The organism is Streptomyces sp. NPDC058678 (assembly GCF_042714835.1).
Taxonomy (GTDB): Bacteria; Actinomycetota; Actinomycetes; order Streptomycetales; family Streptomycetaceae; genus Streptomyces.
The window spans coordinates 1-56,954 of record NZ_JBHXSG010000027.1 but is presented as its reverse complement, the minus strand read 5'-3'; the positions used below and the strand labels follow the sequence as shown (position 1 = coordinate 56,954).

Below are 56,954 nucleotides of genomic sequence, written 5' to 3'. Positions count from 1 at the left end.
CGCCCGGCCGTCGCGATCGTGCGCGCGAGCGCCTCTTCGCCGGTGTGGCCGCGCTCCAGCTCCTCGCGATAGCGGCTCACGATCAGCAGGCCGTAGTCGATGGCGACCGCGAGACCGAGGATGGTGACCAGGCTCATGGCGAACACGGACACGTCGGTGATGTTCGAGATGACCCGCAGGACGGCCATCGAGCCCACGATGGAGAGCACGCCGACGAGCAGCGGGAGGAAGGCCGCGGTCAGACCGCCGAACACGACCAGCAGGAACAGGAAGAGCACGGGGGCCGAGAAGATCTCCGCGGCTCTCAGGTCGTGTTCGATCTTCTCACCGGCCTGGAAACCAGTGGGCACCGTTCCGCCCTGCAGGGTTTCCAGACCGGGTGCCGCGAGCTTGTCCTTGATCGCTTTGTACGACTCCTCCTTGGCCTTCTCGCTGCTGCCGTGGAGGTTCAACGCGACGTAGGTGGCGTGCCGGTCGTGGCTGACCTGCGCCGGCATCTTGGACGTCCAGAAGTGCGAGTATCCGGTCACCTCCGACCTCGGCAGGGACTCCACCTGCCGGACGACCGCCTGCCGGAACGACGGGTCGTCGACGGTGCGGTCCTCGTCCCGGTAGACGATCACGGCATCGGGCGTCCGCTGCGGGAACGCCTTCTCGGCGAGCTGGGCCGCGTGCCGGCTGTCGGAGCCGGGGTCGTCGAACCCGAGCGGGGTCAGGGAGCCGAAGACGCCGACACCGTAGGCCCCGGACAGGACGGCGAACAGCAAGGTCAGTATCAGTAGAGGCTTTCGTCTCCGGTGCAGCAGACGCCCGAATCTCTCGAACATGATTTCTCCTAGGTTGTTGACGAGTGCAGGGCAGGACGGGGTGACCGGCTCGTGGTGAAGGGCTGAGGCGCCTGGTGTTCGGCGGACCCGGCCGGCCGTACGGCCTCATCGACGAGGCCGAGGGGCGACCGCTGGGGCGACCCCCGCATGCGGCGTGCGTTCAGGTCGCCCACCGGCCGCCGGGCGACACCGCGCTCGAAGGGACGGGCGGGAAGCCGAAGCCGGGCCGGCTCGACAGGGCGTGGCTGCCCAGGAAGTCGATGTGCCTCGGCTCATCGGCCGCGAAGGAGCACGTCTGCGCTGGTCAGCGGTTCGGCTGACGGCCGGGCAGGGGCGATCTCGCCGGCCGCGAGGGGCAAGTGCCGGAAGGTGGAGGGCTGTCGAGCGCCCAGCCCATGGGTTTCCGCAGATCTACCGGCCGACGCGCTTGCTCGCCGGCGTGGCGGGCCGTCGCGAAGTCCGGCTGTCAGCCCTCACCGACCGTGGCGTACCGGGGCTCGTACGGCCGGCAGGAGAGGCCGTCGAAACGCTCGCCAGGTGTTCGTTCGATGTCCATGCGGGGAACCATAACAGTGTTTCTATTGCTCGCAGCAAGCCCGTCCACGCCCCGCCTGACCGGAATGGACATCGATCTCAATGCCCCGACCTGGCCATACTCGGGAAAGGCCCTCGGGATTGCCGAGGCGGGGCCGCATCAACCGACCGCAGAGCGATGTGACCCGGGCACTTCATTCGTAACGGCGTTGCAATATGGTGGTGCCATGGCCAGGCTCAAGACACATGACGAAGCGCTCCGGCTCCGGCTCCTGCACCGCGCGGCCGCCACGGTCTTCGACCGCGGCACGGCCGCGCTGAGCCTGCGACAGCTCGCGGCGGACGTGAAAACCTCGACCACGGCGGTCTACTCGCTGTTCGGCAGCAAGGCCGGTCTGCTCAGCAGCCTGTACCAGGAGGCCGTACGGCTCTTCGTCGAGCGCCTGGCCACCATCCGCCCGACGGCCGACCCGGCCGGCGACGTGATCCGCATCGGGCTCGCCTATCGCGAGTACGCCGTCGCCAACCCGCATCTCTACGCGATCCTCTTCTCCGACCGCAGCGTCCAGTGCCCGTCCGATTCGGACAGGCCCCGCGAGGTCGTCGAGACGTACCGGCCCCTCGTCGACGCCGTGAGCCGCGGGCAGCGGGCCGGTCAGTTCAGTTCCGCCTCCGACCCCGAGGTCATCGCGCTGTCGGTCTGGGGAACGGCCCACGGCCTGGTGTCCCTGGTGCTGTCGGGGAACGAGCCGCCGGGGCTCGCGGTCGCCGACTGCTACGAGCGGGCTCTGCGGGCGTTGGTGACGGGGTGGCGAGACAGCGAGGATCCGGCTGCGGGGTCCGCGTCTGCGACGTGACCGCGCAGCGGATTCTCATTCCGTGCCCGGACGTACGGTTCAGCGCGGCTCTCGCGAGGGCCCCGGCGTTCACGGCCGGGAGGGAGGTGCGCCCTTCGGGGGCCCGCACCCCGGATACCGGCGGGTGCTTCCCGAGCGGGGATCAGGGCCGGACGCCGTGCCGCCGGCGTGCGTACCCGCCACGGGCCGCACCTCGACGAGGCGGCGGCAGCCGCGGTGTCAGCGGTGCGCGGAGCGGTTGACGAGGGCGCGGGTCGGGGGCGGCCACCCCTGGGCTTGCGCGCGGAAACCGATCGGTTTACGGTGGTGGAACTGATCGGTTTTCTCGCCGTGGAGGCGAGTCCCAGCACCAGATTCACCAGGAGCATCGGATGACTGCCGCGCGCGACCACCAGAGCCTGCTCGCACCGCAGGACTCGTACTGCGGAAGCTGTTCCTCGGTGGCCGACGCTTCCACCGGACAACCGCCGTGCGCGCGCCGAGGACTGACCGTTGTGAGGGTCGCCGGCCTGCGATGACGCCGTCCGGCCTCCTCCCGCTGTGCCCTTGTAGTCAAGACCGGAGCAATTCATGAGTGGCAATCGTCCCTTCCGCGTACTGCGCGCCAAACCGTTGTGGATCGCCAACGGCGTCATCACCGGCGTACTCGCGCTGCTCTTCACCGTGTTCTACGTCGGCGCCAACATCGACCCGGTCGATCACATGGAGAAACTGCCCGTCGGTCTGGTCAACGCAGACAAGGGAGCCGCTGTCGGCGGCAAGCAGGTCAACCTGGGGGCACAGATCACCGGGTCGATCGAGAAGTCCACCGCGAGCGGGGACAGGATCGACTGGAAGGTGATGGACGAGAAGGGAATGAAGGAGGAGCTCGGCGAGGGCAAGCTGTACGGCGCGCTCGTCGTCCCCGCCGACTTCACCTCCGCCACCACCGCACTGACCGGCACCGCGACCACCGACACCCCGGCCCGCCCGACACTGACGGTGCTGACCAACCAGTCCGCCGGCAGCATGGGATCCAGCCTGGCCCGGACGGCGACGACGCAGGCGGCCGCGAACGCCTCGCTCCAGGTGGGCAAGGAACTGACCGCACAGAGCACCGGACAAGCGAAACTGCCCGCCGCGGCACGCGTCCTGCTGGCCGACCCGGCCGCCGTCACGGTCGAGGACGGCCATCCGCTCCACTCACACAGCGGCCTGGGCCTGACGGCGTTCTACTACGCGCTTGTCCTGGTGGTGTGCGGCATGCTCTCCGCCAACGTCATCAGCGGCCAGGTGGACCACGCCCTCGGCTACACCCACAACGACATGGGCCCGCTGCGCCTGCACCGCCCGCTGATCCGGGCGACCCGGGTGCAGACCCTCGCCATCAGCAGCACCCTCATGGCCGGACTGTCCCTGCTGATGGGCACCCTGGTCATGGTCGGCGCGGTCGGCATCATGGGCATGGACGCCTCCCACCTGCCCCTGCTGTGGCTGTACTCGGTGTGCGCCATCGCGGTCTCCGGAATCGGTGCGCTCACCCTCCTCGCCGTGTTCGGCACGCCCGGCATGCTGGTCGTCACGCTGGTCTTCATCGCGATGGCGGTGCCGACAGCCGGCGCCACCACCCCCATCGAGGCGCTGCCCGGCTTCTACCGCTTCCTCGCGGAGTTCGAGCCCCTGCGACAGATCACCGGCGGCATCCGCTCGATCCTCTACTACGACGCCCAGGCCGACGCGGGCCTGGCCCGGGGCTGGGTGATGATGGCCGCCGGCCTCGTGGCGGCCGCGCTGTTCGGCTTCGGCGTGCTGAGGTGGTACGACCGCAAGGGGCTGCACCGCATCCCCGCCGAGACGAAGCCCGAGAAGGCCGCCGTCCCGGCGTAGCGGTGGGCACCCCCGCATCACCCAGCACGAGGCCATGGTGCCAAGTGGCCTCCGGTGTGTGTCGCCCTGCGGGGACGGCGGGCGCGCACACCGTCCGGGCTCGGCGACGGTCTTTCCCCGGGCCGTCGCCGAGTGCCGAACAGAACCCGCGGACCCCGGTGACCTCCGCGCGCGCCTCACCGCCCTGACCCGTCGGAGGCCCACGGCGCACAGCGCACGGTTCGGCGGGAGAACCGGCCGCCGGACCGGCCTTGCGAGGATCAGCCGCGGGCCGCCGTGAGCACCACGAAGTCCGCGTCCGACGGGTCGAGGCAGACGGCCAGCCGGCCGACGCCCTCCACGTCCTCCGGGCCCATCTGCACACTGCCGCCGTTCTCGGTCACCTTGGCGACGGCGGCGTCGCAGTCGGCGACGGCGAAGACCGGGTGCCAGTACGGCCGCCCGTTCGTCAGGGTGAGGTCCTGTTCGCGGAGCTGCATGAGCCCACCCTGCATGCGCTCCTCGGGAAGATCGGCGGGAGTGATGAGGGAGTACGCGCCCGCGCCGCCCGGCAGCTCCATCTCACTGAACCGCCAGCCGAAGACGGCGCCGTAGAACTCCTTCGCGGCCGCGGTGTCTGTCGTGAGCAGCTCGGTCCAGGACAGCGAGCCCGGCTCGTCCGCCAGCTCGAAGCCGGAGTTCTTTCCCGGCTGCCAGACGGCGAACTGGGCCCCCGACGGGTCGCTGTACTGCGCCATCCGGCCCCACTCGTCGAGATCCCGCGGCGCCACCCGCACCGTGCCGCCCGCGCGCTCCACGGCCTGGGTCGTGGCGTCCGCGTCGGTGACGGTGTAGTAGACCATCCAGGCCGAGCGCGCGCCCTCCTCGGTGAGCTTGCCGAGCCCGGCGACGGTCTTGCCGTCCTTCTGGAACATCCCGCCTTCCATGTCCTCCGACTCGCCCATGGACTGGTACTCCCAGCCGAGCACCGCGCCGTAGAAGGCCGCGGCGGCGCGGACGTCGGGGGCACCGAGGTCGAGCCAACAGGGGGAGCCGGGGGTGAGGTCAGTGGTGATCACGGCGATTCCCTTTCGCAGATCCTGTGTGCCATCAGCGTGACAGCGGGTACCGACAATCGCGCGTCGGCGGCTCTGCGGTGTGGAGTGAGCGTCCTGCTGCGGGGATCCACCCGTCCAGCGGACCGCTCCCCGATCACCGGCCGTGGTGCGCAGGCGCCGACGCTTCGCCTTCGACAGCCCCTGCCCGCCGGACTCGGCGGTCCACACCACGGCCTGGGACTCCAGGATCCCCTGACCCGCCTCGGTCGGCACGCGGGCCGGGCCGAATGGAGGGCACAGCCGCCCTGAGGCCGCCCGTGCCGGACCTCGAGGCGGCCGAATCGGGCGGGTGAAGCGGGTGAAGCCTGAGCCGCCGCCCGCCGTGCGGGGCATGCATGAAGGTCCCGTCCGTACCGGCCGAGTCGGCGGACAAGACGTGCTGGAGGCGAGTGATGAAGGAAAGAGCCGGACAGGCAGGCGACACGATCCACAAGGTCCCGGTCCTGATCGTCGGCGGTTCCCTGGTGGGACTGTCGACCTCGCTGTTCCTGGGCCGGCTGGGGGTGCGGCACACGTTGGTGGAGCGCCACGCGGGCACCTCCATCCACCCCCGGGGCCGCGGCAACAACGTACGCACGATGGAGCTGTTCCGGGTGGCGGGCGTGGAGCCGGCGATCCATGAGGCCGCGGCCACGCTGGCGGACAACCACGGCATCCTGCAGACGCCCACGCTGGTCGGCGACGAGGGCGAGTGGCTGTTCCGGGACATCGATCCGGGCGGCGGGCTGGCCCGGTTCAGCCCGAGCTCGTGGTGTCTGTGCAGCCAGAACGACCTGGAGCCGGTCCTGCTCGACCACGCCGCCGGGCTCGGCGGCGACCTGCGGTTCTCCACCGAACTGCTCTCGTTCGACAGCGACGGCACCGGTGTCACCGCGGTCGTCAAGAGCCGGGAGACGGGCGAGCACACCACCATCCGCGCCGACTACCTGGTCGCCGCCGACGGTCCGCGCAGCCCCGTGCGGGAACAGCTCGGCATCGGTCAGAGCGGTCCGGGCGACCTGTTCCACAACATCAGCGTCACCTTCCGCTCCCGTCACCTGGCCGAGGTGGTGGGCGATCGTCGCTTCATCGTCTGCTACCTGACCGATCCGGACGCCGACGGTGCGCTGCTGCCGGTGGACAACCGCGAGAACTGGGTCTTCCACGCCCCCTGGCACCCCGAACGCGGCGAAACGATGGAGGAGTTCACCGACGAGCGGTGTGTCGACCACATCCGCCGGGCGATCGGGGTCGCGGACCTCGACGTGCAGATCACCGGCAAGGCTCCCTGGCACGCCGCCCAGCGCGTCGCACGGACCTATCGGGCGGGGCGGGTCTTCCTGGCCGGCGACTCGGCCCACGAGATGTCACCCACCGGGGCCTTCGGCTCCAACACCGGTATCCAGGACGCGCACAACCTGGCCTGGAAGCTGGCCGCGGTGCTCGACGGCTGGGCAGGGGACGGGCTGCTCGACACCTACGACGCCGAACGACGCCCGGTGGCGGAGGCGACCAGCGCCCGCGCGGCCGCCCGGTCCGCCGAGCACAGCCACCCCGGATTCACTCCGCCGCCCGGCCCCGGCGGCGCGCCTCAGCGCGGCATCCTCAACGTGGCCCTCGGCTACCGCTACCCGACCGGCGCCGTCGTCGGCACCGATCCCACGACCGCGGTGGTCCCGGAGAGACTCGACCTGAGCGGGGAGCCCGGCAGCAGGGCACCCCACCTGTGGGTACGGCACCAGGGCGAGCGCATCTCCACCCTGGACCTGTACGAACGGTCCCTGGTCCTGCTGAGCGACGGCGACGAGCCGAGCGGATGGCACGAGTCCGCCACCCGCCTCGCGGAACGGATGTCCCTCCCGCTGGTCTCCTACCGGGTGGGGGCCGGGCCCCACGCCGAGCTGACGCCCGAGGACGGTACGGACTGGCTCGGACACCACGGCACGACACGGGGAGGCGCCGTACTCGTCCGGCCCGACGGGTTCGTGGCGTGGCGAGCCCAAGGTCCGGACCCGGACGCCGAATCGACACTGCGTCATGTCGTGACGACGACACTGGCACTGGCCTGACCAGCCACGCCTCGCGATGCGCGTGACCTCGGCCGACAGCCTTGCTGTCGGCCGACCACTTCGTGTGCCGGACCCCCAGGGACCGCGGCACCGCTCACTCGAGTCGATCACCCGGCTGAGTGGCTGGAGTGGTGGGATGCGGATCTCTGACTGACGGTGGATCACGTCAGGGCCGGGTCACCACAGCTGACGAAGCACCAGCTGCCCGGTCGTGGCGAAAGGACTCTCGCATGCGTTCTGCTCGCATCCTCCTGGCCACCGCGGCGGCCTCGGCCGTCCTCGGCGTCACCGCACCCGGCGCCTACGCAGCCGCGGGTGACTGGGACCACGACGGATCCTCCTACAGCAAGGAACACGACAAGGGCGGCAGCCACGACGCACCGCGCGGCGGCATGCACACCGGCGGCGGTGCGCTGACCGCGATGAAGGCGGACGACTCGGGCTCCTCCCACGACAGCGGGCACGGCAAGGACGACTCCTGGAGCAAGGAGAGCAAGGACTCCTGGAGCAAGGACAGCGGGGACTCCTGGAGCGGCGGTCACCACAAGCCCAGCGGCGGGGTGCACACCGGAGGCGGCGCGCTGGCGGCGCCTGCCGTGACCGCGGGCGGTCTGGCGGTACTGGCCGTCGCCGGAACCGGTCTGTACGCCGTACGCCGCAAGAAGTCCCCCAGCCTGGCCTGATCCGTGCCGGACGCGATAGCGACCGCGGCCGCCACCGGTGCATCGTGTGGCGGCCGCCCCGGCCGGTTCCCGGCCCGCCCAGCACCCGTGCCCCACAGAGGTGGTCTCCGATGGCAGTCCCTCCTTCCTCCCCCACCGACGACGAGCCGCGGCCCACCGGCCAGGGTTCTCGCGGGAGCCTGATGGTGGTGTGCGCCACGGCTCTCCTGGTCGTGGCGGTAAGCCTGATCGGCGGCCGGGACACGTCGACCGGCGCGTCCCTCCCGCCGCAGGCTCAGCAAGTCCCACAGGCCCAGCGGGCCCCGCAAGCCCCGCAAACCGCAGCGCCGGCCTCGCCTGCCGGCTCCGCGGCGGGAAAACACCTGCCGCGATCGAGGCCCGTGCGCCTCCTCATCCCGAAGATCTACGTGGACGCCCCCTTCACGGACCTCGCCATCGGCCCCACGGGGCAGCTCGAAGCCCCGCCCGCCGACGACATCAACCTCGTCGGCTGGCACGCGAAGGGCGTCTCCCCCGGCGAGACGGGCACCGCGATCATCGCCGGTCACGTCGACACGGCGACCTCTGCCGCCGTCTTCGCCGGGCTCGGTGAGCTGAAGAAGGGCGACACCTTCCGGGTCCTGCGGGCCGACCGGCGCACGGCGACCTTCGTCGTCGACAGCGTGGAGACGTTCGACAAGGACCGCTTCCCCAGCCGGCGCGTGTACGGCGACACGCCCGACGCCCAGGTCAGGCTCATCACCTGCGCGGGCGACTACGACCGCTCGGTCAAGGACTACACGGAGAACCTGGTGGTCTTCGCCCACCTCAGGTGACCTCGTTCCGCCCCGCGGTCAGTCACCCACGTAGTCCATACGAATCGCGCGCCGGAGAGGACCTGATCAGGATCGACTCACGCCCCCATGGGAGCGCCGCGGTCGAAGGTCGCCGCTCCCCCTTTCCTCGAAGGAGATGTGCCCCAGGATGACCACCACGTCTGCACCTGCCTCCCAGCCGCTGACTCAGAAAGTGTCGCCGCGTGTCTCCCAGTCAGTGTTCGACGGCTCCAGGCTCCGGGTCGTCCTGCTGGTGGACGTCTACGACGGAGCCCAGCAGCAGTTCCTGGAGGCGTACGAGCAACTCTGCAACCAGGTCGCGTCCGTCCCCGGGCATGTCAGCGATCAGCTGTGCCAGTCGATCGAGAATCCTTCCCAGTGGCTCATCACCAGTGAGTGGGAGAGCGCTCCGCCCTTCCTCACCTGGGTGAACAGCGAAGCGCACGTGCGGATGGTGGAGCCGCTGCACAGCTGTGTCCGGGACACCAGGTCGCTGCGCTTCCACGTCGTCCGCGAGACGGGCGGCCCGGCGGCGGACGCCGAGGCCGGAACCCGCGGTCTGCAGGCGGCACCCCGGATCGGTGACGGCGTCATCCGCCACGCGCTCACCTTCACGGTCAAGCCGGGCAGTGAGGCGACCGTCGCCAAGATCCTCGCCGACTACGCCTCGCCCGAGCCGCGGGTCGACGACACCACCCGACTGTGCCGCACCTCCCTGTTCATGCACGGCAACCGGGTGGTGCGGGCCATCGAGGTGCGGGGCGACCTGCTCGCGGCGCTGCGTCACGTCGCCCGGCAGCCCGAGGTGCGGGCCGTCGAGGAGGCCATCAACCCGTATCTGGAGCAGGACCGGGACCTCAACGACCCCGAGTCCGCACGGCTCTTCTTCACCCGGGCCGCGCTGCCCGCCGTACACCATGTGACGGCCGATCAGGACGACCCGGCGGGGCAGCGGATCGCGTTGTGCTACCCGGTCCGGCCCGGCTGCGGCCTGCCGCTGGCCCAGCTGCTCGCTCAGCAGGACGAGGCGGCGGCGGACGATCCGCGCAGCCCGGTCCAGCGCAGCACGATCTTCCAGCGCGACGACGTCGTGGTGCGGCTCATCGACGTACGGAGCGGCCTCGACGCCGGCGATCCCGCCCTGTCCCTCGGCCTCCGGGACCCGGGCAAGGGGGCCGAGTTGGCGAAGTTCCTGGACGGCGACGTCTGTGCCGGCGGTGGCGCGCCGACGGACGGCGATCTCACGCGCTTCCTCGAGCTCACCCGTATGGAACTCGTCACCGACCGCCGCTCGCCGGACGCCTGATTCCTCCCACAGCGGGTCGCGGCGGCCACGGCCCGCACGTCGACCCAGCACACGATCGGAGCAACGTCGTGATCAAACCCCGTCCCAGAATCGTGGATCTCAGCGAGATCGAGCCCAACACCCGGCGCGGCGGCGATCTGCGCGCCCTGCTCACTCCGACCACGGTCGGGTCCACCAGCGGTTTCATGGGCGTGGCCATCGTGCAGCCCGGCGACCGCATCGCCGAGCACTACCACCCGTACTCCGAGGAGTTCATCTACGTCCTGTGCGGACAGCTGGAGGTGGACCTCGACGGCGACCCCCACCCGCTGCAGCCCGAGCAGGGGCTCATGATCCCCGCCCATGTGCGGCACCGGTTCCGCAACGTCGGCAACGTGGAGGCCCGCATGGTCTTCCACCTCGGTCCACTGGCCCCGACCCCGCCGCAGGGCCACGTCGACACCGAGGAGAGCGACAGCGTCCCGGTCGTGGGTGACGGGGTCCACGCGGATTCGGGCCGGGTGGCCGAGCGACGTCAGGTCCGCTCATGAACAGGCGCGTGGCGGTCACCGGCATAGGCATCGTCGCTCCGGGTGGCATCGGCGTACCGGCGTTCTGGGATCTGCTGGCGGGCGGGCGCACCGCGACGCGGGGCATCACCTTCTTCGATCCGTCCGGCCTGCGGTCGCGGATCGCCGCCGAGTGCGACTTCGACCCTGCGGCCCACGGGCTGGACCCGGAACAGGTCGCACGATGCGACCGGTACATCCAGTTCGCCCTGGTCGCCGGCGAGGAAGCGGTACGGGACTCCGGCATCGACCTCGAACGGGAGGATCCCTGGCGGGTCGGGGTCTCCCTGGGCACCGCGGTCGGCGGCACCACCAGGCTGGAGCACGACTACGTCCTGGTCAGCCACGGCGGGCAGCGCTGGGACGTGGACCACCGGGAGGCGGGCCCCCACCTGCACCGCGCGTTCTCACCCAGCACGCTCGCCTCGACGGTGGCGGAGCAAGTGGGGGCCCGCGGGCCGGTGCAGACCGTCTCCACGGGCTGCACCTCGGGGCTCGACGCGGTCGGGTACGCCTTCCACACGATCGAGGAGGGCAGGGCCGACGTGTGCATCGCCGGCGCCTCGGACTCGCCGATCTCCCCGATCACCATGGCGTGCTTCGACGCGATCAAGGCCACGTCCCCGAACAACGACGACCCCGCTCACGCCTCGCGTCCCTTCGACGCCGACCGCAACGGGTTCGTCATGGGCGAGGGCGGCGCCGTACTGGTCCTGGAGGAGCTCGAACACGCCAGGGCCCGCGGCGCGCGGGTGTACTGCGAGCTGAGCGGCTACGCGACCTTCGGCAACGCCTACCACATGACCGGCCTGACCAGCGAGGGCCTGGAGATGGCCCGGGCCATCGAGGACGCCCTCGACCACGCCCGGCTCGACGGCACGGCGATCGACTACGTCAACGCGCACGGGTCGGGCACCCAGCAGAACGACCGCCACGAGACCGCCGCGGTGAAGCGGGCCCTGGGACCGCACGCCTACGACACGCCCATGAGCTCCATCAAGTCCATGGTGGGCCACTCCCTGGGCGCGATCGGGGCGATCGAGGTGGTCGCCTGCGTACTGGCCCTTGCCCACCAGGTGGTACCGCCCACCGCGAACTACGAGACGCCGGACCCCGAGTGCGACCTGGACTACGTCCCACGCGTCGCCCGCGAACGGAAGCTGAACAGCGTGCTCTCCGTGGGCAGCGGGTTCGGCGGCTTCCAGTCCGCGGTGGTCCTGACCCGGCCGAGGGAGAGGACACGATGAGCGAACCGCGTCCACGGCGCGCCGCCGTCACCGGAATCGGTGTGGTCGCGCCCAACGGAACCAGCACCGAGTCCTTCTGGAAGTCCACCCAGGAAGGCATCAGCGTCCTCGACCGGGTCACCCGCGAGGGCTGTGAGCACCTGCCGCTGCGGGTGGCCGGCGAAGTCCGGGACTTCGAGCCGTCGGCAGCGGTCGAGGAACGCTGTCTCGTCCAGACCGACCGGTTCACGCACTTCGCGATGGCCGCGGCCGACCTCGCGCTGGACGACGCCCGCCTCGGCCAGGCCGACACCCGTGAAGTGCCGTTCTCCGTGGGTGTGGTCACCGCGGCCGGTTCCGGCGGCGGCGAGTTCGGACAGCGGGAGCTGCAGCAGCTGTGGGGCAAGGGCAGTCGCTTCGTCGGCCCGTACCAGTCGATCGCCTGGTTCTACGCCGCCAGCACCGGCCAGGTCTCCATCCGCCGCGGTTTCAAGGGGCCCTGCTCGGTCGTCGCGGCCGACGAGGCCGGCGGCCTGGACGCCCTCGCGCACGCGGCGCGTGCCGTACGGCGTGGCACCGACGTGATCGTGGCCGGCTCCACCGAGGCACCGCTCGCCCCCTACTCGGTGGTGTGCCAGCTCGGCTACGCGGAGCTGAGCACCGCCGACGACCCGGCGCGCGCCTACCGCCCGTTCACCGACGGAGCCTGCGGTTTCGTGCCCGCGGAGGGCGGCGCCATGCTCGTCGTGGAGGACGAGACCTCGGCCCGGGAGCGGGGCGCGCGCGTGCGGGCCACGCTCGCCGGGCACGCGGCGACGTTCACCGGCGCCTCGTGCTGGGAGCAGTCCCGGGAAGGGCTCGCCCAGGCCATCCGCGGGGCACTGGACGAGGCCGGCTGTGCCCCGGAGGAGATCGACGTGGTCTTCGCCGACGCCCTCGGCGTACCGGAGGCGGACCGTGCCGAGGCGCTGGCGATCTCCGACGCCCTCGGCGCGCACGGCAGGCGGGTGCCGGTCACCGCGCCGAAGACCGGTATCGGCCGCGGCTACTGCGCGGCGCCCGTGCTGGACGCCGCGGCGGCGGTGCTCGCGATGGAGCACGGTCTGATCCCGCCCACCCCCAATGTTTTCGACGTCTGCCATGACCTCGATCTGGTGACCGTCCGCGCCCGTGCCGCCGAGCCGCGCACGGCGCTGGTCCTCAGCCGGGGCCTCATGGGCTCCAACTCGGCGCTGGTGCTGCGGCACGGCGCCGCCGACGCCTCGTACTGAGGCGCCGCGGAACGAAGGAGAGGAATCGCATGAGTGACCGCATCACCGTGGAAGAACTGGCCGAGCTGATGAAGAAGGCCGCCGGAGTCACTGTCTCCCCGGAGGAACTGGAGCAGCGGTACGACTCCGGCTTCGACGGCCTCGGCATCGACTCGCTCGGCCTGCTCGGCATCGTGGGCGAGCTGGAGAACCGGTACGGCGCGCCGATGCCTCCCGACGCGGAGCGCTGCAAGACCCCCCGGCAGTTCCTCGATCTCGTCAACGGCGCCCTCCCGGCAGGAGCGTGACATGGCCGGACACACGCAGAACGAGATCACCATCGCCGCGCCGGTGGACCTGGTCTGGGACATGACCAACGATGTCGAGAACTGGACGCAGTTGTTCAGCGAGTACGCGTCCGTCGACATCCTGTCCCGGGAGGGGAACAGGACCACCTTCCGGCTGACCATGCACCCCGACGAGAACGGCACCGTGTGGAGCTGGATCTCGGAACGGGAGACGGACCGCGACACGCTCAGCGTCAAGGCCCGCCGCGTGGAGACCGGGCCCTTCGCCCACATGGACATCCGGTGGAAGTACGAGAAGGTGCCGGGCGGCACCCGGATGGTGTGGACGCAGGACTTCGCGATGAAGCCGGACGCACCGGTCGACGACGACTGGATGACGGACAACATCAACCGGAACTCCAAGACCCAGATGGCCCTGATCCGGGACCGCGTCGAGAAGGCCGCCGCCGAACGCGGCCACGTGCCGACGCTGACCGACTGAGCCGGACGGAGGACGGGATCATGCACCAAGCCCTGATCGTCGCCCGGATGGCTCCGGGGTCGGCCCCGGACATCGCCAAACTGTTCGAGGAGTCGGACCGGGGAGAGCTCCCGCACCTCGTGGGGGTCTCCCGCCGCAGTCTCTTCGAGTTCGGTGACGTGTACCTGCATCTCATCGAGTCCGAGCGGGATCCCGGGCCTGCCATCGCCAAGGCGGCCGGGCACCCCGAGTTCCGCGACATCAGCGAGCGGCTGTCGGCGTACGTCACGGCGTACGACCCCTCGACCTGGCGTTCGCCGAAGGACGCGATGGCGCACTGCTTCTACCGCTGGGAGCGGGACTCCACCGGCTGAACCACCCTCCCCTCCCCCGGCCACCGGTCGCCGGGCCCGCGAGTGTCTCGGGCCCGGCGACCGGTCTGTCGTGGGACGCCTTCCGGCGTGATCAGCCGGGCACGATGCAGTCGAACGCGTGCAGGTAGGGATTGACCGGGCTGACGTCTTCGATGACCAGGCCGGCGTCGGTGAGCCGGCCGGCCATGCTCTCGGTGGTGTGCTTCGCCCCGCCCACGTTGAGGAGCAGCAGCAGGTCCATGGCGGTGCTGAACCGCATGGAGGGCGTGTCGTCGACGAGGTTCTCGACTACCACGATCCGCGCCCCGGGTCCGCCCGCCTCGATGACGTTGCGCAGGGTCCGGGCGGTGCTCTCGTCGTCCCACTCGAGGATGTTCTTGATGATGTAGACGTCGGCCTCGACCGGGACGGCCACGCGGACGTCGCCGGGGACGATGCGTACGCGGTCCGCGAGGTCGCCTCCGGCGCGCAGCCGTGGCACGGCGTTCTCGACCACGCGGGGCAGGTCGAGCAGGGTGCCGTGCATCGAGGGGTACTTGTCCAGCAGGCTGGCCACCACGTGACCCTGGCCGCCGCCGATGTCGGCGACCGACGCGTTGCCGGACAGTTCCAGGAACGCCGCGACGTCCCGCGCGGACTGCTCGCTGGAGGTCGTCATGGCGCGGTTGAAGACGGCGGCCGACTCGGGAGCGTCCTCATTGAGATACGCGAAGAACTCCTTGCCGTACAGGTCCTGGACGACGTTCCGTCCGGTGCGCACCGCCTCGTCCAGCTTCGGCCACACGTCCCAGGTCCACGGCTCGGTGCACCACAGTGTGATGTCGCGCAGGCTGTGCGGGTCGTCCTCGCGCAGCAGCCGGGACATGTCGGTGTGCGCGAACGTCCCGTCCTGCTGCTCGGCGAAGACGCCGTAGCAGGACAGGGCCCTCAACAGCCGTCGCAGTGGCCGGGATTCGGTCTTCACCGCGGCCGCGAGGTCCTCCACGGTCATGGGGCTGTCGCCGAGCGCGTCGGCGATCCCCAGCCGGGCGGCCGCGCGGAGGGCGGCGGCACACGCCGCCCCGAACACGAGTTCCCTCAGCCGCATGGGCGGCGGTGGGGCGGTCTGTGCGGTCGTCATGTGCCGCCTTCCTTCCTTCGTTGCCTTCTCGGGTCCACGGGTGGTCACGACCGGTCTGTCAGCACAGTCCCTTGGGCTTCGACGCCTCGCAGCGGTTGCCTTCGAAGACGTTGCCCTTGCCGGTGTCCTTGTTGACGAGGTCGGCCGGCCGGTTGTCCGCCAACTCGTTGTCGCTGATCCGGTTCCGCTCGCTGGCGGTGCCCACCATGCTCTTGAACAGGACGATGCCGCCCGAGAGCGGGGAGGTGCCGACGTTGTCGGTGATCACGTTCCGTGCCACCAGGGTGTCCTCGGCGCCGGTCAGGACGATGCCCGAGCCCTGCAGGGCGGGCAGCCGCGCGGTCTTCGGGCAGGACTTGTTGTTGCTCGCGATGCGGTTGTCGCTCACGGCCAGGTCCCCGGCCCTCGGCTTGTTCTCGTCACCGACGACGAACACCCCCGCGCAGTTGCCGGTGAGGTAGTTGTGCTCTACGACGAGATTGCGCAGGCGCCGGACGGTGACGCCGATGCGGTTGCCCTCCAGCCAGTTGCCCTGGACCACCGTTCCTCCGGTGTCCGCGGCGCCCCGCTCCTCCTTGATCGTGTTGGCGAGGAACAGGCCCGCATCGCCGTTGTTCCGGGCGGTGTTCCCGCGGAACACCCCGTGCACCGACTGCTCCTGGGCGATGCCCCACACGCCGTTCTTCACCGCCGTCACGTTCCGCACGGTCAGCCTGTCCGTCGCCGTGGCGAAGACTCCGGTCCCGGCGAAACGGGTCACGGTCAGGGAGGCGACGGTGACATCCTCGACAGGGCGGGCCTTCGTGCCGACCACACAGATGCCGTTGCCGCCCTGGGCACAGCTGTTGGCGGCCTTCTTCGTGGCCGGTCGGATCACCGTGTGGCGGCCCACGCCGCGCAGGGTCAGCCCGGACGTGCTCACCTTGACGCTCTCGCGGTACGTGCCGGGAGTGATGAGGACGGTGTCGCCCGGTTCGGCGAGGTCCACCGCTTTCTGGATGGACTCGCCCGGGCGGACGACGTGGGTCACGTGACCGGCAGCCGGCGGAGCGGCCCCGAGCACCGCCCCGACGACTGCTACGGAGCACGCCAGGCGCAGAGTATGGCATTTATTCATATTCTGGACAATATGCCCAGAGGGTCACGGATGGTCCGGATGAGCCCATCCGGCGGCGTGTCATCCCTGCATACGACAGCGCCGGACTGACCGTGTATCAGTCCTGCGGACGGGACAGCCGGACCACGTTCCAGGACATGGGCTCGAGATCCGCGCGCAGGACTCCCCCGGTGACGCTCGTGCCGGTCGCGGCGTGCGGGACGACGCGGTCGGGCCGGTCCGCGGTGTTGGTGGCCTCCGGGTCTCCGTCGGCCAGGACCAGGTGCTCCGCGAGGGTGTGGGCGTCGACCCCGCGCAGGTCGATCTCCAGCGGCAGGGCGTCGGTCTGGCTGCGGTTCACGGCGAAGACGGTGACGTCACCGGTCTCGTCGTCGATCACGGCGGTGGCGTGCAGCAGCGGTACCTCGCCGAACCTGGCGGTGGCGTACGTGGGGCTGTCCACCTCGACGCGCAGCACCCGGCCGCGGCCGTACCGGGAGGCCTGGGCGAAGGGGAAGAAGGTGGTCTGTCGCCAGGCGGGGCCGCCCGGCTCGGTCATGATCGGCGCGATGACGTTGACGAGTTGGGCGAGCGAGGCGGAGGTGACCCGGTCGGCGTGCCGCAGCAGGGCGATGAGCATGGAGCCGAAGACGACGGCGTCGGTGACCGAGTAGTTGTCCTCCAGCAGCCGGGGGGCCTTGTCCCAGTCCGGCGGGGTGGCGGCCTCGCTGCGGCGGATGTACCAGACGTTCCACTCGTCGAAGGAGAGGTTGATCCGCTTCTTCGCCTTCAGGCGTGCGCGGACGTGGTCGCAGGTGGCGACGACCGACTCGATGAAGTGCTCCATGTCGACGGCCGAGGCCAGGAAGGAGTCGCGGTCGCCGTCGATCTCCTCGTAGTAGGCGTGCAGCGAGACGTAGTCGATCTCGTCGTAGGCGGCCTCCAGGACGGTCGCCTCCCAGGCGGCGAAGGTGGCGATGCCGGAGCCCGAGCTGCCGCAGGCGACCAGCTCCAGGCCGGGATCGATCATCCGCATGGCGCGGGCGGTCTCGACGGCGAGCCGTCCGTACTCCTCGGCCGTCTTGTGGCCGATCTGCCAGGGGCCGTCCATCTCGTTGCCCAGGCACCACATCTTGATGCCGTACGGCTCCTTGTCGCCGTGGGCGACACGGCGGTCGGACAGCTCGGTGCCGGACGGGTGGTTGCAGTACTCCAGCAGTTGCGCGGCCTCCGCCACGCCGCGGGTGCCGAGGTTGACGGCCATCATGGGTTCCATGTCGGTCTTGGCGCAGAAGTCCATGAACTCGCCGAGGCCGAACTCGTTGGTCTCGGTGGACCGCCAGGCCAGGTCCAGCCGGACCGGTCTCTCCTCGCGCGGGCCGACACTGTCCTCCCAGCGGTAGCCGGAGACGAAGTTGCCGCCCGGGTAGCGCACGGTGGTGACACCCAGCTCCCGGACCAGCTCAAGGACGTCCTGGCGCAGGCCGGCGGCGTCGGCGGACGGGTGGCCGGGCTCGTAGAGGCCGGTGTAGACGCAGCGGCCCATGTGTTCGACGAACGACCCGTACAGGCGCGGGGCGACGGGTCCGACGCCGAAGGCCGCGTCGAGGGTGAAGCGTGCGGGGGTGGTGCCGGGGTGGGACATGACTGCCCTACTTTCTTGATCGTGGGTTCGAACTGGTCATTCGTAAGATCAGCGGGACTCAGGGGCTCTGGGTATGGCTGTCATGACTGCGCCGTGAGATGGCTGGAAAGGCTTGGCCGCCCGGAGCCCCGCGACGACTCGACCGCCAATTGGGAGATGCGACTCGATCGCTGTGTAGGGCAACGTCGGCGAGGTCGTCTGCTGGGCTGCCTTTCAGGGCGTACGAGGTGGGCTGGGCGGAGTGTGGGAGAGGGCGGGGCCGGCTGGGCGGAGGCCGCCCACCGGGCGGGGATCAGAGGGCGAGCGCGCAGACGACCGAGGGAAGCTGTGCCACCGGTCCGGGGCGGTCGAGGGCGCCCGCGTCCAGGACACGCAGCGCCGTCAGGGTGCCGCTGTGCTGGTTGGCCACGAGCAGATGGCCGTCGGTCAGGATCAGGCCGCGGGGCCAGGCACCGCCGCTGGGCACCTCGCCGATCGGCTCGAGGTCGGTACCGCTGATACGGAACGCGGCCACCGTGTCCGCGCCGCGGTTGGTCAGCCAGACGTAGCGCCCGCAGGGCGAGGCGACGATTCCGGCCGGCTGGTTGGTGAGGTCACGGGCCGTCGTGGCCGCAACGGTGGAGACAGCCCTCAGGGTGCCGTTGTCGGCGTCGTAGTGATGGCAGGTGAGGGTCGACGACAGCTCGTCCGCGCTGAACACCAGCTCTCCGCCGGGCGCGAACGCGAGATGCCGGGGGCCTGATCCGGCACGCAGCGGGTTCGTGGCGACGCGCTCCAGAACTCCCGCCTCGGTGTCGAGACGGTAGGTGAACACCGCGTCCGCACCCAGGTCGGTGACGAGGACGTAGCGGCCCGCCGGGTCGACGAGGACCTGATGCGCATGGCTGCCGTCCTGCCGTCCCGAGACCGGGCCCGACCCCTCGTGCACCACGACGTCGGTCAGCTCCCGGATGCCGCCGTCCGGGCCGAGCCGGTGAACGGCGACGCTGCCGCGCAGGGTGTCGGTGCCGTAATGCGCTGTCAGCAGCCAGCCCCCGCCGGGGTGGACGGTGAGGTGGCAGGGGTTGGCACCGCCGCTCGGGACCGGGCCTCCAAGCGGCGTGAGGGCGTCGCCGCCGCGCCGGGCGAAGGCACTGACGGCTCCGGACTCGGTCTCGTTGGTGCTGTAGACGACGTCCAGCGAGGGATGCGCGGTCAGGAAGGAGGCACCGGTGACGGGGACGGGCCCTATCCCGGCGTCGACCGTCAGGGCACCGGCCGCCGGGTCGAAGCGCAGGGCGACGAGTCCGGCACCGTCTCCACCGGTGTCCGGCGTGTAGGAGCCGGTGAGGACGAGGGTCGGTTCGGCGGATGAGCTGGTTGACATGGGAAGTCCTTGTGGCGGATGGGCAGTTGAACGCTTTCGGCGGGTCAGGGCCGACGGGCCGCCGCGGGGGCGGGCCGACTGACGGCGGACGGCGGACCAGCCGACCAGCGGGCCGACGGGTCAACGGGTCAACGGGTCAACGGGTCAACGGGTCAGCCGACCAGCAGGCCGACGGGCCAGCCGACCAGCGGGTCAGCGGGTCAGCGGGTCAGCGGGTCAGCGGGTCAGCGGGTCAGCGAACGATGTCGTCGTGATGGTCCAGCAGGGCCAGCTCGGCACGCCGGGGCAGGCCCTCCCAGTCGCCGGTGGTGCTCACCGCGAAGGCGCCGACGAGGGCCGCCGTCCGCAGCCGCCGCTCGGGCGGTTCGCCCGCGAGCAGGTCGGCCAAGTACCCGGCGGCGAACGCGTCTCCCGCTCCCACCGAGTCCTGTACGCGGACGGGCACGGCGAGCTGCCGGTACGGCTTCCCGTCGAGGAGCGCGAAGGCCCCCTCGGCACCCATCTTGATCACGGCACCGCCGGGTCCCAGATCGCAGATGCCCTGGGCGAGTTCCTCCGGGGTGTCGGCGTCGGGGACCACCAGCCGGGCCTCGTGCGGTCCCGCGAACACCAGGTCGCTGCCGCGCAGCAGCGGCAGGAGGGCGCGCCGGGCCTCGGCCTCGCTCCACAGCAGGGAACGGAAGTTGATGTCCATGGAGACGGGTACGCCGGCCTCGACGGCGATGTCCACGACCCGGCGGACGGCCGCGGCGGGGCCCTCCCCCAGCGCGGGTGTGACCCCGGTGATGTGCACGACCGCCGCGCCGGCGACCACGTCCTCGGGTATGTCCTGCGGGGACAGCCGGGACCCGGCGGTGTGGGTGCGGTGGTACCGCACCCGGCTGTGCGTGGCGGTACGTCGTTCCTTCAGCAGCAGAGAGGTGGGCGCGGGGTCCCGTACCGCGACGGTCGTGACGCCTTCGGCGCGCAGTTCGCGCAGGATCATCTCGCCGAGGCTGTCTTCGCTGATGCGGCCGATCCAGGTGGCCGACCCGCCGAGCCGGCTGACGCCGATGGCGACGTTGGACTCCGCTCCGGCGAGCCCGAGGCGCAGCGCGGCGCCGAGTCCGAGCGGACCGGGCTCGACTGCCGCCATGACGCCGAGGACCTCGCCCACCGTCACCAGGTAGGGGGGTGCATGCTTCGCGGGGCCGTTCACGAGGCGGCCTCCTCGGCCCGTTCGGCGGCGCCGACGGTTTCCAGCAGCACGCGCGTCCTTTCCGTGAGGGTCGTCAGGGTTTCCGCGGTCGGGTTCCGGTCCGCTCCGCGCAGCAGCGGGGAGCCGATGCCGACGGCGCGGGCTCCGGCGTCGAGGTAGTCCCGTGCCTGCGTGAGGTCGACCCCGCCGACGGCGAGGAGGGGGATGTCCGGCAGGGGCGCCCGCAGTTGGCGCAGGTGTGCGGGGCCGCCGGTGCTCGCCGGGAACAGCTTGACGGCGGCGGCGCCCGCCCGCCAGGCGGTGGACACCTCGGTCGGCGTCCAGGCGCCCGGATAGCAGGGGGTGCCCGAATCCGCCGCGGTCCGGATGACCTGGACGTCCACCACGGGGGCGACCAGGAACGCGGCTCCGGCCGCCCGGGCGTCCCGTGCCTGCGCCTCGGTGATCACGGTGCCGGCACCGACCGCAACGTCAGGTCCGAGCTCGTCCCGGATACGGGCCAGGGCATCGAGGGCCCCTGACGTGGTGAGCGTGACCTCCAGGCAGGTGATGCCGCCGGCCGCGAGTGCCCGGGCCACGGCGGGCAGGCCCGAAGCGTCGGCCGACCTGAGGATGGCCATGACCCGGGTCCGGCCGAGCTGCGGGGTGAGGGCGGGACGTTCCGTCATGACCCCACCCCCGCCGGGGACTTGGAGCGGACCTGGGTGTCGGTCATCGAGAGGGTTTCCTTACTTGAGTCCGGACGTGGCGACGCCGGAGACGAAGCCGCGCTGCAGGATCAGGAAGAGCGCCAGTACGGGGACGACGTACATCACCGCACCTGCCGCGACGAGGTTGCCGAGCTGTGCGCCGTGGTCGTTGACATAGCCGCGGGCGAGCTTGACGGCGAGCGTGGTGCGGCTGTCGTCCAGGAGCAGGGCGGGCGCGATCCAGTCCCCCCACGTCCAGCTGAAGGAGAGGATCAGGCTGGTGGCGATGACCGGCCAGGACTGCGGCAGGAAGATCCGCCAGAAGATGCGGATCTGCCCGCAGCCGTCGACGATCGCCGCTTCCTCCAGCTCCTTCGGCATGTTGGAGAAGAACTGCCGGAACAGGAAGATGAGGTACGGGGCGCCGCACAGTCCCCACAGCACCCAGGGCATGTAGGTGTTGGTCAGGTGGACCTTGGCGAACAGCAGATAAGTCGGGATGAGCGTGATGACCTGCGGCAGCATCATCGTCGACAGCAGTACGGCGAAGATGGCCCGCTTGCCGGGGGCGTTCAGCCGGGCGAAGCCGTACCCGGCCCAGGCCGAGGCGAGGGTCACCAGCACCGCGTAGATGACGGAGATCGTCATCGAGTTCTGGGCGTAGCCGAGGTAGTCGAAGTGGGTCAGGGCCTCTTTGAAGTTGCCCAGGTTGGGGTGGTGCGGCCACCAGTGGATGGGGATGGCGCGCAGTTCGGAGGGGTCCTTGAACGCGGTGATCAGCAGCCAGCCGAACGGGCTGAGGAAGAGGACGAGGAACCCCACCAGGAGCATGTAGACGGCGCTGCGCCGGCGGAACACCATCACTTGCCTCCGATCGTGCGGGGCTTGGCCTTCTTGATCGCTTCCGGTTCCACGGAGTAGAAGACCGCGCCCTTGCTGAGCTTGAAGACGAGGAAGGTGATGAAGACGATGATCGCGAAGAGCACCCAGAGCATGGCCGAGGCGTATCCGTAGCGGCCGTTGGCGAAGTACTGGGAGAACACGTCGATCATGTACAGGTAGTTGCTCTCGGGCACGGCCGAGACGCCCCTCGGGGACGGATCGAGGGAGATCAGCAGCGGCAGGAAGCTCTGCACGGCGGCGATGATGCCGGTGATCACCTGGAAGAAGATCACCGGGGAGAGCAGCGGCAGGGTGATCCGGCTGAAGGACTGCCAGGCACTGGCCCCGTCCACCCGCGCCGCCTCGTTCAGCTCCTTGGGGATGTCCTGCAGCCCCGCCAGCGAGATGATCATGACGTTGCCCACGCCCCACATCGTCAGCGCGATCAGGACCCAGCGGGCGTAGGGATCCACCAGCCAGGACACGCCGTTGACGTCGAAGCCGTCCAGGATGCCGTTGGCCGCTCCGGAGTCGCGGTCGAAGATCAGCTTGAAGGTGAGGGCGGCGCCGACCGGCGGCACCACGGCGGGCAGGTACAGCAGCGTACGGAAGAGTCCGCGGGACCGTATCGGCTGGTTCACCAGCACCGCCAGCAGCAGCCCGGCCGCGATCGTGAGCGGCACCGTGATGGCGGTGAACACTCCGGTGCGGGCCAGGGAGGCCATCGTCTCCGGGTCGGTGAAGACCTCCTTGTAGTTGTCCATGCCCACGAAGCGCGAGTTGGCGGACAGCCCGTCCGCGTTGGTGAAGCTGAGCCACAGGGCGTAGCCCAGCGGGAATGCCGTCAGGGTGAGGAAGCCCAGCACCCAGGGGCCGACGAAGACGTAGAAGGCGAAGGCCCGGCGCGACTGCAGCGAGTGGGGCTTGCGTGCCGCGCGCGAGCCCGGCCGGCGGGCGTGCCGGGTGGCCGTCTCCCCCGTGGGGGACGACGCACCCGGCACGCCTGCCGGTCCGGCGAGCTGATCGGTGGTCACCCCACCAGCTCCTTGCCCTGGGCGAGCGCCTCGTTCATCCGGGAGTTCAGCTCGTCGGCGACCTTGCCGGTGGCCGTCTTGGACTTGATCGCGCCGGGCAGCACCTTGCTGAGGACGCCGTCCAGCGCGGCCTGCTGGGCGTACGGGGTGAAGCTCAGCACGGACAGGTGCGACAGCTCCTGCTGCTGGACCTCGAAGGCCTGCTTCTGGAACGCGCTGCCCTGCGGCATCTGCGCGTGCAGCGACTTCAGGGAGGGGATGCCCCAGCCGCTGGCCGCACGCTCCTGGGCGGGCTTGCCGGCGAAGTACCACTCGAAGAACTTCCAGGCGGCGTCCTTGTTCTTGGCGTCCCTGGGCATCCAGAAGCCCGTGGCGCCGAAGCAGGGGCTGACGCGGTTGCCGCCGAGCTGCGGGGCGGGCGCGAACCGGGTGATGTCGGCCAGCTTGGGGTCGGAGCCGATCAGTCCACCGAACCAGTAGCCGTTGCAGCTCATCGCCATCCGCTTGGCCTGGTAGGTCGGGCCGTCCCAGCCGTCCGGGTTCGGGTTGGCGGGGTTCGGGCCTATGTCGGCGCGCGAGTACTCGAGGAACCAGTTCAGCGCCTTGAGCGCCTCGGGCGAGGAGAAGTCCACGGTGGCCAGGTCCTCGCTGAACAGGCTTCCGCCGGCCGAGGCCGTCATGCCCATGAGCTGGGAGAAGGCGCCCATGCCGGTGGCGTTCAGCCCGTACACCTTGACCTTGCCGAGCCGGCGCTTGACCAGTTCCTTGCCCATGTCCAGCCACTCGTCGGCGGACAGCGGCTCGGTGGCGCTGGGCTGGTCCAGCTTGGCGGCGTCGAGCAGGTCGGTGCGGTACCAGAACATCTGGTCCTGGGAGTAGTCCTTGGCCATGCCGTAGCGGGGGCCGGCGCCCTGCTTCTTGCCGTCGTACCGCCACACGTCGTTGACGGGGTCGAGGTCGGAGACCTTGAGCGCGTCGCTCTTGGCGAAGTACGGGTCGAGGTCGGTCATCAGGCCGCGAGCGGCGAAGTACGCGGTCTCCGTCGCGCCGAAGCCGCGCACCACGTCCGGCGGGTTCTTGGCGGCCAGCATGGCGTTGAGCTTGGTGGGGTCCGCGATGATGACGTTGAGGCGCATCCCCAACGCCGCCTCCGCGACCTTGATGGTCTTCTTGTCCCACTCGTTCTCCACCGTCATGACGTTGAGCGTCGTCCTGCCGCTCCCGGCGCCGCCGTCGTCGTCGCCGACGGAGTTCGCGCAGCCGGACAGGGAGGTCGCGGCGAGCGCGGCACCGGCGGTGGCGGCGGAGGCCCTGAGGAACTGACGTCTGTCGAGGGAACCGTTGGTCGATATAGGCACGTTCGCGGCCTTTCAGGCGGATGTCCCGGCATGCCGGGACAGCGGGGAGTGCGGCGGGGAGGGCAGGCGGGAGGCGTCGTCCGGGCCGGGACCTGTGGACCCGTCTCCGTACGCGGACGTCGGCACTCGTATGACGAGATCGCGGTTGCGACGGTGGTCGCGTCCGCGGTCGGCGTGTGAAAGTGCTTCAGTGCACACGTCACCCGCCGTCAGCGTTGGCTGAAACTTTCCGCGGGTGGGCTGACCGATTTCTGGGGCTCTGCTCAGACGTGTCGCTTATTTCCGCCTGAGGAAACCGGTTGACTGAAACTTTCGCGAACGTTAGGTTGCACCGCCAGAGAGTGTCAAGAGGCCGGGAACAAGCCATCTCCGGTCAGCGAAGAGAGGGGGCCCCGGTGCCGGAACAGCCCGTGCGGGCCAGGCTGGTGGACGTCGCCCGAGAGGCCGGGGTCTCCAAGGCCACCGTGTCCAAGGTGCTCAACGGCCGGGAGGACCTGTCCGTCCGACCGGAGACCCGGCGGCGCGTGCACGAGGCCGCCACCGCACTCGGCTACCGCCCCCACTCCGGCGCGCGGGCCCTGGCGGGTGCCAGCACGCACGCCTTCGCCCTGCTGGTGCCGGCCCTCGCCAACCCCACCTACGTCACCATCGCCCGCGGCGCCTACCAACGGGCGCGCGAACTGGGCTATCTCTCCCTGCTCGCCGAGGACTTCGAGGGGCAGGAGGCCGACGAGTCCTTCAACGACCTGGTGCAGGAGGGCCGGGTCGACGGTCTGCTCATCGCCTCGGCCCGTCCCGGACACCCGTTGCTGGACGCCCTGAGCCGCAGCCCGATCCCGCACGTCTTCCTCAACCGGTCGGTCGAGGGATCCGGGCGGAACGTCACCATGGACGTGGCCCGTTCCAGCGTCACCGCCCTCGACCACCTCCACGGGCTCGGTCACCGGGCGATCGGCCATATCGCGGGCCCGCCCGGCATCACCCCCAGTGACGCCCGCAAGCACGCGTTCCTGCGGCACGCCGACGCGCTGGGGCTCAGTGCCTCCCCGGTCGCGTCCGGGGACTTCACCGAGGACGGCGGCGGGTCCGCGGCCCTGGAACTGCTCCGCCCCGACGGCAGCGCCCGCCCGCCGGTCACCGCCCTCTACACCAGCTCGCTGGCCCAGGCGATAGGTGCGATGGCGGCGATCCGCGGACTCGGCCTGCGCATCCCCGAGGACATCTCCGTCGTCGGCAACGACGACCTGCCCGTCGCCGCCCACCTCTCCCCGCCGCTGACGACCGTGGCGATGCCCCTGTACGAACTGGGCACCGCGGCCGTGGACGCCCTGGTGGCCGCCATCCAGGGGGCGCCCGTGGGGGACGTCCTCGTACCCACCGAGCCGCGTCTGGTCCTGCGCGGCTCCACCGCGAGACCCGGAGGAACGCCATGACAGCACCCGGGCTGACACGCTTCGCGGGCCGTACCGCCCTGCTCACCGCGGCCGCCTCCGGGATCGGGAAGGCCACCGCCCACCGCCTGGCCGCGGAGGGAGCGTCCGTCCTCGTCACCGACGTGGACGCCGAGGGCGCCGACCGGGTGGCCGAGGAGATCCGCGCCGAGAACGGACACGCCCGGGCCCGCCGGCTCGACGCCACCTCGCCCGAGGAGTGGACCGCGGCCGTCGAGGAGGTGACGTCCTGGACCGGACGCCTCGACGTCCTGCACCTCAACGCCGGCCGGAACCTGCCCGGCCCGGCCCACGAGCTGGACGACGCCGCCTGGCACGACCAGCTGCGGCTCTCCCTCGACTCGGTGTTCTACGGCGTCCGGGCCACGGTGCCGCTGCTCAGAGCCGCCCGGGGGGCGGTGGTGGTCACCTCGTCCGTGCACGCCACCCTCGGCTTCCGCGGCTTCCCCGCGTACGCGGCGGCCAAGGGCGGGATCGGCGCCCTGGTACGACAGCTCGCCGTCGAGTACGGCGGGGAGATCCGGTTCAACGCCGTCCTGCCCGGAGCCGTCGTCACCGCCCTGTGGGCGCACACGCCGCCCGAGTACAAGGACCTGACCATCGCGCGGACACCGGTCGGCAGGCTCGGCTCCCCCGAGGACATCGCGGCCGCGGTGGCCTTCTTCGCCTCCGACGACGCCTCCTTCGTCACCGGCCAGAACCTGCTCGTGGACGGCGGCCGCGGCATCAGCTCCCAGGAGTAGGCCGCCCGTCGCCCCCGCACCTTCTGCTCCCCCACCCCCGCGACACCCACAACGACCGGCCTCCGGGCCGTGCATCAGGACCGGAGGTCCACACCATGAAGATCACTGGGTACGAACTCTTCCTCGTCGAACCGCGCTGGGTCTTCCTGCGCGTCGACACCGACGAGGGCATCTCCGGCTGGGGCGAGCCCATCGTCGAGGGCAAGGCGCACACCGTCGCCCGCTGCGTGGAGGAGATGTTCGACTACCTCGTGGGCCAGGACCCGGCCCGTATCGAGGAGCACTGGCAGGTGCTCGCCAAGAGCGGCTTCTACCGCGGCGGCCCGGTCCTCAGCAGTGCCCTGGCCGGCATCGACCAGGCCCTGTGGGACATCGCGGGCAAGACGCACGGCGTGCCGGTGCACCAGCTTCTCGGCGGCCATGTCCGCGACCGGGTGCGCATCTACGGCTGGGTGGGCGGCGAAACCCCGCAGGAGATAGGCGAGTCGGCGGCCGAGCAGGTCGCCAAGGGGCTGACCGCGGTCAAGCTGAACCCGTGCGGTCAGCTGGAACCGCTCGACACGCCCGCCGCGATCCACGCCATCGTGGAGCAGGTGGCCGCGGTGCGCGAGGCGATCGGCCCGGACCGCGACCTGGCGCTGGACTTCCACGGCCGCTTCAGCGGGGCGATGTCCCGCCGCGTCCTGCCGCTGCTGGAGCCGCTGCTGCCGATGTTCGTCGAGGAACCGGTGCTGCCGGAGTTCACCCGGGACCTCGGCGCCGTGGTGCGCTCCACCTCGATCCCCATCGCCACCGGTGAACGGCTCTACTCCCGCTGGGACTTCCGTTCCGTGCTGGCGGACGGCATCGCCGTGGCGCAGCCGGACATCAGCCACGCCGGAGGCATCTCCGAGACCCGGCGGATCGCCGCGATGGCGGAGACGTACGACGTCCTGGTCGCGCCGCACTGCCCGCTCGGCCCGATCGCACTGGCCGCCAGCCTGCAACTCGACTTCGCCGCCCCCAACTTCCTCATCCAGGAACAGGCGCTCGGCATCGGCTACGGCGACAGCAGCGGGCTGCTGGACTACCTCGTCGACACCGAGCCCTTCACCTTCCGCGACGGCTACATCGACCGCCTGACCGCACCCGGCCTGGGCATCACCATCGACGAGGACGCGGTCCGCGCGGCCGCCGAACGCGGACACCGCTGGCGCAACCCCGTGTGGCGCAACACCGACGGCTCGCTGGCCTCCTGGTAGCAGCCGCCGCGGCCGGCCGCGCCGCGGGTCACGGGGGCGGGTTCGGGGCTCAAGGGCGGATTTCGCGGGCCTCCTCCGTCGCGAGGGGGGCGTCGGCGCCCAGGGTGCACAGCCTGGCCGCCGTCGTGAGGTGGCTCGGGTTCGGCCAGAACCCGGGGTGGGCCGAGTGGGCGGGCATCGGCGCGGGCGTCGTCGTCGGCACGCTGAGCGTCGCACATGTAAAGCGCATGTGACGAAACCGTTGACGGAACCATGGCCCCCGCTTATCTTCTGACCGAATTTACGAACCACGTTCGAAATTACGGACAGGGACGGTCCCGCATGCCAAAGATGTCAGAGCAGCCCCCCGCCAGACGCCACAGGTCCCTGATCCTGTGCGTGCTCGCCGTACTGATCGCCATGGTGTCGGCGACGACCCCGGCCACCGCCGCCGAGGGCCGCCCGTACACCAACCCGGTCAAGTCGACCAAGGGGGCCGACCCCTGGCTCGAGTACTACAACGGCAACTACTACCTGGTCACCACGTCCTTCACCGGTGTGCTGACCATGCGGAAGTCGCCGACGCTGGCCGGACTGTCCACGGCCGCGAGCGTCCAGGTCTGGAGTGACACCACCGCCACCCGCAACACCAACATCTGGGCGCCCGAGCTGCACTTCCTCGACGGTCACTGGTACCTGTACTACTCCGCGGGGCAGAGCGGTGTCGCCTGCTGCGACTCCCAGCGCACCCACGTCCTGGAGAGCGCGGGCACCGACCCGATGGGCCCGTACACCTACAAGAACCAGCTCAGCGGCTCCAACCTCACCCCCGGCGGCTGGCTCATCGACGCCACCGTCCTGAAGGCCAACAACAACCTGTACCTGATCGGCAGCGGCTTCATCAACGGCAGCAGGCAGAGCCTGGTCATCGCGCCGATGAGCAACCCGTACACGCTGGCCAGCAGCACCTTCACCATCATCTCCAGCCCCACCGCGAGCTGGGAGACATCGGGCGGCGCGGTCAACGAGGGACCCGAGCCGCTGTACCACGACGGCCGCACCTTCCTCACCTTCTCCGCCAGCCACTGCCAGACCGCGGACTACAAGCTGGGGCAGCTGGAACTGACCGGCACCGACCCGCTGAACCCCGCCTCCTGGACGAAGAAGTCCACGCCGGTCTTCCAGCGCAATGACGCGGCGAGTGTCTACGGCCCCGGCCACAACGGCTTCTTCACCTCGCCGGACGGCACCGAGAACTGGATCGTCTACCACGCCAACGACACCGCGAACGGCGGCTGCGGCAACGGCCGTACGACGCGGGCGCAGAAGTTCACCTGGAACGCGGACGGCACGCCGAACTTCGGCACCCCGGTGGCGCTCGGCACGACGCTGCCCGGCCCCTCGGGCGAGACCGCGGCGACCCCGACCGCGTACACCCTGGTGAACCGCAACAGCGGCAAGTGCCTGGACGTCGAGAACGGCAACACCGCGGACGGCACCAACATCTTCCAGTGGAGCTGCAACGGCGGCGCCAACCAGAAGTGGCGCGTCGAGGACCTCGGCAACGACACCAGCAGGCTGGTCAACGTCGCGACCGGGAAGGTCATGGACACCACGAGCTGCGCGACGGCCGACGGCACGGACATCAAGCAGTGGTCCTGGCTGAACAACAACTGCCAGAAGTTCCGTCTGGTCTACACGGCCACCGGTGACTACGTGCGGATCGTGAACGAGAACAGCGGCAAGGTCGCCGACGTCGCGAACTGCGGCACCGCGAACGGGGCCGACGTACGGCTGTGGACCTGGCTGAACAACAACTGCCAGCAGTGGCGCCTCGTCCCCACGGCCTGACCTTTCTCCCCACCTCGCACCCCGTGATCTGGAGCAACCCCTTGAGACGCAACGCCGTACGGCTGCTCACGGCCGTCCTCTTCGCCCTGGTGGGCTGCCTCGCCGGGCCCGGCACCGTCGCCCACGCGGCCGTGCCCGCCTCCCCCGGCGTCACCTACACCAACCCGCTCGCCGCACAGCGCGCCGACCCGCACGTCTTCAAGCACACCGACGGCTACTACTACTTCACCGCCACCGTGCCCGCGTACGACAAGATCGTGCTGCGCCGGGCGACCACCATCCAGGGTCTGTCGACGGCCCCCGAGACCACGATCTGGACCAAGCACGCCAGCGGCGTGATGGGCGCCAACATCTGGGCACCGGAGATCCACTACATCGACGGCAAGTGGTACGTGTACTTCGCCGCCGGCTCCACCAGTGACAGGTTCGCGATCCGGATGTACGTCCTGGAGGGCACCGGAGCCAACCCGCTCACCGCGACCTGGGCCGAGAAGGGCCAGATCAAGACGACGTGGGAGAGCTTCTCCCTCGACTCCACCACCTTCGTCGTGGGCGGGGTCCGCTACCTCGCCTGGGCCCAGCGCAACCCGGCCGAGAACAACAACACCAGCCTGTTCATCGCCAAGATGGCCAACCCCTGGACGATCACCGGCACTCCGGCGGAGATCTCCCAGCCGACGCTGTCCTGGGAGACGATCGGCTTCAAGGTCAACGAGGGCCCGGCGGTGATCGAGCACGGCGGCAAGGTCTTCATGACCTACTCGGCCAGCGCGACCGACGCCAACTACTGCCTCGGCATGCTGACCGCCTCCGCGACGGCCGACCTGACCAACCCGGCGTCCTGGGCCAAGGGTTCCCAGCCGGTGTTCAAGTCGAGCGACGCGACCTCGCAGTACGGGCCGGGCCACAACTCCTTCACCGTCTCCGAGGACGGCAAGTCCGACATCCTCGTCTACCACGACCGCAGCTACAAGGACATCACCGGCGACCCCCTGAACGACCCCAACCGCCGCACCCGCGTCCAGAAGGTGTACTGGAAGGCCGACGGCACCCCCGACTTCGGCATCCCGGTCGCCGACGGGGTCACCCCGCAGCGCTTCTCGTCGTACAACTTCGCGGACCGCTTCATCCGCCACTTCGACTACCGGGGCCGGATCGACGCCAACGTCAGCCCGCTGGCCGACTCGCAGTTCCGCGTGGTCACCGGCCTGACCGGCAGCGGCACCGTGTCGCTGGAGTCGACCAACTTCCCCGGCTACTACCTGCGGAGCAACGCGAGCTTCGAGGTCCGGCTGGAGAAGAACGACGGCACGGCCCAGTTCGCCTCCGACGCCACCTTCTACAAGCGGGCGGGTCTGTCGGACTCGGCGGGCGTCTCCTACGAGTCGTACGCCTCCGCCGGGCGCTACATACGCCACTACACCTACCTGCTGTACGTGCAGACGCCGAGCACGGCCACGGACCGGGCGGACGCCACGTTCTACAGCCAGTGACCCACGCCACCTCTGCCCCTGACGCGCCCCGGAGCGGGCAGCGGCAGGGGCAGAGGTGGACGTGCCGGCACGGGGGGTGCCGCGTACGCCGGTGCAGGCGGCCGGACCGTGGGACGTGAGCGACCGTGGGACGTGCGCGACGGACAGCGACCGCGCGGCGTCCCACCCCGGGTTCGACAACGTCCTCGGGCCGGCGACCGTGTCCTCCGCCCAGTCCTGAGGGGAACCGCCGGAACCGCCGACGCCGGACGCCTGATGTCCGGCCTGTTCCGGAGGACGGCGTCGTCGAGGCCGACTCGAGCGTGGCGGCCGACAAGGGGTGGCTGGGTGGCCGAGGCTCTGCCCGGACGCCTGGAGCCGTGCCCCACCGGTTAGTTCGGGCGGCGGCCGGGCATCCGAAGAGGGACTCTCCGGCCCCGCGAGGAGCGACCGTGACCACAAGCCGACTCCCCGATCACGAGCAGCGCATCCTCGACGAGATGGAACGCGCGTTGCGCCGCGACCGCCGCCTCGACCGCCGGATGCGCACGCTACGGCCGCGTCGCCCCTCCGCCCTCTCACGGCTGGCGTCCTGCCGGCCGCCCATCTGGATCGTCGCGCTCCTGCTCGCGGTGTCGATCGGGCTCATGGTGACCGGCATCCGCACCGCCGAACCCGGCGTGATCTGGACCTTCGCCGCCGTGTGGCCCTTCACCCTGTTCTCGGCGTTCCGCCTGTTGTGCCGGTGGACCGAGCGCTGAGCCGGGGCCGGGCCGGGCTCGACCCGAGCAGCGGCGGGCGGTCGACTTCCGTGGGGCGTCGGCAGGGCAGGGCGCCAGGACGACGGTCGAGGTCTCGGTGAGGGAGGCGGGAGTGGTTGCCGTGGCGGTGACGAGGCCGACGGGGGCCGCCTGAGTCAAGGGGCAGGGGTTGGGAACTGCTGGGATTTGAGTGCGTACGAGTGCGTTCTGGCGTGTGTGAGTGAGCGCGGAGGGGCTTGGTGAGCGGCTGGGTGCTGCTGTCTCGGGAGGGGAATGGGAGTTCGTTCATCGCATGTGTGACCTTTCCGGGTGGGGCTCGTTGGGTGTGATGAGCGGGTTTTCGAGGGGCCGTGTGGGGGTGTGGGATGGGCGGGTTGCGGGAGCTTGCGGCGTCGTTTGTGGTGCCCGGTCCCTCGGGCGCGACGGTCCGGACCCGGCTCAAGCAGCTCACGCCCGCCGATGAAAAGGTCCTCGCCCTGGTTGGCGCGCACCTCGGTTCGCTGGCCTCCCGGGACTTGAAGGTGCGGTGCGCGGACGGTCTGGAGCACTCCGCGGAGACCTGGGCGGCCCGCAAGCGGGACCTGACGGCTGTGTCGTCGTCCCGGTGGGCCGGGTCGCTCACCAAAGCCAGCCATGATCAGTGGGCGCTCGCACGGCGCGGCCGGCTCGCCCACATCCAGTCCCTTGAGGCGGGCATCCGGACGCTCGCGCACCGGCTGTCGCTGCCGGTCGGCGCGAAGGGCTCGAAACAGGCGCCGGGCGGCTACCGCAGCAAGCGGGAGTGGCACGCGAAGACCCGCCGCCTGCACATCCTCGAAGACCGGCTGGAACGGGCGCGGGCCGATTGGGAGACCGGGACCGTGCACGTGGTGCGCGGCAGCAAGCGGCTGGCCCGCACCCGCCACCAGCTGACCGCCGCCCAGCTGACCGAGGCTCAGTGGCGGCGGCGGTGGGAGGCGTCGCGCTGGTTCCTGCAGGCGGACGGCGAGTCCGGGAAGCGCTACGGCAACGAGACGATCCGCGTCAGCCCGGACGGCGAGGTGAGCATCAAGCTCCCGACGCCGCTCGCCGGGCTGGCCAATGCCCCGCACGGCCGGTACGTCCTCGCCGCGCAGGTGCGCTTCCCGCACCGTGGGCAGGAGTGGGCGGACCGGGTGGAGGCCAACCGCGCGGTCGCCTACCGCATCCACCTCGACGTGGTACGCGGGCGTTGGTATGTGACCGCCTGCTGGCAGCTTCCGGTGTCGAAGACCGTCCCGATGGTCGGCGCCCTCGCGCACGGTGTGATCGGCGTCGACATGAACGCCGACCACCTGGCCGCCTGGCGCCTGGACGTCCACGGCAACCCGACCGGCCATCCCCGCCGCTTCTTCTACGACTTGTCCGGCACCGCCGAGCACCGTGACGCCCACGTCCGCCACGCCCTGACCCGGCTGCTGCACTGGGCCCGGCGCCTGCGGCGTGCAGGCCATCGCGGTGGAGGATCTGGACTTCGCCGCGGAGAAGACCCGCGAGAAGCACGGCCGCCGCAAGCGATTCCGGCAGTTGATCTCCGGCATGCCCACCGGACGGCTTCGCGCCCGGTGGCCTCGATGGCCGACCAGACCGGCATCGCGATCATCGCGGTGGACCCGGCCTACACCTCGAAGTGGGGCGCCCAGCACTGGCAGAAGCCCCTCACCCACGAAAACAGGAAGACCACTCGCCACGAGGCTGCCGCCGTGGCGATCGGACGGCGCGCCCAAGGACACCCGATCCGGCGACGGACGACACCGCCCCCTGCACACCAGAGTGATGTGCACGGGCATCGGACCGTCCAGGCCGACCGGCGTGCCCTCGGGCGTGAGGGACCCCGCCCTCCCGTTCCCGGACCACGGACACGATCCGTGCCACCGGACCGCGGAGCGAACGCGGGCAACCAGAACGCCCAACACCGCTCGGGGCGTTCGGCCGAGCATGATTCCTGGCAACAGGACTCACTCCCGCTCAGTCATTAGGAACGGTGCCTCGTAGCTCGTGCAGGGCGGCCAGCACGTCTTCCGGGCGGAGGCGCAGCAGGGCGGCGTCGGGTGCGCCCGCGTGCGGATCGCCCTCCTGGCCGGGGTGCCACAGGGCCCGGTGCCGCGGGTCGGCGGGCGGGCCCCAACGGCTCGGCGGGACCGGGCCGAAGAGGGTGACGGAGGGGGTGGCGTGGGCGACCGCGAGGTGGGCGATGCCGGTGTCGCCGCTGATCACGGCGTGGGCGTCGGCGACCAGCGCGGAGAGCCGGTCGAAGGGCAGCCCGCCGCCGAAGACGTCAGTGTCGGGCAGGTCGGCGCGCTTGGCCAGGTCGGCCACCAGGTCGGCCTCGTCCGCTCCCCCGGTGACCACGACCCTCTGCCCGCGCTCGCGCAGGGCCTCGGCGACCTCCGCGTAGCGCTCTGTGGGCCAGCAGCGGGAGGGTGCGCCCGCGCCGGGGTGCAGGACGACGGCGCCGGGCGCCGGTGACGGCCAGGGCGGACGCGGCAGCCGCAGGTCGGCGGGGTCGGCGTCGATGCCGTACGACCGCAGGAGCCGGCACCAGCGGTCCCGTTCGTGTTCCTCCGGGTACCACCGCGGGCCGTCGACCTCGGGGGTCTCGGGGTGCGCGAAGGCCAGCAGTCGCAGCGGGCGCGACTCCATCAGCAGACGGTGGCTGGGCGGGCCGTTGCCGTGCAGGTCGACCGCGATGTCGGGGGGCGGGCCGGTCCAGTCGATGCGTCGGGGGACGGCCCGCCCGGGTGCCGACGCGGGCAGCAGCCGGTCGACGGCACCCGTGGCCGCCGCGACCGGCCCGAGCTCGGCGGGCGCGGCCAGCACGAGCTCATGTCCCGGAAACCCCCGGCGCAGCGCGCGCAGCGCGGGCACACCGGCGAGGAGGTCACCGAGGCCGAGGGCACGCAGGACCAGCAGGCGAAGGCGCGCGATGGTCACGGGGCGCCTCCGCTCCGGGGCGACGGAAAGGTCGAGTGGCGGTCCCCCGCGTGCGCGACGGAAGTCAGGACCCGCCACCCACCGCCGTCGACACCCACCCCAGGGCCACAACGCCCGAAGGCCCATACCTCACGCACGGAACGCCTGCGAAGGCGCGCGATGGTCACAGGGCGCCTCCGCTCCGGGGCGACGCAAGGGCCGAGTGGCACTGCCCGGCACCACCCCGGGCGCACCAGGCCCGAGGGCCCCGCGCCGCACCACCCCGGGGCACGCGTGTCCGCCGGGCGGCGCCTCGTCGTCCACGCACCCCCGGCCGCCGCCGGGGCCGTCATCGGGCCACGCCCGCCGCTCGGGCCATCAGGGTCGTCGAGGAGCGGCCGTCGAGGTAGGGCAGCAGGACCGCTTGGCCGCCCCACTCCTCCAGCAGCGCGGCTTCGGGGAGTTCGGCGCCGGCGTAGTCGCCGCCCTTGACCCAGACCTGTGGGCGGAGTTCGGACAGCAGGCGTTCGGGGGTGTCCTCGTCGAACACGGCGACGGCGTCCACGCAGGCCAGCGCGCGCAGGACGCGGACGCGGTCGGCGAGCGGGTTGACCGGGCGGCCCTCGCCCTTGCGCCGCCGCACCGACGCGTCCGAGTTGACGCAGACGACCAGGCAGTCGCCGAGCCGCCGGGCGGCCTGGAGCAGTCCGACGTGACCGGCGTGCAGGAGGTCGAAGCAGCCGCCCGCGGCGACGACGGTGCCGTGCGCGGCGCGGACGCGGGCGGCCAGGGCGAGCGGGTCTCCCGGGTCGCCGTGGACGGCCGGAGAATCCGCTTCCTCGCAGGCCAGCGCGGCCGCACCGCCCGTTCCGACGAAGTCGCTCGCGGCGGCCACCGCGCCCTCGACCGCCTCCCCGACGAGCGCCCCGTCCGCGAGCAGCCCGGCCGCCGTGGCCGCGAACCGGTCGCCCGCACCGCACGGGTCGCCGGTGTGCGCGGTGGGCGCGGGGACGAGCAGCGGGTGCTCCCCGTACGACAGGAGGGCGCCGCGCGCGCCGAGGGTCACCGCGACGGCGGCGACCCGCCAGTGCCGGACGAGGGCGGCGGCGCCGCGGGCGGCGACGCGCAGGTCGCCGTCCGGCGCGCCGCCCTCCCCGGACAGGGCGTACGCCTCCTTCTCCGACGGCGAGACCAGCCGCGTGCCCGCTACCGGCGGGCCGCCGCGCGGGTGCGGGTCCCAGACGAGGGGCGGGCGTTCGGCGAGGACGTCCCGCAGCGCGTCGGCGGCGCCGCGGCCGTAGTCGGAGACCAGCACGGAAGGCGCCCGGCGGATCGCCCGGCGCGCCTGGTCGGTGGCCTCCCTCACCTGGCCGTCTCCCCGGTCCAGGCGGACGACGGGGCGGCCCTGGGCGAGGACGCGGGTCTTCTCGGACAGCGGGCCGGTCAGCGGGAGCGGGATCAGCGTCAGCCACGGTTCGAGCAGCCGCCGCAGTTCTTGGCCGGCGGGGTCGTCGCCCAGCCCGGTGACGAGGGTGACGTCGTGGCCGTCGCGGGCGGCGAGGTAGGCGGCGAGGGCGGCGCCGCCCGGCCGCAGGTGCTGCCCGCAGTCGGCGACGACCGGCACGGGTGCGTCGGGCGCGAGCCGCTCGGCGTGACCGGTGAGGTCCCGGTCGAGCAGCGCGTCGCCGACCACCAGCAGCGGGGCCCGGCGGCGTCCGCCACCGCGGACGGTGCCCGGCGCGCCCGCTCCCGGCGCGGCGGCCGTACCGTCTCGTGGCGTGTCCGCCGCGCCCTCTTCCCACCCGCCGGTCATGCCGCACCCCGCTCCACCGCCGCGTCGAACGCCGCGCACACCATGTGCACCGCCACCAGGTGGAGTTCCTGGACCGTCGCGGCGGACGCGGCCGTCACGCACAGGGATTCGTCGCTGCCCGCCATGAGGGGGTTGGGGGCCGGGCCGGTGAGCGCCCACACGCGCAGGCCCGCCGAGCGTGCCGCGTCCGCGGCGGACAGCAGGTTGGCGCTGGCGCCGCTGGTGGACAGCAGCATCAGGACGTCGCCGGGACGGCCGTGCGCGCGGACCTGGCGGGCGAAGACCTCGTCGACGCCGTAGTCGTTGGCGATGGCGGTCGTGCTGGAGGTGTCGGCGTGCAGGGCGATCGCGGAGAACGCCGGCCGGTCGTCGCGGTAGCGGCCGACGAGTTCGGCGGTGAGGTGCTGGGCCTGGGCGGCGCTGCCGCCGTTGCCCGCGACCAGCAGCCTGCCGCCCCCGGCGAGGACGGCGGCCAGGCGCTCGCCCCAGCGCTCGATGATGTGGGCTGAGGCGCGGAACGCGCCCAGCGCGTCCTGGAGTTCGTCGCAGTGGGCGACGGTGGGCGGGTGGAGGGTCATCAGGCCACCTCCTTCGGCAGTGCTTGTCCGACCGCCACCTGGCGGTAGACCTGTTCGACGCCGTCGGCGACCCGCTGCCAGGTGTAGTGGGCGAGGACCCGGGCGCGGCCGGCGCTGCCGTAGCGGCGGCGGGTGCCGTCCTCGGCGAGCAGGTCGCGTACGGCGCCGGCGATCGCGTCGGGGTCGCCGGGCGGTACCAGCCGGCCGGTACGGCCGTCGTCGACCGTGTCCCGGTGGCCTCCGACGTCGGTGGCGACGACGGGGACGGCGCACGCCATCGCCTCCAGCGGCACGATGCCGAACGGCTCGTAGACCGGTGTGCACAGGACGAGGTCCGCACCGCGCATCAGGGCGGGCATGTCGGCCGGGTCGACCGCGCCGAGCAGCCGCACCCGGTCGGCGACGCCGGTGCGCTGCGCGAGCCGTCTCAGTCGTTCCGCCTCGGGGTCGGCGTCCAGCAGGCCGGGCGCGGGGCCGCCGGCGATCAGGAGTTCGGTGTCCGGGGTCCGGGCCAGTGCGCGGATCGCCTGGTCGTAGCCCTTGCGGCGGACCAGCCTGCCGCAGGCGAGGAGTCGGTGCCGCTGCTGCCGGGCGGGGGCGGCGGTGGGGTCCGCGCCGGGGTGGAAGTGCTCGACGTCCACCCCGCAGGGCACGACGGACGTCTGCCGCGTCGGTACGCCCATGTCCGCCAGCTCGTACACCTCGTCGGTGCAGGTCGCCAGGACGCGTTCGCAGCCGCGGCCGATCTGCCGCTCGATGCCGACGCGTTCGTACGGGCTGGTGTCACGCCTGCCCTGGTGGCGCCGCTTGACGGTGCCGAGGGCGTGGAAGGTCTGCACGACCGGGACGCCGTGGGCGCCGGCGCCGATCTGGGCGGCCATGCCGGACATCCAGAAGTGGGCGTGCACCACGTCGGGCCGCTCGCGGGCCCAGGCGCGTGCCAGGCAGGAGCCGAAGACGGGCATGTGGGGGAACAGTTCGTCCTTGGGGACGGACTCGGGGGGTCCGGCCGGCACGTGCTCGACGACGGCGCCGCCGGGCAGCGGAACCCGGTCGGGCAGGTCGGTGCTGTCGCGGCGGGTGTAGACCGTGACGTCGTGGCCGCGCCGCGCCAGTTCCTCGCTGAGGCGGGCCACGTACACGTTCTGGCCACCGGCGTCGACACCGCCGAGCGCGGCGAGCGGGCTCGCGTGCTCGGACACCATGGCGATCCTCATCGGGTCACCTCCTTCAGCAACCGCTCCCAGTCCTCCAGGAAGCGGGACAGCCCGTAGCGGGCGAGCGCCGCCGCCCGCGCGCCCTCGCCGATCATGCGAGCGTGCGCGGGATCGGCCACGAAGTCCCGTACGGCATCGGTCAGTACGTCGATCCTGTTGGACACCACTCCGGCGCCGTCGGGAACCGCCTCGGCGACCTCGGTGGTGGCCAGTGCGACCACGGGCATGCCCAGGTGCATCGCCTCCAGCAGCGACAGTCCGAGAGAGGTCCAGCGGACGGGGTGGACGTAGACGCGTCGCCGCGCCATCGCCGCGTGCAGGTCCGCCTGCACGAGTTCGTGGGACCGGCACCGGTCGGGCGGGAGACCGAGGTGGTCTGCGAGCCCTTCGGTGCGCATGCCGAAGACGTCCAGCGGGGCGGCGTCGGCGAACGCGGGCAGCAGGTCGGTTCCGGTGGTACGGCCGCGCCGCACCGGCTCGTTGACGACCACGGCCGCCCGGTCCAGTTCGCCGGTCCACCGCTGTCCGGGGTCGACCACGCCGTGCTCGATGACGGTCGTCGGGGTGGGACCGGCGTCCCACATCAGCCGGTTGAAGTGGGTGACGTGGACCAGGGTGACGCCGGGGATGTCGGCGGCCGGGTGGCGGGTGTCGGGCACGTCCCCGTGCGGGGCGTTGTGCTCCAGGTACACCAGGGGCGGGCGGCGGCCCAGCCACCGGTCGACGAGGGCCGGTTCGTGCGGCCGTTGCAGCACGACGGCGTCGATGCCGGCGTCCCGCAGCCGCTCCAGGGGGACTTCGACGACGGAGTCGGGCCAGTCGAAGGTGCGGGCGCGGCCGAGGCCGTCGGGTCCGCGGTCGGGGGTGACGGGGACGAGGTAGGTGTGCGGTCCCTGGACGAAGGCCGTGGTCCAGGAGCCGTGCACGTGCCAGAGCAGGATCCTCATCTCTGCCTCCCCACCGCCCCGACCTCCGCGACGAGCTTCTCGACGGCGGCGACCACGTCGTGTGCGGTCACGGTGTCCAGGCAGGGATGCCCGGGCACGGGGCACTCCCGGGCCCTGCTGTCCGCGCAGGGCGCGTGCTGGTCGCCGAGCAGCACGTAGGGGACGCCGTACGGCCGCCACCGCTCGGCGGGCACGACCGGCGCGAACAGCGAGACGACGGGGGTGCCGACGGCGGCGGCGAGGTGGGCGGGCGCGGTGTTGCCGGTGACCACGGCGTCGGCACCTGCCAGCACCCCGGCCAGTTCCGCGGCGCCGGTACGGCCGCCGAGGTCGAGTCCGTGCTCGCCGGCGACGTGCGCGGTCAGGTCGCGCTCGTGCGGGCCGCCGGTCACCACGATCCGGTGTCCGGCCGCCGCCAGTTCGCGGACCGCCCCGGCGCTGCGGTCGGGACCCCAGGCCCGGGCCGGGACGCTGGCGCCGGGATGCAGCACGAGGTACGGCTCCGGGCCGGTCAGCCCGGTGGTGCGGGGCGGGGGCAGCACCCGCAGCCGTCCGTCGTCGGGCGAGGGGAATCCCGCGGCCTCGGCGAGGTCGAGCATCGCCTCGGCCTCGTGGACGTGCGGGGCGCGGTGGTGGCGTACGTCGAGCAGGGAGCCGGGGTAGTCCTCGCTGTCCGCGGCGATGTGTGCCACCCCGGCCAGGCGCAGCAGCAGGGCGGTGGGCAGAGGTGACTGGTGGAACGAGGTCAGGATCAGGGCCGTGTCGGCGTCGATGGCGTCGATGAGCTGCTCGACCTCGCCGCGGCCGACGGGCGGGGCGTCGAGGCCCACCCAGGGCGCGTCCCAGACGAGGATGTCGTCCACGCCCGGCAGCAGCCGGGCGGCGGGCGCGCCGCGCGGGCCGCACAGCAGGGTGACCGTGTCGGCCCGGGCGGCGACGGCACGGACGGCGGGTCCGGTGAGCAGAACGTCGCCGAAGCTGTCGAGACGGGTGACGAGGGCCTTCACCGCGACCTCCCGCTGGTGTCGTCGGGCGGGCGGGGGGCCTCGACGGGCTGCCTCCCGCCGGTGTCGTAGGCGGCCGCGATGGGCCGTTCGTCGGCCAGGACACGGCCCGTCGGCGGCCCGTTCAGCAGGGCCCGCACGGCGGTCAGGAGGTCGGGGGCCACATGGTCCGCGCCCGCCGTCTCCTCCGGCCGGGTCCCGGGAGTGGGGACGAGGATGCCGTGGGCGCCCGCCCGGCGTGCGGCCTCGACGTCGGCGCCGATGTCGCCGACGACGACGCAGTCCGAGGGCGCGGTGCAGATGCGTCCGGCCGCCCAGAGGACGAGGCCCGGTTCGGGTTTGCGGCAGTGGCAGCCGTCGTCGGGGCCGTGCGGGCAGACGCCCCACACGTCGAAGGGGCCGAGGAGCTCGTCGACGCGGTGGTTGACGTGCCGGACGTCGGCGTCGGTGAGCAGTCCGCGCGCGATGCCCGACTGGTTGGTGACGACGCCGGTGCGGATGCCGTGCCGGCGCAGCAGACCGAGTGCCTCGCGGGCACCGGCGACGGGGCGGACGCGGTCGGGGTCGCCATTGTAGGGAACGTCGTGGACGAGGGTGCCGTCGCGGTCGAACAGCACGGCCCGTACGCGGCTCATGCGGCCACCTCCTGCCAGTCGGGTGCGTCGCGGTGCCGCCACAGCCCGCCGAGCCAGTGCCAGGTGGCCGCGGGCGGGATGAGCGCGCTGGTGGCGAGCATGGTGGTCACCTCGTACCGGGTGCGCGGCCCGGGGGCGATGCGCGCCCAGGCGAACTCGCCGGTGCCGGCGGCCCAACCCAGCGCGGCGACCGCGGTGGCCCGGCGGCGTCCGGTGACCGCGAGGGCGCACGCGGCGGCACCGGCCGCCGTGATCGCGAGGTGCCTGTGCAGCCGGCCCCGCGGGGCGATGGCCTTCTCCCACCAGTCGGGGCCGTGCAGGTGCCGCATCAGGGCGTCGTCGGCGTTGCCGCGCTGGGCGCGCAGGGACACCCAGCGGTCGGCGGGGCGCACGGGGTGGCGGGTGGTGCGGCGGCCCTGCCGGATGCGCCAGCCGGCGTCGAGGACGCGCAGGGCGAGGTCGGCGTCCTCGCGGTAGGCGCGCGGGAAGCGTTCGTCGAAGCCGCCGACCTGCTTCAGGGCGTCGGTGCGGTAGGCCATGTCGGCGGTGATCCAGCGGGCCTGCGCGAGACCGGCGGTGCCGCGTTCCCAGTCGGTGGGCCGGCGCTCGCCGGGCAGCGGTACGGCGATCACGCCCTGCACGCCCGCGGTCCGCGGGGTGGTGTCGGCCAGGTCCTGCGCCAGTTGCTCGCACCAGTGCGGGCCGACCTGGACGTCGTCGTCGAGGAAGGCGACCCAGGGCGAGGCGATGACGCGCAGTCCGGTGTTGCGGGCGGCGGCGGGCCCGCGCCCGCCGCTCGGGACCACGGTGGTGCGGTCGCGCAGGTCGCCCAGCACGCTGAGCGGGTGTTCCCACGGCCCGGGATCGGGGTCGGGCCGGTCGTCGACGAGGACGATCTCGTGCGGCTTGGGACCGGTCGCGGCGGCGAGCGCGGCAAGACAGTCGGCGAGGGTGTCGCGCACGAGGGTGGGGATCACCACCGCGTAGGCGGTGCCGGCGGAGGTCTTCGGTGTCATGCGAACGCCCTCCCCCTGCGCACGACGTACGGTCCGAGGGCGAGCAGGTCGACGGGCGCGGAGCCGAAGCACTCCAGTGCGTCACGCGGGTCGTCGACCATGGGCCGGCCGGCGGTGTTGAGGCTGGTGTTCACCACCACGGGCAGCCCGGTGCGCCGCTCGAAGGCGTGCAGCATCCGCGCCACCAGCGGCTCCCGCCGCTCCTCGACGGTCTGGATACGGGCGGTGCCGTCGACGTGCACGACGGCCGGGATGCGGCCCTGCCATTCCCGTGCGACGTCGTGGACGAAGAGCATGTACGGGCTGGGCAGCGGTCCTCTGAACAGTTCGTGCGCGCGCCCGGCCAGCACCATCGGGGCGACCGGCCGGAACTCCTCGCGGCCCTTGACGTGGTTGAGCCGTTCCAGGTTCTCGGCCCGTCCCGGATGGGCGAGCAGGGAGCGGTGCCCGAGGGCACGCGGCCCGTACTCGCTGCGGCCCTGGAACCAGGCGACGACCCCGTCCCGGGCGAGTTCCTCGGCGACGGCCTCGGCGACGTCGGCGGGCCGTTCGTACGGTACGGCGGCCTCGTCGAGCCGGGCGCGCAGTTCCTCGTCGCTCCAGCCGCGGCCGAGGTCGGCGCCGGGCATGGGCTGCGGGGGTTCGTCGTCCTGCGCGGCCAGGTGGAGGGCTCCGCCGAGGGCGGTTCCGGCGTCTCCGGCGGCGGGCTGCACCCACACGTGCGGGTAGGGCCCCCGGGCGGCGATCTTGGAGTTGGCGACACAGTTGAGGGCGACGCCTCCGGCGAGGGTGAGGGCCTCGCCGCCGGCCGCGCCGTGCAGCCAGTGGACCAGTTCGAGGAGGACCTCCTCGAGCACGGCCTGGGCACTGGCGGCGAGGTCGGCGTGGTCCCGGGTCCAGTCCTCGCCCTTGGCGCGGGGCGGGGTCAGGGCCGCCCAGTCGACGCCGTGGGCGCGGAAACCGCCGTCGCCGGTGGCGTGGACGTGCTGCCGCAGCTGGGGCAGGAAGCGCGGTTTGCCGTAGGAGGCGAGGGCCATCACCTTGTACTCGTCGCTGCTGCGCAGGAAGCCGAGGTGTGCGGTGAGCTCCTCGTAGAACAGGCCCAGGGAGTGCGGCAGCGCCTGGGCGCCGAGGGTGTCGAGCTTGCCCTCGTGGTAGCGGCCGGCCAGATGGGAGGCGGCCTCCCCGCGGCCGTCGAGTACGAGGACGGCGCTGTCGGGATGCGGTGAGGCGGGCCCGGCGGAGGCGGCGTGCGCGACGTGGTGCGGGACGAAGACCACCCGGTCGGCGTCGAGGCCGGGCAGGGCTTCGGCCAGGAATTCGGGGGCGCGTCGGGCGTACTCCAGACGCAGGGGGTCCCAGGGGTCGTCCAGACCCAGGTCGCGGGCCGGCCGGGCCAGCTTCGGGTCGAAGGAGTAGGTCACCGCGTCGAGTTCTTCCGGGCGTATGCCCGCCTGCTCCAGACACCAGCGGGCGGAGAGCTCGGGCAGCTCCCACGCGGAGAACGGCAGGGGGCGCTTGCCGTGCTTGCGGCGGCTGAAGCGCTCCTCCTCGGCTGCCGCGACCGTGTGGCCGTCGACGACGAGGGCGGCGGCCGGGTCGTGGAACAGGGCGTTGATACCAAGGATGCGCATGGGATGTGCTCCGTCCCGGCGGCTGTGAGGACTCAAGGCTCGCGAGTGACTCTTCCCAGCTGTCTCAAACTCTTGAAGATGACTTCGACCGAAATAACCGACTTTTCACTACAAGTGAGGCTCAGGTCACCGCTCTGTCGTCGCAGGACCTGCCTCAGTTCCGCTCAGGCCGCTACGGAGCGGGAGAACCAGCCGATCGTGCGCTCCAGCCCGTCGCTCCAGCCGACCCTCGGCTGCCAGCCCAGCAGCTCCCGGGCCAGCCGGGTGTCGGGCCGACGCCGGGCGGGGTCGTCGGCGGGGCGCTCCACGAACCGGATCCGGGAGGAGGAGCCGGTGAGCTCGATGATCCGGCGGGCGAGCTCCAGCATGGTGATCTCCTCGGCGCCGCCGATGTTCACGGGGCCGTCGGCGTCGGACGCGGCCAGCGCGAGGACGCCGTCCACCGTGTCGTCGACGTAGCACAGCGAGCGGGTCTGCCCGCCGTCGCCCGCGACCGTGAGGGGCGCGCCGTCCAGGGCCTGCGACACGAACGCGGGGACGGCACGGCCGTCGCCGGTGCGCATCCGCGGGCCGTAGGTGTTGAAGATCCGGACGATGGCGGTGTCCGTGCCGTGCACCCTGCGGTGGGCGGTGACCAGGGCCTCGGCGAAGCGCTTGGACTCGTCGTAGACGCTGCGCGGGCCGATCGGGTTGACGTTGCCCCAGTAGCCCTCGTGCTGCGGGTGCTCCAGCGGGTCGCCGTAGACCTCGGAGGTGGAGGCGAGCACGAGACGCGCGCCGTCGGCCCGGGCCCGCTCCAGGGCGTTGCGGGTGCCGGTGCTGCCGACGTCGAGGGTCTCCAGGGGCAGCCGCAGGTAGTCGACGGGTGAGGCCGGGCAGGCGAAGTGCAGGACCAGGTCGAAACGGCCGGGGAGGCCGCGCACGGCCGCGGCGTCGGTGGCGTCGGCGCGCACGAAGCGGAAGCCGCGGCGCTGCTCCAGGTCGGCGACGTTGGCGCGGGAGCCGGTGGCCAGGTTGTCGAGGCACACGACGTCGGTGCCCTCGGCGACCAGTCGCGCGCACAGATGGGACCCCACGAATCCGGCTCCGCCGGTGACCAGGGCCCGGCGCCGGGCGTGTCCGCTCACGGGGCTCTCCTCCCACTCGTGTTCACTCGCGTGTCGGCGCGAGTAACCAGGACGGCGGCGGCACATGCGTGGCGGGACGCTCGTTCACCCTCCGTGCCAGGGCCGGGACACTCATGTGTTCGCGCACTCGCGCGCCCGGCCGAGCCGTATACGAACGCACTGTTCAGCGGCCCGCGTTGCCTACGATCACCCCGTGGTCACCTTCCTCCTCGAACGCACGGCACCGCTCTCCCCCGACGAGGCGTGGCGCCGCCTCACCCAGTGGCCGCGCCACGGCGACACCGTCCCGCTGACCCGCGTCACCGTGGTCACGCCGCCGCCGACGGGCCAGGGCACCTTCGTCGTGGCCCGTTCGGGACTCGGCCCGCTCGCCTTCGACGACCGGATGGAGGTCACGGTGTGGCGCCCGCCCACGGGCGACCTGCCCGGCCTGTGCCGTCTGGACAAGCGGGGCCGGATCGTCACGGGCTGGGCCGAGATCGAGGTGCGGCCGGGTCCCGGCGGCCGTACCCGCGTGCTCTGGCGCGAGGACCTGCGGGTGCGTCTGCTGCCCCGGTTCTTCGACCCCGTGCTGCGGGCCGCGGCACGGTCGGTGTTCGGACGGACGGTCAACGAGCTGCTCAGACGACCGTGACGACCGCTTCCGCCCGTCCGCCGGCAAAGGCTCCTGAGGCGCGCGCCGCCGGATGCCAGAGTGGGCGTCATGACGCAGACCAACGTGAAGACCGTGACGGTGGACGAGACCGAGGCGCTGGCGGTGGACGCCCTGCGGTGGCTGCTCGACCAGGCGCGGGAGAGCGGGAACGGCGGCCTCGCCTGGGCCGAGCGCCCTTCCGACGCCGAACTCGAACCCATGCTCTACAGCGGTACGGCCGGCATCGTCCCGGTCCTCCTGGAGGCGTGGCGGCACTTCGGGGACGACGCGTACGCCGACACCGCCCTGCGCGCGGCCCGCTCGCTCGTGGCCGCCGTCGAGGACTGCGAGGACAGTTCCCTGTACTTCGGGCTCACCGGTATGGCGCTCGTGCTGCGGACCGTTCACGAGGAACTGGGCGACACCGCCGCCGGTGGTGCCGCCGACCGGGCTCTGGGGATCGTGCGGTCGCGGTTCGACGGCACCCGATGGGGCGAGCTGTTCGAGCTGATGGGCGGGAACGCGGGGATCGGTCTCGGCGCGCTGGCCGCCGGTGACGAGGAGTTCGCCGTGCTCGCGCTGGAGCCGTATCTGCGGACCGCCGAGCCGGTTCCGGCCGGCGTGCACTGGGAGTTCCGTACCGGCAGGGACGGGCGCATGCACCACATCTCGCACGGCACGCTGGGGATCGTGTACGCGCTGGCCACCGTCGGGGCCGCGACGGGACGGACCGACCTCGTCGAGCTGGCCGAGGCCGGTGCCGCTGGTGTCGTGGCCCGGGCCGAGGACGGGCCCGAGGGCTTCCTGGTCGCCCACTCCGACCCGGCGCACCTCCCCGACCTGATCGAGCGTCACAGCTACGGCTGGTGTCACGGGCCGGCAGGCGACGCCCAGGTGTTCCGCCGGCTCCGGGACGTCCTCGCCGCCCCGGCCGCCTGGTCGGCCCTGGTCGACCGCTGCTGGCACACCGTGACCCGCTCCGGTCTGCCGCAGCGGCTGCGTCCCGGGTTCTGGGACAACAACGGCCGCTGCTGCGGCACGGCGGGCGTCCTCGCACTGGCCTGCGACCGGATGGCCGAGCAGGACGACGGCCACGACTTCGCCGCCGTCCTCGTCGCGGATCTGGCCGACCGCGCGATCCGGGACGCCGACGGCGCCCGCTGGTCCAACTTCGAGCACAAGGCCACCCCGGGCGACCTCGAACCCCGCACCGGGTGGGCGCAGGGCAACGCGGGCATCGCGCGGGAGCTGACGCGTTTCGTCCGGCTGAGCCGGGGCGGCGACCCGGACTACGCGTTCGCCTGGCCCGACCAGCCGCCGGTGCGCCGCAGCACCTTTCAGGCCACCGATCCGATCCGCCCCGCCGGCACCGACGTCACGTCGTGATGGATCGGCGTGTGCGCGCCGGTCAGTGAGACCCCGCTGCCGCCGCGCCGGTCGGCGACGATCTCGGCGGCGATCGACAGGGCCGTCTCCTCCGGCGTGCGCGCCCCGAGGTCAAGCCCGATCGGCGACCTGAGCCGCGCCAACTCCAGCTCGGTGACGCCCACTTCGCGCAGCCGCTCGTTGCGGTCCAGGTGGGTGCGCCGGGAGCCCATCGCGCCGACGTACGCCACCGGCAGCCGCAGCGCGAGCTTCAGCAGGGGTACGTCGAACTTGGCGTCGTGGGTCAGCACGCACAGGACCGTACGGCCGTCCACGTCCGTGCGCTCCAGGTAGGTGTGCGGCCACTCGACGACGATCTCGTCGGCCTCGGGGAAGCGGGCGCGGGTGGCGAACACCGGCCGCGCGTCGCACACCGTCACGTGATGGCCGAGGAACTTGCCGACGCGCACCAGCGCCGACGCGAAGTCGATCGCGCCGAAGACGATCATCCGGGGCGGCGGGACGGACGACTCCACCAGCACGGTGAGCGGCGCCCCGCAGCGGGAGCCCTGCTCGCCGATGTCCAGGGTGCCGGTACGGCCGGCGTCCAGGAACGCGCCGGCCTCCGCGGCGACCGTGCGGTCCAGCTCGGGATGGGCGCCGAAGCCGCCGTCGTAGGAGCCCTCGGGGCGCACCAGCATCGCCCGGCCGACGAGCTGCGCGGGACCGGACACGATCCGGGCCAGCGCGGCCGCCCGTCCGCGCGCGGCGACGTCGAGCGCGGCCGTCACCACCGGACGGACCCGGTCGCCCGCCCGAACCGGCGTGACGAGGATGTCGATGATCCCGCCGCAGGTCAGGCCGACGGCGAAGGCGTCGTCGTCGCTGTACCCGAAGCGCTCGAGCACCGACTCCCCGTCCCGCAAGGCCTGTTGGCACAGGTCGTACACCGCGCCCTCCACACAGCCGCCGGAGACCGAGCCGATCGCCGTGCCGTCGGCGTCCACCGCGAGGGCGGCGCCGGGCCGGCGGGGGGCACTGCCGCCGACGGCCACGACGGTGGCCACGGCGAAGTCCCGCCCCTGCCCGACCCACCGGTTCAGCTCCTCGACGATGTCCAGCATGTCTCGGTCTCCTCAACTGCGCGGTCGTGTGGAGGGCGTTCGGCAATTGCGGCTAGTGCACGCCCAGCCAGCTCTCGATGGGTTCGAGGGCGAAGTACACCAGGAAGATCAGCGTCAGGCCCCACATGAAGGCACCGATCTCCCGCGCCCTGCCCTGGGCGGACTTGATGGCCACGTACGAGATGACACCGGCGGCGACGCCGGCGGTGATGGAGTACGTGAACGGCATGATCACGACGGTCAGGAAGACCGGGATCGCGGTGGCCCGGTCGGCCCAGTCGACGTGCCGGGCGTTCATCATCATCATGGCGCCGATCACGACCAGGGCCGCGGCGGCGACCTCGCCCGGCACGATGGCCGTCAGTGGGGTGAAGAACAGGCAGGCCGCGAAGAACAGGCCGGTGACGACGGAGGACAGGCCGGTACGGGCACCTTCGCCGACGCCGGTCGCCGACTCGACGAACACCGTCTGGCCCGACGCGCCCGCCACGCCGCCGATCGCACCGCCCGCGCCGTCGATGAACAGCGCCTTGGACAGGCCCGGCATCCGGCCCTGCTCGTCGGCGAGCTTCGCCTCGGTGCCGACGCCGATGATGGTGGCCATCGCGTCGAAGAAGCCGGCCAGCACGAGGGTGAACACGATCATGCCGACGGTCATCGCGCCGACCTGGCCCCAGCCTCCGAACTCGACGTCGCCGAAGATCGAGAAGTCCGGCATGGAGACCGCGCCGCCGTGCAGTTCGGGAGCGCCGCTCGCCCACTGCCTCGGGTCGATGACGTCGAGGGCGTTGAGGAGTACGGCCAGGACGGTGCCTCCGACGATGCCGAGCAGGATCGCGCCGGGGACGCCGCGGGCCTGGAGCATGAAGATCGCGAGGAGGGTGACGGCGAAGAGCAGCACCGGCCAGCCGGCCAGTTCACCGGTCGGGCCCAGGGAGACCGGGGTCGCCTTGCCCTGGTGCACGAAACCGGCCTTGTAGAAGCCGATGAGGGCGACGAACAGGCCGATGCCCATGGTGATCGCGTGCTTGAGCGCGAGCGGAATCGCGTTCATGATCATCTCGCGCAGTCCGGTGACGACGAGCAGCATGATGACCACGCCGTACATCACGCACATGCCCATCGCCTGCGGCCAGGTCATCTGGGGTGCGACCTGGGAGGCGAGGACTCCGGAGACGGAGAGGCCGGCGGCGAGGGCGAGCGGCACCTTGCCGAAGAACCCCATCAGGAGCGTGCTGAGGGCCGCCGCGAACGCGGTCGCGGTGATCAGCGCCTGCTGGCCGAGCGTGTTCCCCGCCGCGTCCTTGCCGGACAGGATCAGCGGGTTGAGCAGGAGGATGTACGCCATCGCCATGAAGGTGGTGACGCCGCCGCGCACCTCACGCGCGAGCGAGGATCCTCGCCGGGATATGTGGAAGTACCGGTCGAGCCAGGACCGTCCGGCCGGGACGCGGGTGCCTTCTCCCGCGTCTTCGGCGACGGACTGCGGCTCCAGGGACTGCTGGGTCATGTGGGCCTGCTCCCAAGGTTCATAGGGACACCCGCGGGTTGCCTTCGGCGACGGGCGGGTTTTGGGGAGGTGCACGACCCGGGGGACGGCCCGAGACGAACGGACGGGGGTCCTGGGGGACGCGGTCCCCCAGGAGAACTCACTGGTTCAACCCCCGGACGGTTACGTTCCGGTGAGGTGCTCCGGACGTACCGGCGTGCGGTTGAGCTCCAGCCCCGTCGCGTTCCGGATGGCCGCCAGGACCGCCGGGGTCGACGACAGGGTGGGTGCCTCGCCGACGCCGCGCAGCCCGTACGGGGCGTGGTCGTCGGCGAGTTCGAGCACGTCGACGGGGATGGTCGGCGTGTCGAGGATGGTGGGGATCAGGTAGTCCGTGAAGGAGGGGTTTTTGACCTTCGCGGTCTTCGGGTCGACGATGATCTCCTCCATGACCGCCACGCCGAGACCCTGGGTCGTGCCGCCCTGGATCTGCCCGATGACGGACAGCGGGTTGAGCGCCTTGCCGACGTCCTGCGCACAGGCCAGTTCGATGACCTTGACCAGGCCGAGCTCGGTGTCGACCTCGACGACCGCGCGGTGCGCGGCGAAGGTGTACTGGACGTGGCCGAAGCCCTGGCCGGTCCGCAGGTCGAAGGCCTCCGTCGGACGGTGCCGCCACTCGGCCTCGACCTCGACGGACTCGCCGTCGAGGACGTCGACCAGGTCGGCGAGGACCTCGCCGCCGTCGGTGACGACCTTGCCGCCCTCGAGCAGCAGCTCCGCCGTCGCCCAGGCGGGGTGGTAGGAACCGAACTTGCGGCGGCCGATCTCCAGGACCTTCTCGCGCACCAGCTCGCAGGAGTTCTTGACGGCGCCACCGGTGACGTACGTCTGACGGGACGCGGACGTCGAACCGGCGCTGCCCACCCGGGTGTCGGCCGGCTTGATCGTCACCTGGGCGACGCCCAGCTCGGTGCGGGCGATCTGCGCGTGGACGGTGACGCCGCCCTGGCCGACCTCCGCCATGGCCGTGTGCACGGTCGCGACCGGTTCACCGGCGATGACCTCCATGCGCACCTTGGCCGTGGAGTAGTCGTCGAAGCCCTCGGAGAAGCCGACGTTCTTGATGCCGACCGCGTAGCCGACACCGCGTACGACGCCCTCGCCGTGGGTGGTGTTGGACAGGCCGCCCGGCAGCTGGCGTACGTCTGCTGCCTCGCCGGCCGCGAGCCACTGCTGCTCCGGTGGCATCGGCATAGCCTTGACGCGGCGCAGGAGTTCGGCGACCGGGGCGGGCGAGTCGACGGCCTGCCCGGTCGGCATGACGGTCCCCTGCTCCATCGCGTTGAGCTGCCGGAACGCGACCCGGTCCATGCCCACCTTGTCGGCGAGCTTGTCCATCTGCGCCTCGTAGGCGAAGCACGCCTGGACCGCGCCGAAGCCGCGCATGGCGCCGCAGGGCGGGTTGTTGGTGTAGAGGGCGACGGCCTCGATGTCGACGTCGTCGATGACGTAGGGGCCCGCGCCGAGCGAGGCGGCGTTGCCGACGACGGCCGGGGAGGCGGAGGCGTACGCGCCGCCGTCCAGGACGATCCGCGCCTTCAGGTGGGTGAGCTTGCCGTCCTTGGTCGCCCCGTGCTCGTAGTGGAGCTTGGCCGGGTGGCGGTGGACGTGCCCGAAGAAGGACTCGAAGCGGTTGTAGACGATCTTGACCGGCTTGCCCGTGCGCAGCGCCAGCAGACAGGCGTGGATCTGCATCGACAGGTCCTCGCGGCCGCCGAACGCGCCGCCGACGCCGGACAGCGTCATCCGCACCTTGCTCTCGGGCAGACCGAGTACGGGCGCGATCTGGCGCAGGTCGGAGTGCAGCCACTGGGTGGCGATGTAGAGGTGGACGCCGCCGTCCTCGTCCGGTACGGCCAGACCCGACTCGGGGCCGAGGAAGGCCTGGTCCTGCATGCCGAAGGTGTACTCGCCCTCGACGACGAAGTCGGCGCGTTCCCGGGCCGTCGCGACGTCACCGCGGATGATCGGCTGGCGGTGGACGATGTTCGGGTGCGGGACGTGCCCGACGTGGTGGTCGTCGCGGCCCTCGTGGATCAGGATCGCGTCCGGCGCGGTCGCGGAGGCCTCGTCGGTGATGACGGGCAGCTCCTTGTACTCGACCTTGATCTTGGCGGCGGCGCGGCGCGCGGTCTCCGGGTGGTCGGCGGCCACGATGGCGACCGGTTCGCCGTGGTGGCGGACCCGGCCGTGGGCGAGGACCGGGGTGTCCTGGATCTCCAGGCCGTAGTTCTTCACGTCGGTCGGCAGGTCGTCGTACGTCATGACGGCGTGGACGCCGGGCAGGGCGAGGGCTTCGCTGGTGTCGATGGACACGATCTCGGCATGGGCGACGGTCGACCGGAGGATCTGGCCCCAGAGCATGTCCTCGTGCCACATGTCGGACGAGTACGCGAACTCGCCGGTGACCTTGAGGGTGCCGTCCGGGCGGAGCGTGGACTCGCCGATGCCGCCCTTGGTCTTCGAGCCCTGGGTGACCTTGGTGGGAGTCCCGATGGGGGCGCCGTTGCTCGGCATGCTCAGACCGCCTCTCCCTGTCGGGCGGCCGCCAGGCGGACCGCGTCCATGATCTTCTCGTAGCCGGTGCACCGGCACAGGTTGCCCGACAGCGCCTCGCGGATGTCCGCGTCGGTCGGGTTCGGGTTGCGCTCCAGCATCTCGTCGGCGGCGACCAGCAGACCCGGCGTGCAGAAACCGCACTGGACGGCGCCGGCGTCGATGAACGCCTGCTGCACCGGGGAGAGTTCGGTGCCCTCGCCGGTGTGCGAGTCGTGCCCCTCGGCAGCCCACTCCCGTGCGTCCTGAAGGGACGTACCGCAGGCACCGGAGGCACAACCCCCGTGCTCGGCACGCTGCTTGGCGAAGTCGGCGAGCCCTTCGACGGTGACGACCTCACGGCCCTCCACCTGCCCCGCGGCGACCAGACAGGAACACACGGGTACGCCGTCCAGCCGGACGGTGCAGGACCCGCACTCCCCCTGCTCGCAGGCGTTCTTCGAACCCGGCAGCCCGAGCCGCTCCCGCAACACGTACAGCAGGGACTCGCCCTCCCACACATCGTCGGCTTCCTGCGGACGGCCGTTGACCGTGAAATTGACACGCATTACGCGACGCTCCCCTTCTGCTGTGTCCGGCCGTCGGTGCCGCGGTACGACTCCCAGGTCCAGGTGAGGGTGCGGCGGGCCATGACACCGACCGCGTGGCGGCGGTAGCTCGCGGTGCCCCGGACGTCGTCGATCGGGTTGCAGGCCCCGGCGCACAGGTCCGCGAACTGCTTGGCGACCGACGGGGTGATGATCTTCCCGTTGTCCCAGAAGCCGCCTTCCTCCAGCGCGGCGTTCAGGAACTCCTCCGCGACCTTGGCCCGGACCGGGGTGGGCGCGGCCGAACCGATCCCCGTACGCACGGTCCGCGTCTCCGGGTGCAGGGCGAACCCGAACGCACACACGGCGATGACCATGGCGTTGCGCGTACCGACCTTCGAGTACTGCTGCGGCCCGTCCGCCTTCTTGATGTGCACCGCGCGAATCAGCTCATCGGGCGCCAGCGCGTTGCGCTTCACGCCGGTGTAGAACGCGTCGATCGGAATGCGACGCGATCCCCGCACCGACTCGACCTCGACCTCGGCGCCGGCCGCGAGGAGGGCGGGGTGGGCGTCACCGGCGGGCGAGGCGGTGCCGAGGTTGCCGCCGACGCCGCCGCGGTTGCGGATCTGCGGGGAGGCGACGGTGTGCGAGGCGAGAGCGAGACCCGGCAGTTCGCCGCGCAGGTTCTCCATGATCTTCGCGTAGGGGACCGAGGCCCCGAGCCGCACACTGTCCTCGCCCACCTCCCACTCCTCGAGGTCGCCGACGCGGTTGAGGTCGAGCAGGTACTCGGGCCGGCGGTGGTCGAAGTTGATCTCGACCATCACGTCGGTGCCACCCGCAATCGGCACAGCGGTGGGGTGCTCGGCCTTCGCGGCGAGCGCCTCCTCCCAGCTGGCGGGGCGAAGGAAGTCCATGACCGGCTCTCTTCTTCGTCTGTGGGTCGTACAGATTGAGCCAATCCGTGTGCGGCGGGCCCGGCTCGTCTCTTGTGCTGTTTACGCGGAGTGAGGCCAGTACACAGCGCTGTGCGCCGACCGGGTCAGTCACGGAAACCATGAAGGAGTTGGCTGGCCAGGGCGGTCATCTTGTAGATTCGTATGAAAGGAGGTCATCGGCAACCTCCTCGTTTTCCTGCGGAAACGCGCGGCGCACACCGTGTGACCTGGAACACGGCCGGAATGCGGCTCCGGAGCGGCGAGCACCGCTCGGCCACCGCCGGACGGACACCTCGTCCGCGAGCCAGCAAGATTCATCGTAGATTTCGAGACAAAGAACGGCGGCGACGAGAATGCGGCTGCGCGCACTGCTGGACACCGACGCGCTGGGCCTGCGGCTGCTCGGCGGCGAGGACGAGCTGGACCGCACCGTGCGGGGCGTGATGACCACCGACCTCAGGGATCCCAGCCGCTACCTCTCCGGCGGAGAGCTGGTCCTCACCGGCCTCGCCTGGCGCCGGGACGCCGCCGACTCCGAGCCGTTCGTACGACTCCTGGTGCAGGCCCAGGTGGCCGCGGTGGCGGCCGGCGAGGCCGAACTCGGGAGCGTGCCGGACGACCTGGTGGAGGCCTGCGCGCGCCACCACCTCCCCCTCTTCGCGGTGCACGAGTCGGTGGCGTTCGCGGCCATCACCGAGCACGTCGTGCGGCAGGTGTCCGGCGAGCGGGCCGGTGATCTCGCGGCGGTCGTGGACCGGCACCGGCGGATGATGACCTCGGGCCCGGCGGGCGGCGGCCCGGACGTGGTCCTGGACCTGCTCGGCTCAGACCTGGACCTGCGCGCCTGGGTGCTGTCCCCCGCCGGGCGGCCCATCGCGGGCTCGAAGGTCGCCGGACCCGCCCTGCCGGCCGACGTGTGCGCCAAGCTCGCGGCCGAACACCTGGCGGCGGTCCGCACCGGCCGGCGTGGCCCTCACCGCGTGCTGCTCGGCACCACCACCTACTCGCTCTTCCCGGTCCGCAGCAGCGGCGGCCGCTCCGCGCAGGGCTCCCGGGACGTGCGCGAGACCGTGCTGTCGGACTGGCTGCTGGCCGTCGAGGCGGACGCCGGGGACTGGCCGGAGGAACGGCTGGACCTGCTCCAGGGCGTCACCCAGCTGATCTCGGTCGAGCGCGACCGGCGGGACGCGGCGCGCACCGTCCGCCGGCGCCTCGCCCAGGAGGTCCTGGAGCTGGTGCAGACGGGTGCCGCGCCCGCCGAGATCGCGGCCCGGCTGCGCGTGGCCGCCCCCGTACTGCTGCCCGGCCTCGGCTCGGCCCCGCACTGGCAGGTGGTCGTCGCCCGCGTCGAGTGGCAGGGCGGCGACCTGGAGGGCGGCCCGATCGCCCAATCCCTTCTCGAGGAGATCCTGGTCGACCCTCTGTCGACGGGACCGGAGCCCTCCGACCGGATCGCCGTCGCCCACACCGGCGACGAGGCCATCGCGCTCGTACCCCTGCCGGCCGTGTCCACGGAGCACGACGGCTCGGAGATCCTCGCCGAGCTGCTCCTGGAGTCCGTACGGGACCCGCTGTCGGCCGGTCTCGACGACGACGGGCGGGTCACCCTCGGCGTCAGCGCTTCGGTCCACTCGGCGGAGGGCCTGCGCGGCGCCCTGGAGGAGGCGCGGCACGCCCGCAGAGTGGCCGCCGCCCGTTCCGGCCGGGTCTGCGCGGCCGGCCACCAGGAACTGGCCTCCCACGTCCTGCTGCTGCCCTTCGTCCCGGACGACGTCCGCCGGGCCTTCACCGCCCGCCTCCTCGACCCCCTCCGCGACTACGACCGCCGCCACCGCGCCGAACTCATCCCGACTCTGGAGGCCTTCCTCGACTGCGACGGCTCCTGGACGCGCTGCGCGAACCGCCTCCACCTGCACGTCAACACGCTGCGCTACCGGGTGGGCCGGATCGAGCAGTTGACGAGCCGTGATCTTTCACGCCTCGAGGACAAGCTGGATTTCTTCCTGGCACTGCGAATGAGCTGACCCCTCGAGGCCCAACGCGCCTACCAGGACTCCCACGACTTTGTGAAATCCTTCACCCACCCCCTTGGCCCAGCCGGGCGATCCGTGCTGAGATGCCGCCACCACTCATAGCTCGATGGCGTGCTCGGGGAGGGCAACGTGGCGCATACCGCCATGTCTGGTTACGGAACGACCGCCGGTGACGATCCACTCCAGACCGCGGTATGGCGGCTACGCTCCCGCGCCTGCTGGACGGACGCCGCCGCACTGCTCCAACCGACCACCGCACCGGCCGCGCTCCAACGGGCCGCCCTGCTGGTGGAACGGTGTCTGTACACCGAGCAGGGCTGGGAGCAGGCCGAGGACGCGCTGCGCACCGCCGAGGCGCTGGCCCACGGCGACGACGAGCGCGGCGCGGCCGCTTGTGAACGCGGGCAACTTGCCTACGCGGCGACGCTGCACGGCGTCCGGGACCGGGCCGACGAGGCACGGGCGGCACTCGGCCGGGCCGCGGCGCTGATCCCGCCCGGGGCTCCCGGGCGGGCCCTCCTCGACTTCCGGCGGGGGTTGCTGGCGGAGAACCTGGCGCACTCCCCGCAGTCGGCACGTGCGGCGTACCGGCGCGCGCACGCCGGCGCCACCGCGCACTCCGATCCACTTCTCCTGTCCTTCACCTGGCGCCACCTGGCCGGACTCGCCCTGCGGGAAGGAGAGTTGGCGGAGGCACGGCACGGCTTCAGGGAATCGCTGCGGATCCGCGAGGAGTTGGGGTACCTCGTCGGAACGGCACCGGCACTGGCCTCCCTGGCCGACGCGGAGGTGGAACCCGAGGCCTCGCACCTACGAGAGGAAGCCCGGCGATTGTTCCGCCTCCTCGGAGGCGTCCCCACCTGGCTGTCCCACCAACTGGCCCCGGCCCCTCCGGCGGCAACGGCGTAACCCACCACCCCGCCGGCCCTCACGCCCTGGGTGCTCCACCCTCAGCCCCCAAACCTGTGCCCACCCACCACCCGACCCGGTCGGCCGAGAGCGGTGGGTGGAAGCGCAGGAATGGCCTCCGCCCACCCGACGAGACGGCCGACCGACGGACTCTGCCCCCAAGATGCGGGCGGGACCAGGAATGGCCTCTGCCCACCCTCCGTCTCAGCCGGTCGAGAGGTGGGTGCGCCCCCGCACTCGCGTACGGCGGCAAGGGGCCGTGTCGGGGGGTGTCCGCCCGCAGCGGTTGGCGCGTCAACACCGGTGAGTCGGTGAGCGACCGATTC

At 71.8% G+C, this 56,954-nt stretch carries 49 protein-coding genes and 1 pseudogene (1 of these 50 running past the window's edge); 24 read left to right on the top strand and 26 right to left on the bottom strand.

The annotated features are described in order from the left end of the window. Nucleotides 1-827, bottom strand: the beginning of a protein-coding gene (locus tag ACFWWR_RS24040) for an MMPL family transporter (RefSeq protein WP_384305186.1). The gene continues 1,348 nt to the left of window position 1, outside the view; 827 of the gene's 2,175 nt are visible here — the first part of the coding sequence; it begins with the start codon at nucleotides 825-827; the stop codon falls past the left edge of the window. A gap of 761 nt (nucleotides 828-1,588) precedes the next feature. Between ACFWWR_RS24040 and ACFWWR_RS24035 the strand changes: the two genes are divergently transcribed. Further along, a complete protein-coding gene (locus ACFWWR_RS24035; RefSeq protein WP_383871891.1) occupies nucleotides 1,589-2,218 on the top strand; it encodes a TetR/AcrR family transcriptional regulator in 630 nt (209 codons plus the stop codon). Nucleotides 2,219-2,788: 570 nt separating this feature from the next. After that, the gene (locus ACFWWR_RS24030) at nucleotides 2,789-4,084 is read left to right on the top strand and encodes a DUF3533 domain-containing protein (protein ID WP_384305184.1); all 1,296 of its coding nucleotides are present in this window, start codon (nucleotides 2,789-2,791) and stop codon (nucleotides 4,082-4,084) included. A 260-nt stretch (nucleotides 4,085-4,344) separates the two neighbouring features. Here ACFWWR_RS24030 and ACFWWR_RS24025 read toward each other — a convergent pair whose 3' ends face one another. Next, nucleotides 4,345-5,142: a VOC family protein gene (locus tag ACFWWR_RS24025; RefSeq protein ID WP_384305182.1), complete on the bottom strand. Its 798-nt coding sequence runs from the start codon at nucleotides 5,140-5,142 to the stop codon at nucleotides 4,345-4,347. 431 nt (nucleotides 5,143-5,573) lie between these two features. Here ACFWWR_RS24025 and ACFWWR_RS24020 point away from each other — a divergent pair, with 431 nt between their 5' ends. The 10 genes from ACFWWR_RS24020 (at nucleotide 5,574) to ACFWWR_RS23975 (ending at nucleotide 14,199) form a co-directional block, all read left to right on the top strand. Then, the gene (locus ACFWWR_RS24020) at nucleotides 5,574-7,229 is read left to right on the top strand and encodes an FAD-dependent oxidoreductase (RefSeq protein ID WP_384305179.1); all 1,656 of its coding nucleotides are present in this window, start codon (nucleotides 5,574-5,576) and stop codon (nucleotides 7,227-7,229) included. Between the two features lie 230 nt (nucleotides 7,230-7,459). Further along, a complete protein-coding gene (locus tag ACFWWR_RS24015) occupies nucleotides 7,460-7,912 on the top strand; it encodes a hypothetical protein (RefSeq protein ID WP_384305177.1) in 453 nt (150 codons plus the stop codon). 110 nt (nucleotides 7,913-8,022) lie between these two features. Then, complete coding sequence (locus tag ACFWWR_RS24010) at nucleotides 8,023-8,727, top strand: class F sortase (RefSeq protein ID WP_383871878.1); 705 nt, start codon at nucleotides 8,023-8,025, stop codon at nucleotides 8,725-8,727. Between the two features lie 148 nt (nucleotides 8,728-8,875). Next, nucleotides 8,876-10,033 carry a SchA/CurD-like domain-containing protein gene (locus ACFWWR_RS24005; protein ID WP_383871871.1) on the top strand — a complete coding sequence of 386 codons (1,158 nt, stop codon included), beginning with the start codon at nucleotides 8,876-8,878 and terminating at the stop codon, nucleotides 10,031-10,033. A gap of 68 nt (nucleotides 10,034-10,101) precedes the next feature. Continuing rightward, nucleotides 10,102-10,563, top strand: coding sequence for a cupin domain-containing protein (locus ACFWWR_RS24000; RefSeq protein WP_383871869.1), 462 nt, complete (start codon nucleotides 10,102-10,104; stop codon nucleotides 10,561-10,563). After that, nucleotides 10,560-11,828 carry a beta-ketoacyl-[acyl-carrier-protein] synthase family protein gene (locus tag ACFWWR_RS23995; protein ID WP_383871866.1) on the top strand — a complete coding sequence of 423 codons (1,269 nt, stop codon included), beginning with the start codon at nucleotides 10,560-10,562 and terminating at the stop codon, nucleotides 11,826-11,828. The genes ACFWWR_RS24000 and ACFWWR_RS23995 overlap by 4 nt, the downstream gene beginning before the upstream one ends. After that, the gene (locus ACFWWR_RS23990; RefSeq protein ID WP_383871863.1) at nucleotides 11,825-13,078 is read left to right on the top strand and encodes a beta-ketoacyl synthase N-terminal-like domain-containing protein; all 1,254 of its coding nucleotides are present in this window, start codon (nucleotides 11,825-11,827) and stop codon (nucleotides 13,076-13,078) included. The genes ACFWWR_RS23995 and ACFWWR_RS23990 overlap by 4 nt, the downstream gene beginning before the upstream one ends. Nucleotides 13,079-13,107: 29 nt before the next feature. Then, nucleotides 13,108-13,365 (top strand): acyl carrier protein, encoded by a 258-nt coding sequence (locus ACFWWR_RS23985; protein ID WP_383871860.1) that lies wholly within the window; start codon nucleotides 13,108-13,110, stop codon nucleotides 13,363-13,365. Between the two features lies 1 nt (nucleotide 13,366). Then, the gene (locus ACFWWR_RS23980; RefSeq protein WP_383871857.1) at nucleotides 13,367-13,846 is read left to right on the top strand and encodes an SRPBCC family protein; all 480 of its coding nucleotides are present in this window, start codon (nucleotides 13,367-13,369) and stop codon (nucleotides 13,844-13,846) included. A 20-nt stretch (nucleotides 13,847-13,866) separates the two neighbouring features. Then, on the top strand, nucleotides 13,867-14,199 hold the full coding sequence (locus tag ACFWWR_RS23975) for a TcmI family type II polyketide cyclase (RefSeq protein ID WP_383871854.1): 333 nt from the start codon (nucleotides 13,867-13,869) through the stop codon (nucleotides 14,197-14,199). Between the two features lie 91 nt (nucleotides 14,200-14,290). On the opposite strand, the gene ACFWWR_RS23970 is transcribed toward ACFWWR_RS23975, so the two are convergent. The 9 genes from ACFWWR_RS23970 to ACFWWR_RS23930 form a co-directional block, all read right to left on the bottom strand. Beyond that, nucleotides 14,291-15,319 (bottom strand): methyltransferase, encoded by a 1,029-nt coding sequence (locus ACFWWR_RS23970; RefSeq protein WP_384305173.1) that lies wholly within the window; start codon nucleotides 15,317-15,319, stop codon nucleotides 14,291-14,293. A gap of 58 nt (nucleotides 15,320-15,377) precedes the next feature. Continuing rightward, nucleotides 15,378-16,436, bottom strand: a complete 1,059-nt coding sequence (locus ACFWWR_RS23965) for a nitrous oxide reductase family maturation protein NosD (protein WP_383871849.1) — start codon at nucleotides 16,434-16,436, stop codon at nucleotides 15,378-15,380. 97 nt (nucleotides 16,437-16,533) lie between these two features. Then, the gene (locus ACFWWR_RS23960) at nucleotides 16,534-18,060 is read right to left on the bottom strand and encodes an alpha-N-arabinofuranosidase (protein ID WP_384305171.1); all 1,527 of its coding nucleotides are present in this window, start codon (nucleotides 18,058-18,060) and stop codon (nucleotides 16,534-16,536) included. Between the two features lie 292 nt (nucleotides 18,061-18,352). After that, complete coding sequence (locus ACFWWR_RS23955; RefSeq protein ID WP_384305169.1) at nucleotides 18,353-19,426, bottom strand: lactonase family protein; 1,074 nt, start codon at nucleotides 19,424-19,426, stop codon at nucleotides 18,353-18,355. A gap of 232 nt (nucleotides 19,427-19,658) precedes the next feature. Further along, nucleotides 19,659-20,624 (bottom strand): sugar kinase, encoded by a 966-nt coding sequence (locus ACFWWR_RS23950; RefSeq protein ID WP_384305166.1) that lies wholly within the window; start codon nucleotides 20,622-20,624, stop codon nucleotides 19,659-19,661. Beyond that, a complete protein-coding gene (locus tag ACFWWR_RS23945; protein ID WP_383871839.1) occupies nucleotides 20,621-21,292 on the bottom strand; it encodes a bifunctional 4-hydroxy-2-oxoglutarate aldolase/2-dehydro-3-deoxy-phosphogluconate aldolase in 672 nt (223 codons plus the stop codon). The genes ACFWWR_RS23950 and ACFWWR_RS23945 overlap by 4 nt, the downstream gene beginning before the upstream one ends. Before the next feature lie 60 nt (nucleotides 21,293-21,352). Beyond that, nucleotides 21,353-22,174 carry a carbohydrate ABC transporter permease gene (locus tag ACFWWR_RS23940; protein WP_383871948.1) on the bottom strand — a complete coding sequence of 274 codons (822 nt, stop codon included), beginning with the start codon at nucleotides 22,172-22,174 and terminating at the stop codon, nucleotides 21,353-21,355. Further along, a complete protein-coding gene (locus tag ACFWWR_RS23935) occupies nucleotides 22,174-23,229 on the bottom strand; it encodes a carbohydrate ABC transporter permease (protein ID WP_384305163.1) in 1,056 nt (351 codons plus the stop codon). Before ACFWWR_RS23935 ends, ACFWWR_RS23940 begins: the two co-directional genes overlap by 1 nt. Continuing rightward, a complete protein-coding gene (locus ACFWWR_RS23930) occupies nucleotides 23,226-24,587 on the bottom strand; it encodes an extracellular solute-binding protein (protein WP_383871833.1) in 1,362 nt (453 codons plus the stop codon). The genes ACFWWR_RS23935 and ACFWWR_RS23930 overlap by 4 nt, the downstream gene beginning before the upstream one ends. A 395-nt stretch (nucleotides 24,588-24,982) precedes the next feature. Between ACFWWR_RS23930 and ACFWWR_RS23925 the strand changes: the two genes are divergently transcribed. The 8 genes and pseudogenes from ACFWWR_RS23925 to ACFWWR_RS23890 all read left to right on the top strand — a co-directional run bounded on the left by ACFWWR_RS23925 (nucleotide 24,983) and on the right by ACFWWR_RS23890 (nucleotide 34,082). After that, on the top strand, nucleotides 24,983-26,020 hold the full coding sequence (locus ACFWWR_RS23925) for a LacI family DNA-binding transcriptional regulator (protein ID WP_384305161.1): 1,038 nt from the start codon (nucleotides 24,983-24,985) through the stop codon (nucleotides 26,018-26,020). Further along, nucleotides 26,017-26,781 carry an SDR family NAD(P)-dependent oxidoreductase gene (locus tag ACFWWR_RS23920; protein WP_384305159.1) on the top strand — a complete coding sequence of 255 codons (765 nt, stop codon included), beginning with the start codon at nucleotides 26,017-26,019 and terminating at the stop codon, nucleotides 26,779-26,781. Before ACFWWR_RS23925 ends, ACFWWR_RS23920 begins: the two co-directional genes overlap by 4 nt. 95 nt (nucleotides 26,782-26,876) lie before the next feature. Further along, a complete protein-coding gene (gene dgoD / locus ACFWWR_RS23915; protein ID WP_217237528.1) occupies nucleotides 26,877-28,022 on the top strand; it encodes a galactonate dehydratase in 1,146 nt (381 codons plus the stop codon). A 399-nt stretch (nucleotides 28,023-28,421) separates the two neighbouring features. Further along, nucleotides 28,422-29,852, top strand: a complete 1,431-nt coding sequence (locus ACFWWR_RS23910) for a family 43 glycosylhydrolase (protein ID WP_383871945.1) — start codon at nucleotides 28,422-28,424, stop codon at nucleotides 29,850-29,852. Nucleotides 29,853-29,893: 41 nt separating this feature from the next. Further along, on the top strand, nucleotides 29,894-31,345 hold the full coding sequence (locus ACFWWR_RS23905) for a family 43 glycosylhydrolase (RefSeq protein WP_383871824.1): 1,452 nt from the start codon (nucleotides 29,894-29,896) through the stop codon (nucleotides 31,343-31,345). A gap of 55 nt (nucleotides 31,346-31,400) precedes the next feature. Beyond that, nucleotides 31,401-31,565, top strand: a complete 165-nt coding sequence (locus ACFWWR_RS23900) for a hypothetical protein (RefSeq protein ID WP_384305157.1) — start codon at nucleotides 31,401-31,403, stop codon at nucleotides 31,563-31,565. A 211-nt stretch (nucleotides 31,566-31,776) separates the two neighbouring features. Then, entirely contained in the window at nucleotides 31,777-32,085 is a 309-nt protein-coding gene (locus ACFWWR_RS23895; protein WP_383871819.1) for a DUF3040 domain-containing protein, read from the top strand. A gap of 365 nt (nucleotides 32,086-32,450) precedes the next feature. Beyond that, nucleotides 32,451-34,082: pseudogene (locus tag ACFWWR_RS23890) on the top strand (IS200/IS605 family accessory protein TnpB-related protein). Here ACFWWR_RS23890 and ACFWWR_RS23885 read toward each other — a convergent pair. From ACFWWR_RS23885 to ACFWWR_RS23840, 10 genes are all read right to left on the bottom strand, one after another. After that, entirely contained in the window at nucleotides 34,072-35,037 is a 966-nt protein-coding gene (locus tag ACFWWR_RS23885) for a glycosyltransferase family 9 protein (protein ID WP_384305155.1), read from the bottom strand. The pseudogene ACFWWR_RS23890 and the gene ACFWWR_RS23885 sit on opposite strands and share 11 nt — an antisense overlap. Before the next feature lie 328 nt (nucleotides 35,038-35,365). Next, entirely contained in the window at nucleotides 35,366-36,829 is a 1,464-nt protein-coding gene (gene rfaE2 / locus ACFWWR_RS23880; RefSeq protein ID WP_383871817.1) for a D-glycero-beta-D-manno-heptose 1-phosphate adenylyltransferase, read from the bottom strand. Next, a complete protein-coding gene (locus ACFWWR_RS23875) occupies nucleotides 36,826-37,407 on the bottom strand; it encodes an SIS domain-containing protein (protein WP_383871814.1) in 582 nt (193 codons plus the stop codon). Before ACFWWR_RS23875 ends, rfaE2 begins: the two co-directional genes overlap by 4 nt. Then, the gene (locus tag ACFWWR_RS23870; RefSeq protein ID WP_383871810.1) at nucleotides 37,407-38,624 is read right to left on the bottom strand and encodes a glycosyltransferase; all 1,218 of its coding nucleotides are present in this window, start codon (nucleotides 38,622-38,624) and stop codon (nucleotides 37,407-37,409) included. Before ACFWWR_RS23870 ends, ACFWWR_RS23875 begins: the two co-directional genes overlap by 1 nt. Then, entirely contained in the window at nucleotides 38,621-39,571 is a 951-nt protein-coding gene (locus ACFWWR_RS23865; RefSeq protein WP_383871808.1) for a glycosyltransferase, read from the bottom strand. Before ACFWWR_RS23865 ends, ACFWWR_RS23870 begins: the two co-directional genes overlap by 4 nt. Further along, nucleotides 39,568-40,578, bottom strand: a complete 1,011-nt coding sequence (locus ACFWWR_RS23860) for a glycosyltransferase family 9 protein (RefSeq protein WP_384305152.1) — start codon at nucleotides 40,576-40,578, stop codon at nucleotides 39,568-39,570. The genes ACFWWR_RS23865 and ACFWWR_RS23860 overlap by 4 nt, the downstream gene beginning before the upstream one ends. Continuing rightward, nucleotides 40,575-41,210, bottom strand: a complete 636-nt coding sequence (locus ACFWWR_RS23855) for a D-glycero-alpha-D-manno-heptose-1,7-bisphosphate 7-phosphatase (protein WP_383871805.1) — start codon at nucleotides 41,208-41,210, stop codon at nucleotides 40,575-40,577. The genes ACFWWR_RS23860 and ACFWWR_RS23855 overlap by 4 nt, the downstream gene beginning before the upstream one ends. Then, on the bottom strand, nucleotides 41,207-42,226 hold the full coding sequence (locus ACFWWR_RS23850; RefSeq protein ID WP_384305149.1) for a glycosyltransferase family 2 protein: 1,020 nt from the start codon (nucleotides 42,224-42,226) through the stop codon (nucleotides 41,207-41,209). The genes ACFWWR_RS23855 and ACFWWR_RS23850 overlap by 4 nt, the downstream gene beginning before the upstream one ends. After that, nucleotides 42,223-43,860, bottom strand: a complete 1,638-nt coding sequence (locus ACFWWR_RS23845) for a carbamoyltransferase (RefSeq protein ID WP_384305147.1) — start codon at nucleotides 43,858-43,860, stop codon at nucleotides 42,223-42,225. Before ACFWWR_RS23845 ends, ACFWWR_RS23850 begins: the two co-directional genes overlap by 4 nt. A gap of 164 nt (nucleotides 43,861-44,024) precedes the next feature. Further along, the gene (locus ACFWWR_RS23840) at nucleotides 44,025-44,987 is read right to left on the bottom strand and encodes a UDP-glucuronic acid decarboxylase family protein (protein WP_383871800.1); all 963 of its coding nucleotides are present in this window, start codon (nucleotides 44,985-44,987) and stop codon (nucleotides 44,025-44,027) included. A 193-nt stretch (nucleotides 44,988-45,180) separates the two neighbouring features. Between ACFWWR_RS23840 and ACFWWR_RS23835 the strand changes: the two genes are divergently transcribed. Further along, nucleotides 45,181-45,621, top strand: coding sequence for an SRPBCC family protein (locus ACFWWR_RS23835; RefSeq protein ID WP_383871798.1), 441 nt, complete (start codon nucleotides 45,181-45,183; stop codon nucleotides 45,619-45,621). Between the two features lie 69 nt (nucleotides 45,622-45,690). Then, nucleotides 45,691-47,007 carry a lanthionine synthetase LanC family protein gene (locus ACFWWR_RS23830; protein WP_384305145.1) on the top strand — a complete coding sequence of 439 codons (1,317 nt, stop codon included), beginning with the start codon at nucleotides 45,691-45,693 and terminating at the stop codon, nucleotides 47,005-47,007. Here ACFWWR_RS23830 and ACFWWR_RS23825 read toward each other — a convergent pair. From ACFWWR_RS23825 to ACFWWR_RS23805, 5 genes are all read right to left on the bottom strand, one after another. Then, the gene (locus ACFWWR_RS23825; RefSeq protein WP_384305142.1) at nucleotides 46,959-48,110 is read right to left on the bottom strand and encodes an XdhC family protein; all 1,152 of its coding nucleotides are present in this window, start codon (nucleotides 48,108-48,110) and stop codon (nucleotides 46,959-46,961) included. The genes ACFWWR_RS23830 and ACFWWR_RS23825 overlap by 49 nt on opposite strands. A gap of 52 nt (nucleotides 48,111-48,162) precedes the next feature. Further along, nucleotides 48,163-49,620, bottom strand: coding sequence for an NCS2 family permease (locus tag ACFWWR_RS23820; RefSeq protein WP_383871791.1), 1,458 nt, complete (start codon nucleotides 49,618-49,620; stop codon nucleotides 48,163-48,165). Nucleotides 49,621-49,782: 162 nt separating this feature from the next. After that, nucleotides 49,783-52,179: a xanthine dehydrogenase family protein molybdopterin-binding subunit gene (locus tag ACFWWR_RS23815; protein WP_383871788.1), complete on the bottom strand. Its 2,397-nt coding sequence runs from the start codon at nucleotides 52,177-52,179 to the stop codon at nucleotides 49,783-49,785. Nucleotides 52,180-52,181: 2 nt separating this feature from the next. Further along, nucleotides 52,182-52,766 carry a (2Fe-2S)-binding protein gene (locus tag ACFWWR_RS23810; RefSeq protein WP_383871785.1) on the bottom strand — a complete coding sequence of 195 codons (585 nt, stop codon included), beginning with the start codon at nucleotides 52,764-52,766 and terminating at the stop codon, nucleotides 52,182-52,184. Next, complete coding sequence (locus tag ACFWWR_RS23805) at nucleotides 52,766-53,665, bottom strand: FAD binding domain-containing protein (protein WP_383871782.1); 900 nt, start codon at nucleotides 53,663-53,665, stop codon at nucleotides 52,766-52,768. Before ACFWWR_RS23805 ends, ACFWWR_RS23810 begins: the two co-directional genes overlap by 1 nt. Before the next feature lie 374 nt (nucleotides 53,666-54,039). Between ACFWWR_RS23805 and ACFWWR_RS23800 the strand changes: the two genes are divergently transcribed. Next, nucleotides 54,040-55,710 carry a PucR family transcriptional regulator gene (locus tag ACFWWR_RS23800; protein WP_384305140.1) on the top strand — a complete coding sequence of 557 codons (1,671 nt, stop codon included), beginning with the start codon at nucleotides 54,040-54,042 and terminating at the stop codon, nucleotides 55,708-55,710. Between the two features lie 138 nt (nucleotides 55,711-55,848). After that, nucleotides 55,849-56,628 carry a hypothetical protein gene (locus ACFWWR_RS23795; RefSeq protein ID WP_383871776.1) on the top strand — a complete coding sequence of 260 codons (780 nt, stop codon included), beginning with the start codon at nucleotides 55,849-55,851 and terminating at the stop codon, nucleotides 56,626-56,628. The last annotated feature ends 326 nt before the right edge of the window (nucleotides 56,629-56,954 follow it).

Excerpts from the sequence above, each read along its gene's own strand:
- ACFWWR_RS24035 (WP_383871891.1), top strand. The coding sequence starts at position 1,589 with ATGGCCAGGCTCAAGACACATGACGAAGCGCTCCGGCTCCGGCTCCTG.
- ACFWWR_RS24030 (WP_384305184.1), top strand. The coding sequence starts at position 2,789 with ATGAGTGGCAATCGTCCCTTCCGCGTACTGCGCGCCAAACCGTTGTGG.
- ACFWWR_RS24020 (WP_384305179.1), top strand. The coding sequence starts at position 5,574 with ATGAAGGAAAGAGCCGGACAGGCAGGCGACACGATCCACAAGGTCCCG.
- ACFWWR_RS24015 (WP_384305177.1), top strand. The coding sequence starts at position 7,460 with ATGCGTTCTGCTCGCATCCTCCTGGCCACCGCGGCGGCCTCGGCCGTC.
- ACFWWR_RS24010 (WP_383871878.1), top strand. The coding sequence starts at position 8,023 with ATGGCAGTCCCTCCTTCCTCCCCCACCGACGACGAGCCGCGGCCCACC.
- ACFWWR_RS24005 (WP_383871871.1), top strand. The coding sequence starts at position 8,876 with ATGACCACCACGTCTGCACCTGCCTCCCAGCCGCTGACTCAGAAAGTG.
- ACFWWR_RS23995 (WP_383871866.1), top strand. The coding sequence starts at position 10,560 with ATGAACAGGCGCGTGGCGGTCACCGGCATAGGCATCGTCGCTCCGGGT.
- ACFWWR_RS23990 (WP_383871863.1), top strand. The coding sequence starts at position 11,825 with ATGAGCGAACCGCGTCCACGGCGCGCCGCCGTCACCGGAATCGGTGTG.
- ACFWWR_RS23985 (WP_383871860.1), top strand. The coding sequence starts at position 13,108 with ATGAGTGACCGCATCACCGTGGAAGAACTGGCCGAGCTGATGAAGAAG.
- ACFWWR_RS23980 (WP_383871857.1), top strand. The coding sequence starts at position 13,367 with ATGGCCGGACACACGCAGAACGAGATCACCATCGCCGCGCCGGTGGAC.
- ACFWWR_RS23975 (WP_383871854.1), top strand. The coding sequence starts at position 13,867 with ATGCACCAAGCCCTGATCGTCGCCCGGATGGCTCCGGGGTCGGCCCCG.
- ACFWWR_RS23970 (WP_384305173.1), bottom strand. The coding sequence starts at position 15,319 with ATGACGACCGCACAGACCGCCCCACCGCCGCCCATGCGGCTGAGGGAA.
- ACFWWR_RS23965 (WP_383871849.1), bottom strand. The coding sequence starts at position 16,436 with ATGAATAAATGCCATACTCTGCGCCTGGCGTGCTCCGTAGCAGTCGTC.
- ACFWWR_RS23960 (WP_384305171.1), bottom strand. The coding sequence starts at position 18,060 with ATGTCCCACCCCGGCACCACCCCCGCACGCTTCACCCTCGACGCGGCC.
- ACFWWR_RS23955 (WP_384305169.1), bottom strand. The coding sequence starts at position 19,426 with ATGTCAACCAGCTCATCCGCCGAACCGACCCTCGTCCTCACCGGCTCC.
- ACFWWR_RS23945 (WP_383871839.1), bottom strand. The coding sequence starts at position 21,292 with ATGACGGAACGTCCCGCCCTCACCCCGCAGCTCGGCCGGACCCGGGTC.
- ACFWWR_RS23940 (WP_383871948.1), bottom strand. The coding sequence starts at position 22,174 with ATGGTGTTCCGCCGGCGCAGCGCCGTCTACATGCTCCTGGTGGGGTTC.
- ACFWWR_RS23920 (WP_384305159.1), top strand. The coding sequence starts at position 26,017 with ATGACAGCACCCGGGCTGACACGCTTCGCGGGCCGTACCGCCCTGCTC.
- dgoD (WP_217237528.1), top strand. The coding sequence starts at position 26,877 with ATGAAGATCACTGGGTACGAACTCTTCCTCGTCGAACCGCGCTGGGTC.
- ACFWWR_RS23910 (WP_383871945.1), top strand. The coding sequence starts at position 28,422 with ATGGTGTCGGCGACGACCCCGGCCACCGCCGCCGAGGGCCGCCCGTAC.
- rfaE2 (WP_383871817.1), bottom strand. The coding sequence starts at position 36,829 with ATGACCGGCGGGTGGGAAGAGGGCGCGGCGGACACGCCACGAGACGGT.
- ACFWWR_RS23875 (WP_383871814.1), bottom strand. The coding sequence starts at position 37,407 with ATGACCCTCCACCCGCCCACCGTCGCCCACTGCGACGAACTCCAGGAC.
- ACFWWR_RS23870 (WP_383871810.1), bottom strand. The coding sequence starts at position 38,624 with ATGAGGATCGCCATGGTGTCCGAGCACGCGAGCCCGCTCGCCGCGCTC.
- ACFWWR_RS23865 (WP_383871808.1), bottom strand. The coding sequence starts at position 39,571 with ATGAGGATCCTGCTCTGGCACGTGCACGGCTCCTGGACCACGGCCTTC.
- ACFWWR_RS23855 (WP_383871805.1), bottom strand. The coding sequence starts at position 41,210 with ATGAGCCGCGTACGGGCCGTGCTGTTCGACCGCGACGGCACCCTCGTC.
- ACFWWR_RS23850 (WP_384305149.1), bottom strand. The coding sequence starts at position 42,226 with ATGACACCGAAGACCTCCGCCGGCACCGCCTACGCGGTGGTGATCCCC.
- ACFWWR_RS23845 (WP_384305147.1), bottom strand. The coding sequence starts at position 43,860 with ATGCGCATCCTTGGTATCAACGCCCTGTTCCACGACCCGGCCGCCGCC.
- ACFWWR_RS23830 (WP_384305145.1), top strand. The coding sequence starts at position 45,691 with ATGACGCAGACCAACGTGAAGACCGTGACGGTGGACGAGACCGAGGCG.
- ACFWWR_RS23825 (WP_384305142.1), bottom strand. The coding sequence starts at position 48,110 with ATGCTGGACATCGTCGAGGAGCTGAACCGGTGGGTCGGGCAGGGGCGG.
- ACFWWR_RS23820 (WP_383871791.1), bottom strand. The coding sequence starts at position 49,620 with ATGACCCAGCAGTCCCTGGAGCCGCAGTCCGTCGCCGAAGACGCGGGA.
- ACFWWR_RS23815 (WP_383871788.1), bottom strand. The coding sequence starts at position 52,179 with ATGCCGAGCAACGGCGCCCCCATCGGGACTCCCACCAAGGTCACCCAG.
- ACFWWR_RS23810 (WP_383871785.1), bottom strand. The coding sequence starts at position 52,766 with ATGCGTGTCAATTTCACGGTCAACGGCCGTCCGCAGGAAGCCGACGAT.
- ACFWWR_RS23805 (WP_383871782.1), bottom strand. The coding sequence starts at position 53,665 with ATGGACTTCCTTCGCCCCGCCAGCTGGGAGGAGGCGCTCGCCGCGAAG.
- ACFWWR_RS23800 (WP_384305140.1), top strand. The coding sequence starts at position 54,040 with ATGCGGCTGCGCGCACTGCTGGACACCGACGCGCTGGGCCTGCGGCTG.